This window comes from Spirillospora sp. CA-128828 (assembly GCF_050945415.1).
Taxonomy (GTDB): domain Bacteria; phylum Actinomycetota; class Actinomycetes; order Streptosporangiales; family Streptosporangiaceae; genus Spirillospora.
Genome location: NZ_CP191986.1, coordinates 3,402,517 through 3,458,361, shown reverse-complemented (window position 1 = coordinate 3,458,361; position 55,845 = coordinate 3,402,517). Strand labels below are relative to the sequence as shown.

The 55,845-nt window shown below is 72.5% G+C and carries 54 protein-coding genes and 1 tRNA gene (2 of these 55 cut by a window edge); 15 read left to right on the top strand and 40 right to left on the bottom strand.

Annotated elements, in window-relative coordinates; genetic code table 11:
- The 3 genes from ACQPXG_RS17080 to ACQPXG_RS17070 all read right to left on the bottom strand — a co-directional run.
- Positions 1-657: the 5' portion of a branched-chain amino acid ABC transporter permease gene (locus tag ACQPXG_RS17080; protein WP_433468677.1), read on the bottom strand. Its footprint begins 312 nt before the window's first position; 657 of the gene's 969 nt are visible here — the first part of the coding sequence; the start codon lies at positions 655-657; its stop codon lies beyond the left edge, outside the window.
- Positions 658-752: 95 nt separating this feature from the next.
- Positions 753-1,904, bottom strand: coding sequence for a branched-chain amino acid ABC transporter substrate-binding protein (locus ACQPXG_RS17075; RefSeq protein ID WP_433468676.1), 1,152 nt, complete (start codon positions 1,902-1,904; stop codon positions 753-755).
- A gap of 303 nt (positions 1,905-2,207) precedes the next feature.
- Positions 2,208-2,810: an ANTAR domain-containing response regulator gene (locus tag ACQPXG_RS17070; RefSeq protein ID WP_433468675.1), complete on the bottom strand. Its 603-nt coding sequence runs from the start codon at positions 2,808-2,810 to the stop codon at positions 2,208-2,210.
- Between the two features lie 102 nt (positions 2,811-2,912).
- Here ACQPXG_RS17070 and ACQPXG_RS17065 point away from each other — a divergent pair.
- Positions 2,913-2,985 (top strand) — tRNA-Leu (locus ACQPXG_RS17065).
- A 248-nt stretch (positions 2,986-3,233) separates the two neighbouring features.
- Here the strand turns inward: ACQPXG_RS17065 and pyk are convergent.
- Positions 3,234-4,664, bottom strand: a complete 1,431-nt coding sequence (gene pyk / locus ACQPXG_RS17060) for a pyruvate kinase (RefSeq protein ID WP_433468674.1) — start codon at positions 4,662-4,664, stop codon at positions 3,234-3,236.
- 107 nt (positions 4,665-4,771) lie between these two features.
- Positions 4,772-5,329 (bottom strand): type 1 glutamine amidotransferase domain-containing protein, encoded by a 558-nt coding sequence (locus ACQPXG_RS17055; protein WP_433468673.1) that lies wholly within the window; start codon positions 5,327-5,329, stop codon positions 4,772-4,774.
- Between the two features lie 65 nt (positions 5,330-5,394).
- On the opposite strand from ACQPXG_RS17055, the gene ACQPXG_RS17050 reads away from it, so the two are divergent.
- Complete coding sequence (locus tag ACQPXG_RS17050; protein ID WP_433468672.1) at positions 5,395-6,078, top strand: helix-turn-helix domain-containing protein; 684 nt, start codon at positions 5,395-5,397, stop codon at positions 6,076-6,078.
- Here the strand turns inward: ACQPXG_RS17050 and ACQPXG_RS17045 are convergent.
- A complete protein-coding gene (locus tag ACQPXG_RS17045; protein WP_433468671.1) occupies positions 6,075-6,935 on the bottom strand; it encodes a hypothetical protein in 861 nt (286 codons plus the stop codon). The genes ACQPXG_RS17050 and ACQPXG_RS17045 overlap by 4 nt on opposite strands.
- A gap of 279 nt (positions 6,936-7,214) precedes the next feature.
- Here ACQPXG_RS17045 and ACQPXG_RS17040 point away from each other — a divergent pair, with 279 nt between their 5' ends.
- The gene (locus ACQPXG_RS17040) at positions 7,215-8,642 is read left to right on the top strand and encodes a pyridoxal phosphate-dependent decarboxylase family protein (protein ID WP_433468670.1); all 1,428 of its coding nucleotides are present in this window, start codon (positions 7,215-7,217) and stop codon (positions 8,640-8,642) included.
- 6 nt (positions 8,643-8,648) lie between these two features.
- On the opposite strand, the gene ACQPXG_RS17035 is transcribed toward ACQPXG_RS17040, so the two are convergent.
- The 20 genes from ACQPXG_RS17035 to ACQPXG_RS16940 form a co-directional block, all read right to left on the bottom strand.
- A complete protein-coding gene (locus ACQPXG_RS17035) occupies positions 8,649-9,101 on the bottom strand; it encodes a VOC family protein (protein WP_433468669.1) in 453 nt (150 codons plus the stop codon).
- A 39-nt stretch (positions 9,102-9,140) separates the two neighbouring features.
- Positions 9,141-9,605, bottom strand: coding sequence for a helix-turn-helix transcriptional regulator (locus ACQPXG_RS17030; protein ID WP_433468668.1), 465 nt, complete (start codon positions 9,603-9,605; stop codon positions 9,141-9,143).
- Positions 9,606-9,680: 75 nt separating this feature from the next.
- Positions 9,681-11,144: a glutamate synthase subunit beta gene (locus ACQPXG_RS17025; RefSeq protein ID WP_433468667.1), complete on the bottom strand. Its 1,464-nt coding sequence runs from the start codon at positions 11,142-11,144 to the stop codon at positions 9,681-9,683.
- Positions 11,145-11,160: 16 nt separating this feature from the next.
- Complete coding sequence (gene gltB / locus ACQPXG_RS17020) at positions 11,161-15,732, bottom strand: glutamate synthase large subunit (protein ID WP_433468666.1); 4,572 nt, start codon at positions 15,730-15,732, stop codon at positions 11,161-11,163.
- An 83-nt stretch (positions 15,733-15,815) separates the two neighbouring features.
- On the bottom strand, positions 15,816-15,962 hold the full coding sequence (locus ACQPXG_RS17015) for a hypothetical protein (RefSeq protein WP_433468665.1): 147 nt from the start codon (positions 15,960-15,962) through the stop codon (positions 15,816-15,818).
- A 51-nt stretch (positions 15,963-16,013) separates the two neighbouring features.
- A complete protein-coding gene (locus tag ACQPXG_RS17010) occupies positions 16,014-17,114 on the bottom strand; it encodes a hypothetical protein (RefSeq protein ID WP_433468664.1) in 1,101 nt (366 codons plus the stop codon).
- A 78-nt stretch (positions 17,115-17,192) separates the two neighbouring features.
- Positions 17,193-17,984 carry a hypothetical protein gene (locus ACQPXG_RS17005; protein WP_433468663.1) on the bottom strand — a complete coding sequence of 264 codons (792 nt, stop codon included), beginning with the start codon at positions 17,982-17,984 and terminating at the stop codon, positions 17,193-17,195.
- Positions 17,985-18,053: 69 nt separating this feature from the next.
- Entirely contained in the window at positions 18,054-18,791 is a 738-nt protein-coding gene (locus ACQPXG_RS17000; RefSeq protein WP_433468662.1) for a VIT1/CCC1 transporter family protein, read from the bottom strand.
- Between the two features lie 12 nt (positions 18,792-18,803).
- Positions 18,804-20,279 carry a prolipoprotein diacylglyceryl transferase gene (lgt, locus tag ACQPXG_RS16995; protein ID WP_433468661.1) on the bottom strand — a complete coding sequence of 492 codons (1,476 nt, stop codon included), beginning with the start codon at positions 20,277-20,279 and terminating at the stop codon, positions 18,804-18,806.
- 46 nt (positions 20,280-20,325) lie between these two features.
- Positions 20,326-21,183, bottom strand: a complete 858-nt coding sequence (locus ACQPXG_RS16990; RefSeq protein ID WP_433468660.1) for a DsbA family protein — start codon at positions 21,181-21,183, stop codon at positions 20,326-20,328.
- Between the two features lie 134 nt (positions 21,184-21,317).
- Positions 21,318-22,094, bottom strand: a complete 777-nt coding sequence (locus tag ACQPXG_RS16985; protein WP_433468659.1) for a DsbA family protein — start codon at positions 22,092-22,094, stop codon at positions 21,318-21,320.
- Positions 22,095-22,152: 58 nt separating this feature from the next.
- Positions 22,153-22,644, bottom strand: a complete 492-nt coding sequence (locus tag ACQPXG_RS16980; RefSeq protein ID WP_433468658.1) for a vitamin K epoxide reductase family protein — start codon at positions 22,642-22,644, stop codon at positions 22,153-22,155.
- A gap of 139 nt (positions 22,645-22,783) precedes the next feature.
- Entirely contained in the window at positions 22,784-23,596 is an 813-nt protein-coding gene (gene trpA, locus ACQPXG_RS16975; RefSeq protein WP_433468657.1) for a tryptophan synthase subunit alpha, read from the bottom strand.
- Positions 23,593-24,825: a tryptophan synthase subunit beta gene (trpB, locus tag ACQPXG_RS16970; RefSeq protein ID WP_433468656.1), complete on the bottom strand. Its 1,233-nt coding sequence runs from the start codon at positions 24,823-24,825 to the stop codon at positions 23,593-23,595. Before trpB ends, trpA begins: the two co-directional genes overlap by 4 nt.
- A 127-nt stretch (positions 24,826-24,952) precedes the next feature.
- On the bottom strand, positions 24,953-25,759 hold the full coding sequence (gene trpC, locus ACQPXG_RS16965) for an indole-3-glycerol phosphate synthase TrpC (RefSeq protein ID WP_433468655.1): 807 nt from the start codon (positions 25,757-25,759) through the stop codon (positions 24,953-24,955).
- 113 nt (positions 25,760-25,872) lie between these two features.
- Positions 25,873-26,328: a DUF2752 domain-containing protein gene (locus ACQPXG_RS16960; RefSeq protein WP_433468654.1), complete on the bottom strand. Its 456-nt coding sequence runs from the start codon at positions 26,326-26,328 to the stop codon at positions 25,873-25,875.
- 29 nt (positions 26,329-26,357) lie between these two features.
- Positions 26,358-27,026, bottom strand: a complete 669-nt coding sequence (locus ACQPXG_RS16955; RefSeq protein ID WP_433468653.1) for a response regulator transcription factor — start codon at positions 27,024-27,026, stop codon at positions 26,358-26,360.
- Entirely contained in the window at positions 27,023-27,622 is a 600-nt protein-coding gene (locus ACQPXG_RS16950) for a Trp biosynthesis-associated membrane protein (protein WP_433468652.1), read from the bottom strand. The genes ACQPXG_RS16955 and ACQPXG_RS16950 overlap by 4 nt, the downstream gene beginning before the upstream one ends.
- A gap of 111 nt (positions 27,623-27,733) precedes the next feature.
- Positions 27,734-27,940 carry a cold-shock protein gene (locus ACQPXG_RS16945; RefSeq protein WP_030144886.1) on the bottom strand — a complete coding sequence of 69 codons (207 nt, stop codon included), beginning with the start codon at positions 27,938-27,940 and terminating at the stop codon, positions 27,734-27,736.
- Positions 27,941-28,188: 248 nt separating this feature from the next.
- Complete coding sequence (locus ACQPXG_RS16940; protein ID WP_433468651.1) at positions 28,189-28,896, bottom strand: TIGR03085 family metal-binding protein; 708 nt, start codon at positions 28,894-28,896, stop codon at positions 28,189-28,191.
- Between the two features lie 137 nt (positions 28,897-29,033).
- On the opposite strand from ACQPXG_RS16940, the gene ACQPXG_RS16935 reads away from it, so the two are divergent.
- From ACQPXG_RS16935 to ACQPXG_RS16920, 4 genes are all read left to right on the top strand, one after another.
- Complete coding sequence (locus ACQPXG_RS16935; RefSeq protein ID WP_433468650.1) at positions 29,034-30,884, top strand: ABC transporter ATP-binding protein; 1,851 nt, start codon at positions 29,034-29,036, stop codon at positions 30,882-30,884.
- Entirely contained in the window at positions 30,881-32,689 is a 1,809-nt protein-coding gene (locus tag ACQPXG_RS16930) for an ABC transporter ATP-binding protein (RefSeq protein WP_433468649.1), read from the top strand. Before ACQPXG_RS16935 ends, ACQPXG_RS16930 begins: the two co-directional genes overlap by 4 nt.
- A 103-nt stretch (positions 32,690-32,792) precedes the next feature.
- On the top strand, positions 32,793-34,049 hold the full coding sequence (locus ACQPXG_RS16925; protein ID WP_433468648.1) for a hypothetical protein: 1,257 nt from the start codon (positions 32,793-32,795) through the stop codon (positions 34,047-34,049).
- 78 nt (positions 34,050-34,127) lie between these two features.
- Positions 34,128-34,577, top strand: a complete 450-nt coding sequence (locus ACQPXG_RS16920; RefSeq protein WP_433468647.1) for a hypothetical protein — start codon at positions 34,128-34,130, stop codon at positions 34,575-34,577.
- A 6-nt stretch (positions 34,578-34,583) separates the two neighbouring features.
- Here ACQPXG_RS16920 and ACQPXG_RS16915 read toward each other — a convergent pair whose 3' ends face one another.
- Positions 34,584-35,201 carry a hypothetical protein gene (locus ACQPXG_RS16915; protein ID WP_433468646.1) on the bottom strand — a complete coding sequence of 206 codons (618 nt, stop codon included), beginning with the start codon at positions 35,199-35,201 and terminating at the stop codon, positions 34,584-34,586.
- A 131-nt stretch (positions 35,202-35,332) separates the two neighbouring features.
- On the opposite strand from ACQPXG_RS16915, the gene ACQPXG_RS16910 reads away from it, so the two are divergent.
- Both ACQPXG_RS16910 and ACQPXG_RS16905 read left to right on the top strand, forming a co-directional pair.
- On the top strand, positions 35,333-35,668 hold the full coding sequence (locus ACQPXG_RS16910; RefSeq protein WP_433468645.1) for a hypothetical protein: 336 nt from the start codon (positions 35,333-35,335) through the stop codon (positions 35,666-35,668).
- A 19-nt stretch (positions 35,669-35,687) separates the two neighbouring features.
- A complete protein-coding gene (locus ACQPXG_RS16905) occupies positions 35,688-36,863 on the top strand; it encodes a winged helix DNA-binding domain-containing protein (RefSeq protein WP_433468644.1) in 1,176 nt (391 codons plus the stop codon).
- A gap of 7 nt (positions 36,864-36,870) precedes the next feature.
- On the opposite strand, the gene ACQPXG_RS16900 is transcribed toward ACQPXG_RS16905, so the two are convergent.
- Positions 36,871-37,488, bottom strand: coding sequence for a hypothetical protein (locus ACQPXG_RS16900; protein ID WP_433468643.1), 618 nt, complete (start codon positions 37,486-37,488; stop codon positions 36,871-36,873).
- 145 nt (positions 37,489-37,633) lie between these two features.
- Here ACQPXG_RS16900 and ACQPXG_RS16895 point away from each other — a divergent pair, with 145 nt between their 5' ends.
- The 3 genes from ACQPXG_RS16895 (at position 37,634) to ACQPXG_RS16885 (ending at position 41,516) form a co-directional block, all read left to right on the top strand.
- Positions 37,634-38,767, top strand: a complete 1,134-nt coding sequence (locus ACQPXG_RS16895; RefSeq protein WP_433468642.1) for an acyl-CoA dehydrogenase family protein — start codon at positions 37,634-37,636, stop codon at positions 38,765-38,767.
- The gene (locus ACQPXG_RS16890; RefSeq protein ID WP_433468641.1) at positions 38,767-39,738 is read left to right on the top strand and encodes an acyl-CoA dehydrogenase family protein; all 972 of its coding nucleotides are present in this window, start codon (positions 38,767-38,769) and stop codon (positions 39,736-39,738) included. The genes ACQPXG_RS16895 and ACQPXG_RS16890 overlap by 1 nt, the downstream gene beginning before the upstream one ends.
- Before the next feature lie 65 nt (positions 39,739-39,803).
- On the top strand, positions 39,804-41,516 hold the full coding sequence (locus tag ACQPXG_RS16885) for a CocE/NonD family hydrolase (protein WP_433468640.1): 1,713 nt from the start codon (positions 39,804-39,806) through the stop codon (positions 41,514-41,516).
- Here ACQPXG_RS16885 and ACQPXG_RS16880 read toward each other — a convergent pair.
- From ACQPXG_RS16880 to ACQPXG_RS16840, 9 genes are all read right to left on the bottom strand, one after another.
- Positions 41,513-42,373, bottom strand: a complete 861-nt coding sequence (locus tag ACQPXG_RS16880; RefSeq protein ID WP_433468639.1) for an ATP-grasp domain-containing protein — start codon at positions 42,371-42,373, stop codon at positions 41,513-41,515. The two genes, ACQPXG_RS16885 and ACQPXG_RS16880, sit on opposite strands and share 4 nt — an antisense overlap.
- Before the next feature lie 17 nt (positions 42,374-42,390).
- Entirely contained in the window at positions 42,391-43,152 is a 762-nt protein-coding gene (hisF, locus tag ACQPXG_RS16875; RefSeq protein ID WP_433468638.1) for an imidazole glycerol phosphate synthase subunit HisF, read from the bottom strand.
- Positions 43,149-43,904, bottom strand: a complete 756-nt coding sequence (gene priA, locus ACQPXG_RS16870) for a bifunctional 1-(5-phosphoribosyl)-5-((5-phosphoribosylamino)methylideneamino)imidazole-4-carboxamide isomerase/phosphoribosylanthranilate isomerase PriA (protein ID WP_433468637.1) — start codon at positions 43,902-43,904, stop codon at positions 43,149-43,151. Before priA ends, hisF begins: the two co-directional genes overlap by 4 nt.
- A gap of 34 nt (positions 43,905-43,938) precedes the next feature.
- On the bottom strand, positions 43,939-44,574 hold the full coding sequence (gene hisH, locus ACQPXG_RS16865) for an imidazole glycerol phosphate synthase subunit HisH (protein WP_433468636.1): 636 nt from the start codon (positions 44,572-44,574) through the stop codon (positions 43,939-43,941).
- Positions 44,571-44,741, bottom strand: a complete 171-nt coding sequence (locus tag ACQPXG_RS16860; protein ID WP_433468635.1) for a hypothetical protein — start codon at positions 44,739-44,741, stop codon at positions 44,571-44,573. Before ACQPXG_RS16860 ends, hisH begins: the two co-directional genes overlap by 4 nt.
- A 2-nt stretch (positions 44,742-44,743) precedes the next feature.
- Positions 44,744-45,337: an imidazoleglycerol-phosphate dehydratase HisB gene (gene hisB, locus ACQPXG_RS16855; RefSeq protein WP_433468634.1), complete on the bottom strand. Its 594-nt coding sequence runs from the start codon at positions 45,335-45,337 to the stop codon at positions 44,744-44,746.
- Positions 45,334-46,422 carry a histidinol-phosphate transaminase gene (locus ACQPXG_RS16850; RefSeq protein WP_433468633.1) on the bottom strand — a complete coding sequence of 363 codons (1,089 nt, stop codon included), beginning with the start codon at positions 46,420-46,422 and terminating at the stop codon, positions 45,334-45,336. The genes hisB and ACQPXG_RS16850 overlap by 4 nt, the downstream gene beginning before the upstream one ends.
- Positions 46,419-47,726 carry a histidinol dehydrogenase gene (hisD, locus tag ACQPXG_RS16845; RefSeq protein ID WP_433468632.1) on the bottom strand — a complete coding sequence of 436 codons (1,308 nt, stop codon included), beginning with the start codon at positions 47,724-47,726 and terminating at the stop codon, positions 46,419-46,421. Before hisD ends, ACQPXG_RS16850 begins: the two co-directional genes overlap by 4 nt.
- A 67-nt stretch (positions 47,727-47,793) precedes the next feature.
- Positions 47,794-48,606: a PhzF family phenazine biosynthesis protein gene (locus ACQPXG_RS16840; protein WP_433468631.1), complete on the bottom strand. Its 813-nt coding sequence runs from the start codon at positions 48,604-48,606 to the stop codon at positions 47,794-47,796.
- Between the two features lie 188 nt (positions 48,607-48,794).
- On the opposite strand from ACQPXG_RS16840, the gene ACQPXG_RS16835 reads away from it, so the two are divergent.
- Both ACQPXG_RS16835 and ybaK read left to right on the top strand, forming a co-directional pair.
- Positions 48,795-49,457, top strand: a complete 663-nt coding sequence (locus ACQPXG_RS16835) for an LON peptidase substrate-binding domain-containing protein (RefSeq protein WP_433468630.1) — start codon at positions 48,795-48,797, stop codon at positions 49,455-49,457.
- 23 nt (positions 49,458-49,480) lie between these two features.
- Positions 49,481-49,978 carry a Cys-tRNA(Pro) deacylase gene (gene ybaK / locus ACQPXG_RS16830; protein WP_433468629.1) on the top strand — a complete coding sequence of 166 codons (498 nt, stop codon included), beginning with the start codon at positions 49,481-49,483 and terminating at the stop codon, positions 49,976-49,978.
- On the opposite strand, the gene ACQPXG_RS16825 is transcribed toward ybaK, so the two are convergent.
- Positions 49,862-50,464, bottom strand: a complete 603-nt coding sequence (locus ACQPXG_RS16825; RefSeq protein WP_433468628.1) for a hypothetical protein — start codon at positions 50,462-50,464, stop codon at positions 49,862-49,864. The genes ybaK and ACQPXG_RS16825 overlap by 117 nt on opposite strands.
- Positions 50,465-50,592: 128 nt before the next feature.
- Here ACQPXG_RS16825 and ACQPXG_RS16820 point away from each other — a divergent pair, with 128 nt between their 5' ends.
- Entirely contained in the window at positions 50,593-51,297 is a 705-nt protein-coding gene (locus ACQPXG_RS16820; protein ID WP_433468627.1) for a DUF6882 domain-containing protein, read from the top strand.
- Positions 51,298-51,353: 56 nt separating this feature from the next.
- Here ACQPXG_RS16820 and dnaE read toward each other — a convergent pair whose 3' ends face one another.
- A complete protein-coding gene (gene dnaE, locus ACQPXG_RS16815) occupies positions 51,354-54,884 on the bottom strand; it encodes a DNA polymerase III subunit alpha (protein WP_433468626.1) in 3,531 nt (1,176 codons plus the stop codon).
- A 192-nt stretch (positions 54,885-55,076) separates the two neighbouring features.
- Positions 55,077-55,845, bottom strand: the 3' portion of a protein-coding gene (locus ACQPXG_RS16810) for an RluA family pseudouridine synthase (protein WP_433468625.1). It continues 164 nt past the right edge of the window; only the last 769 of its 933 coding nucleotides appear in the window; its start codon lies beyond the right edge, outside the window; it ends in the stop codon at positions 55,077-55,079.

The following is a 55,845-nucleotide window of genomic DNA, read 5'->3' as shown; positions in this document are numbered from 1 at the left end:
CACGACGACCCGGTCGATGTTCACCCCGAGCAGCATCGCCGTCTCGGGGTCCTGCGCGGTGGCCCGGATGCCGCGGCCGAGCTTGGACGAGTTCACGAACCGATCCAGGATGATCATCATGATGATCGCCGCAACGAAGATCAGCAGCTTGTCGTTGCGGACGTCCCCGGAGCCGATCGAGAACAGCGTCTCCTTTTTCAGCAGGTCCGGCACGTGGATCGGGTCGCGGCCCCCGCCGTTCCCGAAGAAGTGCGGGATCACCGTCGTCGCGAACAGCTCCTGCAGGAACAGCGACGCGCCGATGGCCGAGATCAACGCCGCCAGCCGCGACGCGCCCTTGCGGCGCAGCGGCCGGTAGGCGATCCGCTCCAGCACCAGCGCCGCCCCGCCGGAGGCCGCCATCGCCGCCGCCAGGCACGCCAGCAGGACACCCACCAGCGCGATGCCCGTGTACGGGCCGTTGTCGAAACCGACCACCTGGATCAGCGTCAGCCCGCCGAACGTGCCGATCATGAAGATTTCCGAGTGGGCGAAGTTGATGAGCCGGAGCACGCCGTAGACCATCGTGTAGCCGAGCGCGACCAGCGCGTAGATCGAACCGACGGTCAGCCCGTCGACCGTGTTCGCCCAGAACTGGGATGTGAAGTCGTGGAGCACAGAGGGTTCCTCAAGAAAGAGGGGGCGGGAGCGCTGCGGCGCTCCCGCCCCGCGCCGGCGGACCGGCGTCCGTCCTGCGTCGTGGCGGGGCTAGCTCACTCGGGCTTGACCTTGGAGGCGTCGCCAAGGAACTTCAGCTTCCCGTCCACCACCTGGAACATGTAGATGGTCTTGACCGCGATCTCGCCGTTCGGCTCGAACTTGATCGGCTTGGAGACGCCCTGGAAGTTCACCGTCTTCAGGTACTCGTTGACCTCCTTGCCGGAGGTCTTGCCGGCCTTGAAGGCGTTCAGGATCGCCGTGGCCGCGTCGTACCCCTCACCGGAGTACGTGCCCTGGTCCTTGTTGAACGCGGCCTTGTAGTCGGTGATGAACTTCGCCACCTTCGGATTGTCCGCGGACGGGTTGATCGACTGGCAGGCGCACGAGATCAGCGCGCCCTCCGCCTGCTTGGCGCCCGCGCCGTCGACCAGCTTCTGGTCCAGCGCACCGTCGTCGGAGACGAACTTGGCGGTCACGCCGCTGTCGCGCAGCTGCTTGAGCAGCTTGTCGCCGCCGTTGTAGTAGCCGCCGAAGAAGATCGCGTCCGGCTTGGCCGCCTTGACCTTGTTGACCGTGCTTGAATAGTCGGTCGCCTTCGGGTCGATCTTGTCGCGCTGCGGCGTCACGCCCGCCGCCTGCACCGCGGAGAACACCTTGTCGGCCAAGCCGACGCTGTACTCCTGGTTGTCGTCGATGACGAAGACCTTCTTCGCGCCGAGCGTCTTGACGATGAAGTCGCCGTCCACCTGGCCCTGCGCGTCGTCGTTGGAGATGACGCGGTGCCAGTACTTCCAGCCGTTCTTGCCGAGCGCGCTCGCCGTCGCCGAGGGCGAGATGTTCGGGATCTCCGCCTCCTCCAGGCTCGGGTCGGTCGCCTTGGACTCACCGGAGAAGACCGGGCCGATCACGGCGGTGACGTTGTCGTCGATCGCCTTCTGCACCTGGCCCGGCGCGACGGCCGGGTCGCCCTTGGTGTCGTAGATCTTGAACTTGACCTTCTGCTTCGGGTTGCCCGCGTTGTACTGGTCGATCGCCAGCTTCACAGCGTTCGAGATGTTGATGCCGAGCTCGGGAGAGTTGTCACCGGTCTGGACACCCACGAAGGCGATCGTCAGATCCCCGCCCCCGCCGCTGTCACCCTCACCGCAGGCGGCGGCGCCCAGCGCCATCACCGCACCGAGCGCGATCGCCCCGGTCAGCCTCATCCTATTGCGCCGCAAGGTGCCCAACCTTTCACATCCGGATCCGCGCCGGATCGGGTACGAGTCATGCCCCGGCGCCGACACCTCCGCCAGGAGATATCAGTCACTCGGGGACCAGCTATGTCGTACACCGTCGACCCACCCCAGAACAGGACCCCCGGATCGAAGGGTTACTCGTTCGTTACGCCCCTGTGCTCATCCGATACCCGTCATTGCCTGGGACGATTACAGAACGTGACACGATCGGGCCGGTCCGGGACCTGCGCTTTGGACCTTGACAACCCGCGATTTGACGCGCTGAGGAAGTCAGCCCGCGGCCGGCTCGCCCTGGCCGCCGGACGCCCCCGCCACGACCGCCTCGGCGACGGCCCGCATCGTGAGGCGCCGGTCCATGGACGTCTTCTGGATCCAGCGGAACGCCTCGGGCTCGGACCACCCGTGGGCCTCCTGCAGCAGCCCCTTCGCCCGGTCGACCACCTTGCGGGTCTCCAGCCGCTCCTGCAGCCCGGCGACCTCCGCCTCCAGCGCCCGCAGCTCGGTGTACCGGCTCACCGCCATCTCGATCGCGGGCGCGAGGTCGGTCTTGGAGAACGGCTTGACGAGGTAGGCCATCGCGCCCGCCTCCGTCGCCCGCTGGACGAGCTCGCGCTGGGAGAACGCGGTGAGGATCACCACCGGCGCGATCCGGTCCGCCGAGATCCGCTCGGCCGCCGAGATCCCGTCCAGCACCGGCATCTTCACGTCGAGGATCACGAGGTCCGGCTTCAGCTCACCGGCGAGCCGCACCGCGGTCTCGCCGTCCCCGGCCTCCCCGACGACCTCGTAACCGTCCTCCTGAAGCATCTCCTTCAGGTCCAGCCGGATCAGGGCCTCGTCTTCCGCGATCACAACTCGCCGAGCGCTCTCCACGCCCACGAGCCTATCGAAACCCGCTACCCTGGGCCGAGGCAGGACCTCCCAAGCGTCCCAGCAGGGCACTGCGATCCGACTGTCCAATTTGCTTGGGTAAATGCCCCGGTACCCCAATGGCAGAGGGCGCGGTCTCAAACACCGTAAAGTGTGGGTTCGAGTCCCACCCGGGGCACTCTCGTTCAACCGTCACTCATCCGGCCCTCGCGCCGGGCGGCCCGACATGGGCGCCAGGGCCTCACCATCAGCGAGCCGAGGAATTCTTACGCCCACCTCCCAGACCTCTCGGGGTGGACGGTGTCCTGAGCGAACCGTAAATGAGACCGGGTGGTTATCGCCGGTCGGTACGCGGGTTCCGCAGGGGTGAAGAGGAGCCGGGCACCGCGCGGGGTGCGGTCGCGCGGTGCCCGGCTGGGGTGATGGTCAGTGGTGGATGGCGATGGCGTCGCCGAGGCTGTGCACGCGGAGGGCGTTCGTCGAGCCGGCGGTGCCGGGGGGCGAGCCGGCGACGACGACGACCTTGTCGCCCTTCTGGAACCGGCCGAGTTCGAGGAGGGCCTGCTCGACCTGGCGGACCATGGCGTCGGTGTGGTCGACCTGGGGGACGATGAAGGTCTCGACGCCCCAGACGTGCGCGAGGCGGCCGCGGACGGCGGGGACCGAGGTGAAGGCGAGCAGCGGGATCGGCGAGCGGTAGCGGGACAGGCGCCGGGCGGTCTCGCCGGACATGGTGAAGGCGGCGAGGGCCTCCGCGCCGACGATCGCGCCGACCTCGGCGGCGGCGCGGGCGATGGCGCCGCCGACGGTCTCGGGCATCCGCTCCAGGGTGTGGGTGGCCTGGAGGGCGGCCTGCTCGGCGGTCTGCACGATGCGGCTCATCGTGAGGACGGACTCGATGGGGTACTGCCCGACGCTGGTCTCGCCGGAGAGCATGACGGCGTCGGCGCCTTCGAAGACGGCGTTGGCGACGTCGGAGGTCTCGGCGCGGGTGGGGCGAGGCGCGGAGATCATGGATTCGAGCATCTGGGTGGCGACGATGACCGGGCGGGCCTTCTCGCGGCAGAGTTCGATGGCGCGCTTCTGGACGATCGGCACCTGTTCGAGGGGGAGTTCGACGCCGAGGTCGCCGCGGGCGACCATGATGCCGTCGAAGGCCGCGACGATCTCGGGCAGGTGCTCGACGGCCTGTGGCTTCTCGATCTTGGCGATGAGGGGGACGCGGACACCCTCCTCTTCCATGATCTGGTAGCAGATGTCGGCGTCGGCGGGGGTGCGGACGAAGGAGAGGGCGACGAGGTCGACGCCGAGGCGCAGGGCCCAGCGGAGGTCCGTCTCGTCCTTCTCGGTGAGCGCGGGGACGCTGACGGGGACGCCGGGGAGGTTGAGGCCCTTGTTGTCGGAGACCATGCCGCCGACGGTGACGGTGGTGTGGACGCGGGGGCCGTCGACGGAGGTGACCTTGAGGGCGACGCGGCCGTCGTCGATGAGGACGGTGTCGCCGGGGCCGACGTCGCCGGGGAGGCCCTGGTAGGTGGTGGAGACCTCGCGGCGGGTGCCGGGGACGGCGTCGGTGGTGATGGTGAACTCGTCGCCGAGGGTGAGCCGTACGGGGCCGTCGGGGAAGCGTCCGATGCGGATCTTGGGGCCCTGGAGGTCCGCGAGGATGCCGACGCCGCGTCCGGTCGCCTCGGCGGCGGCTCGGAGGCGGTGGTAGACCTCCTCGTGGACGGCATGCTCGCCGTGGCTCATGTTGAGGCGGGCGACGTCGATGCCGGCTTCGACGAGGGCGTTGATCTGCTCGGTGCTGGAGCAGGCTGGGCCGATGGTGCTGACGATCTTCGCTCGACGGGTCACGTGCACAACCGTACTTAGTTACTTGCCGGTACGGATATTCGTGCAGGATATGGTCGCCGCGGGTTCACCCAGTGGTCTAGGTCAGAGGTCTAGACCACAGGGGCCGGTCACCGCTTGAACGCCTCCACGGCGGCCTGGCAGAACGCCTTGAGATCGTCGGGCTTCCTGCTGCTGACGAGGACGCCGGGGCCGCTCTCGCAGACCTGCACCTCCTCGTCCACCCAGGTCGCGCCCGCATTGCGCAGATCGGTCCGGAGGCTCGGCCAGGACGTCAGGGTCCGGCCCCGGACGACGTCCGCCTCGATGAGCGTCCACGGGCCGTGGCAGATCACGGCGACGGGCTTGCCGGCGTCGGAGAACGAGCGGACGAACGCGACGGCCTTGGGGTCGGTGCGCAGGAAGTCGGGGTTTGCGACGCCGCCGGGCAGGACCAGGCCGTCGAACTCGGTGTGGTCGGAGACGTCGACGGTGGTGTCGACGGGGAACGTGTCCGCCCTGTCGAGGTGGTCGAACGCCTGCAGGCGGCCGGACTGGGTGGAGACGAGGCGAGGGTTCCCGCCCGCCTGCTCGACGGCCTTCCAGGGTTCGGTCAGTTCGACCTGCTCGGTGCCCTCGGGGGCGCACAGGAAGGCGATGGTCTTGCCCTGAAGATCATTGTTCGGCATGGAATCCTCCGTTTCGGGTGGTTCTCAGGGCCCCTGCCCGCGACCGCTGGTGGTATGCAGGAAGGGTGAATCCGACCGGCTATCGCGAGTACCGGACGCCGGGGCTGGCGTGCTCCTGGACGGCGGCGCTGCCGCCGGGCGCCGAGCCGTTCGTCCAGCGCGTGGTGCCGGACGGCTGCGTGGACGTGATGTGGTCGGCCGGTGGGATCCTGGTGGCGGGTCCGGACACCGGTCCCATGCCATCCCTCGTGCGCCCGGGTGACGAGGTCGTCGCGGTGCGGTTCGGGCCGGGGGCGGCGCCGCCGGTGCTGGGCGTCCCGGCGGACGCGATCCGGGACGCGCGTCTGCCGCTGCGGGAGCTGTGGGGCGCGGACGCCGACCGGCTGGCCGAAGGCGTGGCGGCGGCGGGCGACCGGCGGGGGGCGCTGGTCGCGGCCGTCCGGGAGCGCGTGCGGCCCGTGGATCCGCTCGTCGCGGCGGTGGTGGCGGGTCTGGGGCGGAGCACGGTGCGGGATGTGGCGGACGGCCTCGGTCTGGGCGAGCGTCAGCTGCGGCGGCGGTCGCTGGCGGCGTTCGGGTACGGGCCGAAGACGCTGCAGCGGGTGCTGCGCTTCCAGCGGGCGCTGGGGCTGGCGCGGGCGGGCGAGCCCCTCGCCGCGGTGGCGTACGCGGCGGGCTACGCCGACCAGGCCCATTTCGCGCACGAGGTGCGCGACCTGGCGGGCGAGCCCGTCCGCAACCTGATCTAGGGCTTGAGCCGCCCGTAGGCGCGGAGCGTCCTGAGGCGTTCGACGGTGACGAAGCCCCGCCATTCGGGGCGGGTGATGGGCGTCCAGATGGGAAAGGCGACGTCCCAGCCGCCGTCGTCGTCCTGCGCGTCGACGAGGGCGTCGAGGGCGGCGTCGATGACGTCGTCGTCGAACAGCCGGCGCCCGTGGCCGTCCGGTTCGGGTGCGAAGTCGAGGGCCCCTTGGTGGTTGCTGTGGGCGTGGGCCGCGAGGAGGTCGCGGACGCGGGCGAAGGCGGCTTCGGCGCGGTCACGGTCGGGGACGTGGGCGAGGAACGTCAGGACCGCGAGGACGTCGTACGCGCCGGGTTCCGCGTCGGGCGCTTCGAGGTATCGCCAGCAGAAGTCGGTGGCGGGGCCGAGCCAGGGGTGGGCGGCGCCGGCCCGGTGGAGCATTCCGGCGAGGGTCGCGGTGGGGTTGATGGTTCCGGCCGGGTCGTCGGGTGCCTGCCACCACGGCCCGTGCGGGGCGTCGCGGACGGCCGGCAGGACGAACGGCACTCCCCCGTCGCCGGTGGTGATCGATTCCAGGTATCCGGCGATGCGCGTGACGGCGGGGTCGTCGTCGGCGCCCGCCTCGTGGAGGAACTGCAGGGCGTGCTGGGCGGGGATGGGCTGGCTCGCTTCGCCGCGCAGGTCGGGTTCGAGGGCGTGGCCGTATCCGCCGTCGGGGTTCTCGTAGGCCCTGAGGGCCGCGAGGACGGGCGCGGCGGGCCCGCCGCGGAAGTGGAGGGCGAACCGGTGCCGGTCGATGAGGCGGCCGTTGTGGCGCATGAACTCGGCGGCGCGGGCGAGCCCGGTCTCGTGCAGGACGTTCATGGCTCCGACGTTACGGCGGCGGTCCTGGACGGGTCTTGTAGGAATCGGACGCGGTGGGCCCGGCCACCCCAGCGGTGGGTGGCCGGGCCCCTGATGTCCCGCGTTCGCGGGGTGCGGGAGCGGGCGGTTCACGGCGGGCGTGCCAGGACCGCGAGCGTGCGGCGCCCGCGCGGTGAACCCTGGCGGGACCGTAGCCGACCAGTGCGAAGACCACAAGAGGGGCGTTTCACACCGGACCGGGGCGTTCCCCGTGGGTCGGGTCTGTGGTCTTCTTGCGCCATGAGTGATCCGCTTGACGAACGTGACATTGCAGGTGCCCCGCTCGCGGTGGTGGCGGGGGCGGCCGGGCCCTATCTGGCGAGCCTGCGGGACCGTCCCGTGCACGACCGAACGAAGGACGCGCTTCTGGACGAACTGGACGGCCCGTTGCCGGTCCGGGGCGACGGGGCCGTGGCGGCGGTCGAGCGGCTGGTGCGGATCGGCACGGAGGCGGCGACGCATTCGTCCGGGCCTCGGTTCTTCCACTTCGTGGTGGGCGGGTCGACGCCGGCGGCGATGGCGGGCGACTGGGCGGCGTCGCTGCTGGACCAGGCGGCGGGCCTGTGGCTGACGTCGCCGCTGGCGGCGCGGGCCGAGACGGCGGTGCTGCGGTGGCTGAAGGAGCTGTTCGGGCTGCCGGCCTCGTCCGGCGGCGTGCTGACGCCGAGCGCGACGCTCGCGCATGTGACGGGTCTGGCGTGCGCGCGGCAGTGGTGGGCGGGCGAGCACGGGGTGGACGCGGCGTCGCAGGGGCTCGCGGGCCTGCCGGCGATGCCGGTGTTCAGCAGCGGGCTGGTGCACGTCAGCACCAGGAAGGCGCTGCAGATCCTGGGCTGCGGCCGGGACACGCTGAGGACGTTCGCGCGGGACGACGCGGGCCGCGTCGATCTCGCGGCGATGGACGCGGCGCTCGCCGAGGCGGGCGGCAGGGCGGTGGTCGTGGCGAACCTCGGCGAGGTGAACACGGGCGACTCCGACCCGGTCGCCGATCTGGCGGACCTGGCGGAGCGGCACGGCGCGTGGCTCCACGTCGACGGCGCCTTCGGCCTGTTCGCCGCGCTCAGCCCCCGGACCGCGCATCTCGCGCGGGGCGTGGAGCGGGCCGACTCGGTGACGGCGGACGGGCACAAGTGGCTGAACGTGCCCTACGAGAGCGGGTTCTCGTTCGTCCGCGACCCGGGAGCGCTGGGCCGCGCGTTCGGGGCGTGGGGGGCGGCCTATCTGCCGGACGCCGACGATGAGCGCGTCAACTACAACATGCTGGGGCCGGAGTCGTCGCGGCGGGCCCGGGCGCTGCCGATCTGGGCGACACTGCGGGCGTACGGGCGGGACGGCTACCGGGAGATGGTGGAGCGCCACCTCGACGTCGCCGCGCACCTGGGCGGGCTCGTCGAGGCGGCGCCGGATCTGGAGCTGCTGGCACCGGTGCAGCTGTGCATCGTGTGCTTCCGCTACCGGCCGGACGGCGTCCCAGAGGAGCGGTTGGACGACCTCAACGCGCGCCTGGGCGAGGCGCTCCTCGCGGACGGCCGCGTCTACGCGGGCACCAGCACCTACCGCGGGATGACGGTGTTCCGCCCCGCGCCGCTCAACTGGCGGACGACCAATGCCGACGTGGAACGACTCGTGGACGTTCTCCGCGAACTCGGCGCCCGCCTCACGGCCTGAGCGTCCTCAGCTCGTGCAGTCGCCCCAGGAGGCGGTCTCGTCGAGCTGCTCGAAGGGCTGGGTGAGGCTGTACCAGCAGCCGGAGTCGTCGCGGAAGACGGCCTCGATGCCGTAGGGGCGCTTCTCCGGCTTGTGGACGAACTCGACGCCCTTCGCGGACAGCCGCTCGTAGTCGGCCTGGCAGTCGTCGGTGTTGAAGGCGCCGGCGCCGAGGACGCCCTTGGCGATGAGCGCCTTCATCTGCACGGCGGAGTCGGGGTCCATGGTGGGCGGGCCGGGCACCATCAGGGCGAGGCTGAGCTCGGGCTGGCCTTTGGCGCCGACGGTGACCCAGCGCATTCCGCCCTCGCCGAGCGTCATGTCGTCCCGGACCTCCAGGCCGAGCTTCTCGGTGAAGAACGCCTTGGCCGCGTCCTGGTCCAGGACCCAGACGGTGGCCAGCCCCAGGTTGGTGATCATGCCGGTGTCTCCTTCGTGAACAGGGATGATGGGTTCACGCTAGGGCGCGGGCGGCGGCGCGGCCTTCTCGATAATTGCTGAGTCCCCGACTGGTCGGTCCCCGCGGAAGCCGCCCGCCCAGAACAGCACGAAGCAGCCGGGGATCGAGGACGGCTCGCCGGCGCGGGCGTGCCTGCGGAACTCGGTGGGCGTCATCCCGGTCTGCCGCTTGAAGCGTGTGCAGAAGGTGCCGAGGCTGGTGAAGCCGACCAGCACGCAGATCTCGGTGACGGTCAGGTTGGCGGTCCGCAGCAGGTCCTGGGCGCGCTCGATGCGGCGGCGGGCGAGGTAGGCGCCGGGCGTCTCGCCGTAGACCTCGCTGAACAGGCGGACGAAGTGGTAGCGCGAGTAGCCGGCGCGGGCGGCGACGGCGGCCACGTCGAGGGGGTCGGCCCAGTCCCGGTCCATGGCGTCCCGGGCGAGCCGCATCCGGCGCAGCACATCGACGTCCAAGGGCGGGGTCATGCCCCGATGCTGGCATACCGCACCGACAAGGCCCCGGAGACGGTCTCTCCAGGGCCTTGCTCTCGTCGTCCCGGGTCAGGCCATCGGGCGGGCCGTGGGCGGGATCGGGTACGGCAGGTCCGTCCGGCCGCTGAGGTAGGCGTCGACGCCGTGCGCGGCGGCGCGGCCCTCGGCGATCGCCCAGACGATCAGGGACTGGCCCCGGCCCATGTCGCCCGCGGCGTACACGCCGTCCACCGACGTCTTGTAGTCGCCGTCGCGGACCACGTTGCCGCGCTGGTCGAGGTCGACGCCGAGCTCGTCGAGAAGGCCCTCGCGCTGCGGGCCGAGGAAGCCCATGGCGAGGGTGACCAGCTCGGCCGGGATCTCCCGCTCGGTGCCCTCGATCGGCGCGAACCGGGTCTCCGGGCTGCCGACCTCCACCAGCCGGAGGGCGCGGACGTTGCCGTCCGCGTCGCCGGCGAACTCGGTGGTGGACACGGCGTAGACGCGGTCGCCGCCCATGTCGGCGAGCTCCTCGTGGGCGCTCTCCATCTTGAACAGCATCGGGTACGTCGGCCACGGCTGGGCGTCGGGGCGCGCCTCCGGCGGCCGCGGCATGATCTCCAGCTGCGTGACGGACGCGGCGCCCTGCCTGATCGCGGTGCCGACGCAGTCGGCGCCGGTGTCGCCGCCGCCGATGACGACGACGTGCTTGCCCTCCGCGGAGATCGGCGACTCCTCGTAGTCGCCCTCCTGCGCCTTGTTGGACGGCGGCAGGTACTCCATCGCCTGGTAGACGCCCTTCAGCTCCCTTCCCGGGACGGGCAGGTCGCGCCAGGCGGTGGCGCCGCCCGCGAGGACGACGGCGTCGTGGGACGCGCGCAGGTCCTCGGCGGTGATGTCGACGCCCACGTTCACCGAGGTCTTGAACGCGGTGCCCTCGGCGCGCATCTGGGCGAGGCGCCGGTCGAGGTGCCGCTTCTCCATCTTGAACTCGGGGATGCCGTAGCGCAGCAGGCCGCCGATCCGGTCGGCGCGCTCGTACACCGTGACGTCGTGCCCGGCGCGGGTGAGCTGCTGGGCGGCGGCGAGGCCGGCCGGCCCGGAGCCGACCACCGCGACCTTCTTGCCGGTCTTCACGGCGGGCGGCCGCGGGCGCACCCAGCCCTCCGCGAACGCGCGGTCGATGATCTCGACCTCGACCCGCTTGATCGTCACCGGGTCCTGGTTGATGCCGAGGACGCAGGCGCTCTCGCACGGGGCGGGGCACAGCCTCCCGGTGAACTCCGGGAAGTTGTTGGTGGCGTGCAGGCGCTCGACGGCCTCCCGCCAGTCCTGCCGGTGGACGAGGTCGTTCCACTCGGGGATGAGGTTGCCGAGCGGGCAGCCCTGGTGGCAGAACGGGATGCCGCAGTCCATGCAGCGGCTCGCCTGCTTCTCCAGCCGGTCCTTGCCGAAGTCCTCGTAGACCTCGGACCAGCTCCTGATCCGCACGTCGACCGGGCGGCGCTTCGGGAGCTCCCGCCGGACGGTCAGAAAACCCTTCGGGTCGGCCATGTGGGCAGTCCCCCTCTCAGCTCTGCGCCGCGGCCATGACGGCCTCGTCGACGTCGCGTCCCTCGGCCTCGGCCTTGGCCATGGCGTCCAGGACGCGCCGGTAGTCACGCGGCATGATCTTGGTGAAGCGGGCGGCCGCGGCGGCCCAGTCGTCCAGCAGCCGCCGGGCGACCTGCGAGCCGGTCTCGGCCAGGTGCCGCTCGGTCAGCGCCCGGACGAAGTCGACGTCGTCGGCGTCGAGCGGTTCCAGGTCGACCATCTCGCCGTTGACCCGCTCGGGCGCCAGGTCCAGCACGTAGGCGATGCCGCCGGACATGCCCGCCGCGAGGTTGCGCCCGGTCGGGCCGAGGATCAGCGCACGGCCGCCGGTCATGTACTCGCAGGCGTGGTCGCCTGCGCCCTCGACGACGGCGGTGGCGCCGGAGTTGCGGACGCAGAACCGCTCGCCGACGATCCCGCGGGCGAACAGCTCGCCCGAGGTGGCGCCGTACAGGATGACGTTGCCGCCGATGATCTGCTCCTCGGCCGCGAACCCGGCGTCGGCCGCGGGGCGCAGCGTGAGCCGCCCGCCGGACAGGCCCTTGCCGACGTAGTCGTTGGCGTCGCCGACGAGCCGCAGCGTGACGCCGCGCGGCACGAACGCGCCGAACGAGTTGCCCGCCGAGCCGGTGAAGACGACGTCGATCGTGTCGTCGGGCAGGCCCGCGCCGCCCCACTTCTTGGTCACCTCGTGGCCGAGCATCGTGCCGACCGTGCGGTTGACGTTGCGGATCGGCAGCTCCAGCTTCACCGGGTCGCCGAACGAGATCGCGCCCTCGGCGAGCTGGATCAGCGTGTTGTCCAGGGCCTTCTCCAGCCCGTGGTCCTGCCCGGTGACCCGGTGCAGGGCGGCGCCCGCCGCCCGGTCCGGGGTGTGCAGGATCGGGGCGAGGTCCAGGCCGGCCGCCTTCCAGTGCTCGACGGCCTCGCGGGTGTCGATCATCTCGACGTGCCCGATCGCCTCGTCCAGGGAGCGGAACCCGAGGTCCGCCAGGTACTCGCGGACCTCCTCGGCGACGAACTCGAAGAAGTTCACGACGAACTCCGGCTTGCCGGAGAAGCGCTGCCGCAGGACGGGGTTCTGGGTGGCGACGCCGACCGGGCATGTGTCCAGGTGGCAGACCCTCATCATGATGCAGCCCGACACCACCAGCGGCGCGGTCGCGAAGCCGTACTCCTCGGCGCCGAGGAGCGCGGCGACGACGACGTCGCGGCCGGTCTTCATCTGCCCGTCGGTCTGCACGACGATGCGGTCGCGCAGCCCGTTCAGCAGCAGCGTCTGCTGGGTCTCGGCGAGGCCGAGCTCCCAGGGCGCGCCGGCGTGCTTCAGCGACGTCAGCGGGGAAGCGCCGGTGCCGCCGTCGTGCCCGGAGATCAGCACCACGTCGGCGTGCGCCTTGGACACCCCGGCCGCGACCGTCCCGACCCCGACCTCGGCGACGAGCTTGACGTGCACGCGCGCCGCCGGGTTGGCGTTCTTCAGGTCGTGGATGAGCTGCGCCAGGTCCTCGATCGAGTAGATGTCGTGGTGCGGCGGCGGCGAGATGAGGCCGACGCCCGGGGTGGAGTGCCGGGTCTTGGCGATCCACGGGTAGACCTTGTGGCCGGGCAGCTGGCCGCCCTCGCCGGGCTTGGCGCCCTGCGCCATCTTGATCTGGATGTCGTCGGAGTTGGTGAGGTACTCCGACGTCACGCCGAACCGGCCGGACGCGACCTGCTTGATCGCGCTGCGCCGCAGGTCGCCGTTCTCGTCCGGGGTGAACCGCGCCGGGTCCTCGCCGCCCTCGCCGGTGTTGGACTTGCCGCCGAGCCGGTTCATCGCGATCGCGAGGGTCTCGTGCGCCTCGGCCGAGATGGAGCCGTAGGACATCGCGCCGGTGGAGAACCGCTTGACGATCTCCGACACGGGCTCGACCTCGTCGATCGGCACCGGGTCCCGGTCGCCCTCCTTGAGCTTGAAGAGCCCGCGGAGGGTCATCAGCCGCTCGGCCTGCGAGTCGACCTTGGCGGTGTACTCCTTGAAGATCTCGTAGCGGCGGGTGCGGGTGGCGTGCTGCAGCTTGAACACCGTGTCCGGGTTGAACAGGTGCGGCTCGCCCTCGCGGCGCCACTGGTACTCGCCGCCGACCTCCAGGGTCCGGTGCGCGAGGTCGTTGCCGCCCGGCGGGTAGGCGCGGGCGTGCCGCTGCGCGACCTCGCGGGCCAGCACGTCGAAGCCGACGCCGCCGAGCCGGGACGTGGTGCCGGTGAAGCAGCGGCCGACGACGTCCGCGCCGAGCCCGATCGCCTCGAAGATCTGCGCGCCGGTGTAGGACGCGACCGTGGACACGCCCATCTTCGACATGACCTTCAGGACGCCCTTGCCGTACGCCTTCACGAGGTTCCGGACGGCCTTGGCCGGGTCGAGGCCCTCGATGACGCCGCCGCGGACGAGGTCCTCGACGGTCTCGATGGCCAGGTACGGGTTGATCGCGGACGCGCCGTACCCGATGAGCAGCGCCATGTGGTGGCACTCGCGGGCCTCGCCCGTCTCGATCACCAGGCCGACCTGGGTGCGGGTCTTCTCCCGGATCAGGTGGTGGTGGACGGCGCCGGTCAGCAGCAGCGCCGGGATCGCGGCGCGGGCCGAGTCGGCGCCGCGGTCGGACAGCACGATGATCCGCGCGCCAGCCTCGATCGCCCGGCCGACCTCGGAGTTGATCTCCTCCAGGCGGTCCTGCAGGGCCTGCCCGCCGCCGGCGACCTCGTAGAGGCCGTGCACGACATGGGCCTGCAGATGCGGCAGCGATCCCTCGTCGTCGATGTGGATGATCTTGGAGAGTTCGTCGTTGTCCAGGATCGGGGTGGACAGGACGAGCCGTCGGCACGAGTCCGGTCCCGGCTCCAGCAGGTTGCCCTCCGGCCCGAGCGTGGACTGCAGCGAGGTGACGAGCTCCTCGCGGATCGCGTCCAGCGGCGGGTTCGTGACCTGCGCGAACAGCTGCTTGAAGTAGTCGAACAGCAGCCGCGGGCGCTCCGACAGCACCGCGATCGGGGTGTCGGTGCCCATCGACCCGATCGGCTCCGCGCCCGTCCGCGCCATCGGCGTCAGGATGATCCGCTGCTCTTCGAGGGTGTAGCCGAACGTCTGCTGCCGCCTGACGAGCGTCTCGTGGGTCGGGATCTCCCGCTCGCGCTGCGGCAGCTCCTCGAACCGGACCAGGCCCTCGTGCAGCCACTGCCCGTACGGGTGCTCGGCGGCGAGCTCGGCCTTGACCTCGTCGTCCTCGACGATCCGCCCGGCGGCGGTGTCGACGAGGAAGATCTTGCCGGGCTGCAGCCGGCCCTTGCGCACCACCTTGGCGGCGGGGATGTTCAGCACGCCCGCCTCGCTGGCCAGCACGACCAGGCCGTCGTCGGTCACCCAGTACCGGCCGGGACGCAGCCCGTTGCGGTCCAGGACGGCGCCGACGACGGTGCCGTCGGTGAAGCTGACGCTGGCGGGGCCGTCCCAGGCCTCCATCAGCGTTGAGTGGAACTCGTAGAAGGCCCGGCGGCCCGGGTCCATCTCGGTGTGGTTCTCCCACGCCTCCGGGATCATCATCAGCACCGCGTGCGGCAGCGACCGGCCGCCGAGGTGCAGCAGCTCCAGGCACTCGTCGAACGAGGCCGTGTCGCTGGCCTCGATGTCGATCACCGGGTAGGTCCGGGACAGGTCGCCCGGGATCAGGTCGGACTTCAGCAGCGCCTCGCGGGCCCGCATCCAGTTCCGGTTGCCCTTGACGGTGTTGATCTCGCCGTTGTGCGCGATGAACCGGTACGGGTGGGCGAGCTCCCACGCGGGGAACGTGTTGGTCGAGAACCGCGAGTGGACCAGCGCGATCGCGCTGGAGAAGCGGCGGTCCGACAGGTCGGGGAAGAACGGCTCCAGCTGCGGGGTCGTCAGCATCCCCTTGTAGACGATCGTCCGGCTGGACAGGCTCGGGAAGTAGACCTGGACGTCCTGCTCGGCGCGCTCGCGCATGCAGAACACGGCGCGGTCCAGCTCCAGGCCCGTCTTGCCCGCGTGCGGGCCGCCGGCGGCGGGGGCGACGAACAGCTGCGCGAAGTGCGGCATGACCCGGCGGGCGGCCGGGCCGGTGAAGTCGGCGTCGTGCGGAAGCTCGCGCCAGCCGAGGACGGACAGGCCCTCCTCGACGCAGAGGGTCTCGACGTGGGCGGCCACGGCGGCGCGCTCCTCGCCGTCCGCGGGCAGGAACGCGATGCCGGCCGCGTACGCGCCGGCCTCGGGGAGCGGGAAGTCGCAGACCTCGCGGAAGAAGGCGTCCGGGATCTGGACGAGGATGCCGACGCCGTCGCCGTCGTCGGGCTCCGCGCCCACCGCCCCGCGGTGGTCCAGGTTCTTCAGGACGGTCAGGGCGTTCTGGACGATGTCGTGGCTCTTGCGTCCGTGCAGGTCGGCGACCATGCCGACGCCGCAGGCGTCGTGCTCGTTGGCCGGGTCGTACAGGCCCTCCGGCCGGGGACGGCCCGGTACGCGGCCAGCAGGTGTGAGGGCAGCAGAAGCCATCAACCCTCCCGTCGTCGTCGTGTCACTGCTTCGATGTCAGTGCAAGCACGGGACGGCGTTGGCCCTGCTGCGGTGAGATGACATTACATCACTGCCGGGATCATGCCCGACTGCACCGGATCGCGAAACTTCATCGTCGCAATCGCCCGTGCGTCATCTCGGATTGGTTTAGACCAGAGTACCGGCTTCGGTTCGGCGCAAAACGTCTCGAACCCGGTGAGGATCATCACCGGGCCAGGATGTTTACGACGCGAATCCGGCGATCCGCCGGAAGATCTCCCTCAGTGGGACGCGCGGGCGGCACGGCCGAGCACCGCCGGGGCCTTCCCGCCCTCGATCAGCAGCGACAGCAGCGTCTCGTCCTTCTCGTCGCCCTTGCCGTCCAGGCGCTGCGCCCACGACACCACCGCGAAATGCCCCATCGCGAGGCCGCGCGCCATCCCGAAGCCGCGGCCGAACCCGTCCAGCGGGGCGGGCGCCTCCAGCGGCCGGACGAAACCCGCGCCGATCGTGGTCTCCAGCTTCGCGACGAACCGGTCCGCGTCCGCCGATCCGGCCAGGTTGAACACCGCGACGGCCAGCGCGTAGCCGTTCTCGGTGTCGGAGTAGATCGCCCGCGCCGCCTGCGTGCAGCCGCCCCTGCCCAGCTCTTCGCCCACCGTCGTGCCCCACACGGCGGCGGCGCAGTCGCCGTCCAGCCGCTTCGCGCGCAGCTTCACCGTCACCTTCCCGTCCAGGACCGACAGCTTCGCCGCCGACGAGGGGAACTCCTCCCCGACCGTCAGCGGGTCGGCGTCCGCACTGCGGGAGGCGATCCCGGCGTACGCGGCACTGGACGGCGAACTGGAGTAGGAGGTCGGCGACACACCCGTCCCGGCGGGCTTGCCGATATTCGCGTTGGTCGCGCCGGCGGTCTTCGGAGGATCTCCGCCGTCCAGGAGGACCACGGCGCCGAGCCCGAGGAGCACCAGCACGCCCAGGACCGCCGCCGCGGCGAAGTACGGCTTCGGCCCGGGACCCCCGCGCCGCACCGCACGGGCCCGGCGTTCCGGTTCGGTGGGACGTCCCGCCGGCCTGCCCGGCCGGCGGCCCTTGCCGCCCTTCTTCGGCCGCTTGCCGCGCGGACCCGGGCGCTGGGGCGGGATGTCGGCGTAGGCGTCCTCGGCGGGCGGCGCGCCGTCCAGGGGCGCCTCCCCATAGGGGGCGTCCTCATAGGGGGCGTCGTCGTAGGGGGCGTCGTCGTAGGGCGTCACGGGCGGCGGCGGGGCGGGGCGTTCCCTCCGGGGCGCGGCACGGCGCGACTGGCCCGCCCTGCGGGGACCGCCCGCGCGGGCCGGTGCCGACCGGCGCGGGGCGGGCTGCCGGCGGCCCTGGCGGCTCACCGGGGGCCGCCCCCGCCCGCCGCGGCGCTGCTCATCGGAGTCCACGACCACGCGGACGGCCGGGCGGCACCGGCCGGCTCACTGGCCGGACCGCCCGCCGGAGACCAGCTCGAGGCGCCCGTACAGGAAGTCGGCGGCGTTCTCGATCACCAGGCTCACATCGATCATCTCGTTGAGCGAGGCGGGCTGTGCGCCGCCGGCCCGCTCCACCCACGTGACCACCGCGTAGTGGCCGTAGGTCTTGGAGTAGGCGGCGCTGAACCCGGGCCCGAACGCGGGCACGCCCGGCGCCTTCAGCGGGGTCACCCAGCCGGCGGCGGCCGCCGGGTCCAGGTCGCGGAGGATCTGCTTGACCCCCTCCTCGCTCACCAGGTTGATCACGACGAACTGGCCGACGTACTTCTTGTCGTCGCTCACGTAGGCGGCCCGGACGACCTGGTTGCACTGGTACTTGGCGAGGTCGGCCTGCAGCCGGGCGCCCCACGTCGCGGCCTTGCAGTCCGAGCTCAGCTTGGACGCGGCCAGCGCGAAGGAGTACTTCCCCGACTTGAGGTTCTTGGCGGAGAACGCCTCGCCCTCGGTGATCGCGCGGCCGTCGGCGGACCGGCTCGCGATCTTGGCGAAGCCCTCGCCGAGGTAGTCCGGCGCGTACGCGGTCGGCGCCGCCTGCTTCGCCGCCGGTTCGTCCTTCCCGCCGGTCAGCATGACCACCGCGACGGCCGCGACGATCACCACGACCAGCGCGGCGGCCGCGGCGAGCAGCAGCTTCGGACTGGGGAGCTTTCGGCCGGGCTTGTCGTCCGGCCAGAAGTCCCGCCCGCGGCCCTTCTGCGCGGCCTCGGCGGAACCTGAGTCACGAGCCTCGATCACAGCCCCGGAGCTTAGCGGTCCGGGTCGCCCCCGCGTGGCTAAAAGGGCGTTTCATCCAGATTCCTTCGGCTACAGCCCGTTGGTGCCGATCAGCGCGCCGACGCCGTAGGTGATCGCCGCGGCGGCGGCGCCGAACAGCAGCTGCCGCGTCCCGCCGAACCACCAGGCGCGGGTCGTGACCCGCGACACCAGGGCCCCGGCGATGAACAGCCCGAGGGCCGCGACGCCCGCCGCCGGCCACAGCGAGGTGGCGCCCAGCAGGTACGGCAGCACCGGCAGCAGCGCGCCGACCGCGAACGACAGGAACGACGAGCCCGCCGCCAGCACCGGTGAGGGCAGGTCGCCGGGCGTCACCCCGAGCTCCTCCCTGCTGTGCACCTCCAGGGCCTCGTCGGGGTCGCGGGACAGCTGCCGGGCGACCTCGGCGGCCGTCTCGGGGTCCACACCGCGGGCCTCGAAGACCTCGGCCAGCTCCCGTTCCTCGGCCGCCGGGTGGCGGGCGAGCTCCAGCCGCTCGACCTCGATCTCGGCCTCCGCCAGCTCCGACTGGGAGGCGACCGAGATGTACTCCCCCGCCGCCATCGAGAACGCGCCCGCCGCCAGGCCGGCGAGGCCCGCGAGCAGGACGACCTTCTGGCTCGCCTGGCCGCCCGCGACGCCCGCGATCAGCGCGAAGTTCGAGACCAGCCCGTCCATCGCGCCGAACACCGCGGGCCGCAGCCAGCCCCCGGTGACGTCCCGGTGCCGGTGGTGGTGCTCCGCCGTGGTACCGGGCTTCTCGCCGGTCATCTCGCCTGAGTCGAACACCGTCGCCGTTTCCTACTTCCCGTCCTTGACGGGCTCCCCCTTCTCGGTCCGATCGGGGTCGGCGGCACCGTCGTCCCCATTGTCCCCGGCCACGGACGCCCCTCCGGCCTCGGGGGTCCCACCTTCGTCCGCGGCCTCGGCCTCGCTCTCCTCGGCCTCCGGCTCCTCGGCGTCGGCCCGCGGCTCGGACTCTTCCGGCTCGGACTCTTCCGGCTCCGGCTCAGCCTCTTCGGCCTTCGCCTCAGCCTCCTCGGGCTCAGGCTCGGGCTCAGGCTCGGGCTCAGCCTCCTCGGGCTCCGCCTCGGCCTCTCCCGGCTCCGCCTCGGCCTTCTCGGGCTCGGCGGGCTCCGCCTCGGCCTCTCCCGGCTCCGCCTCGGCCTTCTCGGGCTCGGCGGGCTCCTCCTCGGCCTCTCCCGGCTCCGCCTCGGCCTTCTCGGGCTCGGCGGGCTCCTCCTCGGCCTCGGCGTCGGGCTCTTCGGGCTCCTCGTCGCGCTGCCCGGGCTCGGCCCCCGGTTCCTCGTCGGCCTGCTCCGCGATCTCGCCGACGGAGCCCGTGGCGCTCTTGGCGTTGTCCGTGGCGCCCGCGTCCTGCGCCTCGGTCTCCTTCGCGACGGAGACGCCGCCGGACGGGGTCTCGGCGGCCGGGCCGCCGACGTTCTCGGGGCCGGTGCGGCCGCGGGCCAGGTACAGGTAGGCGACCGCGCCGACGAAGATGACGATCGACGTCCAGTCGTTCAGCCGCAGGCCGAGGATGTGGTGGGCGTCGTCGATCCGCAGCGCCTCGATCCAGCCCCGCCCGGCCGTGTAGGCGGCGACGTAGAGCGCGAACGCGCGCCCGTGCGTGAGCTTGTAGCGGCGGTCCGCCCAGATCACGAGGATCGCGACGCCGACGCACCACAGCGACTCGTACAGGAACGTCGGATGGTAAGTCGCGACGTCGGCGTACTTGGGGTCGAGGGCGGGGCCGCCGTCCAGCATCGGCCGGTGGTTCTCGTCGATCTTCAGCGCCCAGAAGGTGTCCAGCGGACGGCCGTACAGCTCCTGGTTCCAGTAGTTGCCCCAGCGGCCGATCGCCTGCGCGAGCGCGATACCGGGCGCCACCGCGTCGCCGAGCGCCAGCACAGAGATCCCGCGCCGCCGGCAGCCGATGACCGCGCCGACCGCGCCGAGGACGACGGCGCCCCAGATGCCGAGCCCGCCCTTCCAGATCTCCAGCGCCCGGACGGGGTCGCCGCCCTCGCCGAAGTAGCGCTGGTAGTCGGTGATCACGTGGTAGAGCCGCCCGCCGACGAGGCCGAACGGAACCGCCCACACGGCCACGTCGATGATCACCCCGGGCGTGCCGCCCTTGGCGGCCCAGCGGCGCTCGCCCAGCCAGACCGCGGCGACGATGCCGAGGATGATCATGATGGCGTAGGCACGCAACGGGATGGGGCCGAGGTGCCAGACGTCCTGCGAGGGACTCGGTATGTAGGCGACCGGGTGCATGACCGTTGACGTTACCGCCTTCCGGGCACCGTGCGCGCCCTCTCCATCACCGCGATGAGGCCGTGACACCCGCCGCCCGGCCGAGGGCTGCCTTCGAGGCGCCCTCCGGGGTGCCGCCGGAACGCGTGCCGCCCGGGGCGGGCGTGCCGCCGGTGGCCTTCGCGACGGCCTTCTTCAGGCCGTCCGGGGACCCGAGGACCTCGTCGTGGACCTTCTCGCCGCCCAGCGCCAGGTACGGGGTGGAGTCGACGCCCGCCTTCCCCGCCTGGGCGCTCGCCTGGTCCACCGCCTTGATCTTCTGGTTCCCGTCGACGCAGGCGGCGAAGGACGGGTCGGTGACGCCCACGTCCCTGGCCCACCTGATCAGGTCCGGCGAGGAGAAGCCCTTCTCGCCCTCGGGAGGCTGCTCGGCGTAGAGCCTGTCGTGGTACTCGACCCAGTGGCCGACGGGCATGCAGGCGGCGGCGTTCGCGGCCCGCCGCGAGTTGGACATCAGCGGGTCCTGCTGGAACAGCTGGAACGGCCGGTAGACGACCTTCACCCTGCCCTCGGCGGCGAGCTGCTTCATCGTCCCGCCGAGCCGCTTCTCCATCGCCCTGCACGCCGGGCACTGGAAATCCTCCCAAACGTCGAGGACCGGTGCGGTGACGCCCGGCCGCGCCATCGCGACCGATCCGTCCTGCTGCCGCGTCGCGGGCGCCAGCGCGCCCTTGTAGGAGTCGTCCAGCGGCTTGTTCCCGTCCCCGGAGGCCACGACGACCACCACCACGACCGCGACGGCCACCACGGCGACGGCGCCGAGGACGACCAGCAGCGCCCGCTGCCGCCGCCGCCGGGCCGCGGCGCGCGCCCGTTCGCCCGCGAGCCGCCTGCGCGCGGACGGCTCCCTGCCCTGCTCGCTCATCGATCCCCCGATCGGCTACTGCGCGTGCACGTGAGCATCCACGAGCGTAGCGGGGAAGGGTACGCCGGGCGGGCAGAAAGCGCCGCGCCGCGCCGTCCCGGGGGGGGGACGGCGCGGCGCTCAGGAGCCTGTGGTCACTTGCCCGCGGCGGCCGCCGCGTCGATCGTCGCCCGGAAGGCGGCGGGGTTCATGAACTGCGTCTGGTCGAGCTTCTGGCCGTTCAGGAAGACCGTCGGCGTGCCGTCGACGCCGCGGTCCTGCAAGGCGTACTTGGTCATCGCGTCGACCGTGGACTTCTTCTGCCCGTCCCGCACGCACTTCTCGAAGTTCGGGTCGGTGACGCCCACGTTCTTGCCCCACTTGACGAGGTCGTCCGGCGAGAAGCCCTTCGAGCCCTCGGCGGGCTGGAACTTGAAGAGCGCGTCGTGGTAGGACATCCACTGGGCGGCCGGGACGCACAGCGCCGCCTCGGCCGAGCGCAGCGAGTTGATCTTGACTGGGTCCTTCTGCTGGCCGAACAGGTGGAACGGCCGGTAGACGACCTTGATCTTGCCCTGCTGCGCGAGATCCTCGATGGTCTTGCCGGTGGTGGACTCGAACTGCTTGCAGATCGGGCACTGGAAGTCCTCGAAGATCTCCACCTCCGGCTTGGTCACCCCCGCCTTGGCCATCAGGATGGAGCCGTCGGCCTGCCGGCTGAGCGGGGCGAGGGCGCCCTTGTGCGGCTCGGCGCGGCCGTTCTTGTTCTTCTGGTCGATGACGATGACGGTCGCGACCACGATCACCGCCACCGCGACCACCGACCCGAGGACGATGGCGAGCAGCCGCCGCTGCTTCTCCCGCGCCGCCTGCCGCTTGCGCTCGGCGGCCAGGCGATCCCTCGCGGACCGCTCTCGTGCGGCCTTGCTCATTGAGTCTCCTATGAATGCGGACCCGCGCCGTCACCGGTGCGGCGCGGTACCGGCGAGATTAGTCGACCTGACCGATCCGCCGGAATTCGTCGATCAGAACGAGGATGAACAGCAGAACGGTGATCACGTGGACCCCGGTGCACCACAGGCAGATCTTGTGCAGGATCGCCAGCTCGACGGTGACGAGGTACACGACGAACAGCACGCCCACCGCGGTGCTCGCCACCCGTCCCCACCGCAGCGGCGGCAACGTCGACCGCAGCGCCCACGGCGTGATCAGCGCGCCGAACGCCACGAAGAACGCGAGGCCGAGCAGCGGCATCGGGATCCCCGCGAGGGAGGAGTACTCGCTGGTCGTGACGGCGTGGCAGTCGACGGTCCGGGACGCCGAGCACACCAGCGCGCCCTCGTCGTAGTGCGTGATCGTCAGATAGACGGAGATCCCGAGCCCGGCGAGCGTCAACAGCCAGGCCGCGCCCTGGAACCACACGGGCGGCAGCGGCGTCCCGGCCGCCCCGGCCCGGTCCTTCGCCGTCATCTCTTGCGTCATCGTGATCCTTCCGGGACCGCCTCCGCCGGCGAACACACCCTATTGGAGAGCGGAGGCGGCACATGACATGAACTCGGCGGCCGCCGCGAGGAGTTCCCGCGGCGGCGTAAAACGTCCGCGCGAGCCCGTCCGGTCGCGGTCAGCGACCGTGGCGAACGCCCGCCGCCAGCTCCTCGGTGAGCGACCGGACGCCGGCCAGCCCGGAGGCGGGGTCGGGGGCGTCCAGCAGGCGGCGGATGAACGCCGAGCCGACGATCACGCCGTCGGCGAACCCGGCGACCTCGGCGGCCTGGGCGCCGGTGCCGACACCGAGGCCGAGGCCGACCGGCAGGTCCGTCCCGGTCTTGTCGAGGACGGCGCGGGTCCGCTCGACGAGCCGCGGGGCGCCGGTGCCGACGGCGGAGCGGGCGCCGGTGACGCCCATCAGGGACGCCGCGTAGACGAAGCCGCGGCACACCCCGGTGACCGTCTCGATGCGCTCGTCGGTGGAGCTGAGCGCGACGAGGAACACCCGGTCGAGGCCGTGCGCGTCGGACGCCTCCAGCCACGCGCCGCCCTCCTCGGGGGTGAGGTCGGGCGTGATCAGCCCGGACCCCCCGGCCGAGGCGAGGTCGCGGGCGAAGGCGTCGGTGCCGTAGTGGTCGACGGGGTTCCAGTACGTCATGACGAGGGTCGGGACGCCGGTGGCGGCGACCGCCTCGACCGTGCGGAAGACGTCCGCGACCCGGACGCCGCCGACGAGCGCCTGGTGGACGGCGTCCTGGATGGTGGGACCGTCCATCATCGGGTCGGTGTAGGGCAGGCCGATCTCGATGACGTCGCAGCCCGCGTCGACCATGGTCCGCGCCGCGTCGATGGCGCCCTGGTAGGTGGGGAACCCGGCGGGCAGGTAGCCGACGAGCGCCGCGCGCCCGTCGGCCTTGGCCTTGTCGTAGGCGGTCTTGACGCTCACGCGTTCTCTCCCTCGGGCATCAGGCCGAAGAAGGTGGCGGCCGTGTGCATGTCCTTGTCGCCGCGCCCGGACAGGCACACGACGATCGTGGCGTCCGGGCCGAGCTCCTCGCCGACCTTGAGCGCGCCCGCGAGCGCGTGCGCGGACTCGATCGCCGGGATGATCCCCTCGGTGCGGCACAGCAGCGCGAACGCGTCCATGGCCTCGGCGTCGGTGATCTCGCGGTACTCGGCGCGGCCGGTGTCGTGCAGCCACGAGTGCTCGGGGCCGACGCCGGGATAGTCGAGGCCGGCGGAGATCGAGTGGGTTTCGAGGGTCTGGCCGTCGGCGTCCTGCAGCAGGTAGGTGCGCATGCCGTGGATGACGCCGAGCGAGCCGCCGACGAGGGTCGCGGCGTGCTTGCCGGTGGCGACGCCGTCGCCGCCCGCCTCGAACCCGTACAGCCGGACGGACTCGTCCGGGACGAAGGCGTGGAAAGTGCCGATCGCGTTTGAGCCGCCGCCGACGCAGGCGACCACGGCGTCCGGGAGCGCGCCGGTCATGTCGAGGCACTGCCGCCGCGCCTCGACGCCGATGATCCGCTGGAAGTCGCGGACCATCATCGGGAACGGGTGCGGGCCCATGGTGGAGCCGATGCAGTAGTGGGTGTCGTCGACGGTGGCGACCCAGTCGCGGAACGCCTCGTTGCAGGCGTCCTTGAGGGTGCGGCTCCCGGTCTTCACCGGGATCACCTCGGCGCCGAGCATCCGCATCCGGGCGACGTTGAGGGCCTGCCGCTCGGTGTCGACCTCGCCCATGTAGACGGTGCAGGTCAGGCCGAGCAGCGCCGCCGCGGTGGCGGTGGCGACGCCGTGCTGCCCGGCGCCGGTCTCGGCGATCACACGGCTCTTGCCCATCCGCCTGGTGAGCAGCGCCTGGCCGAGCACATTGTTGATCTTGTGGGAGCCGGTGTGGTTGAGGTCCTCGCGCTTGAGCAGCACGCGGGCGCCCGCGTGCTCGGAGAAGCGCCTGGCCTCGGTCAGCAGGCTCGGGCGGCCCGCGTAGTTCGCGAGCAGGTCGTCCAGCTCGGCGGTGAAGGCAGGGTCGTTCTTGGCGGTCTCGAACTCGCGGGTGAGCTCGTCCAGCGCCGCCATCAGCGCCTCGGGGGCGAACCGCCCGCCGAAACGGCCGAAGTGGCCCGTGGCGTCGGGCACGGCTCCAGCACCGCGCGCGGCGGTGTCGATGGTCATGGGAAAACGCGTCCTGTCATGGGAGAAGTGGCGATCCGGTCAGTGGGGTTCCGTTTCAGCCCCGCCATCGCTCCCGGAGCGGTTCGACCTGCATGCACTCACCCTACCGAGCCGCGGGCCCCGGCCGTCAGCCGCTCTGCCGCAGCGCCGGGTGGGCGCCGGCCGCGACCAGGTCGGCGACCGCGGAGCGCGGGTCCTTGCCGACCACGAGGCTCTCCCCGACCAGCACCGCGTCGGCGCCGCTGGAGGCGTAGGCGAGCAGGTCGTGCGGCCCCCGCACCCCCGACTCGGCGACCTTCACGACGTCCTTGGGCAGCGTGGGCGCGACCCGGGCGAACACGCCGCGGTCGACCTGCAGGGTGCGCAGGTCGCGGGCGTTCACGCCGATGACCTTGGCGCCCGCGTCGACGGCGCGGGCCGCCTCCTCCTCGGTGTGCACCTCGACGAGCGGGACCAGCCCGATCGACTCGGCCCGCTCGACCAGCGAGACCAGGGCGTCCTGTTCCAGCGCGGCGACGATCAGCAGCGCCATGTCGGCGCCGGCCGCGCGCGCCTCCCACAGCTGGTAGGAGGTGACGATGAAGTCCTTGCGCAGGACGGCGACGTCGACGTCGGCGCGGACTTCGGCGAGGTCGGCCAGGCTGCCGCCGAAGCGGCGCCGCTCGGTCAGCACGCTGATCACCTTGGCGCCGCCGGCCGCGTAGTCGCGGGCGAGCGCGGCGGGGTCGGCGATCGCGGCGAGCGCGCCCTTGGACGGGCTGCTGCGCTTGACCTCGGCGATGACCGAGACGCCCTGCCCGCGCAGTGCGCCGAGCGCGTCCCGCGGAGCCGGGGCCTTCGCCGCCTTCTCCTTGAGGGCGTCGAGCGGGACCTCGCGCTGCCTTCCGGCGAGATCGGCCCGGACGCCGTCGATGATCTCGTCCAAAACGCTCAAGGTCGCAGGCCCCCTATTTCAGGTCGTTCCGTCCACCGATCGTAGCCGCCCCCTCGGACGCTCCCCGCACCCGGGCGGGCCGTCCGGCGCCGCCGCGGCGCGGGCGGCGCTCGTCAGGGCGCCAGCGCGTGCGCGAACGGCAGGTTGCGGACGATCCAGTAGACGACGAGGAGGCCGACGAACGAGTACGCGACGACCGGCTTGAACAGGGCCGAGCGCATCGGCAGCCCCTGCGCGGTCCTGACCGTCCACCGGACGTACAGGTAGCCGAAGACCGGCAGCATGACGAACAGCAGCGGGTTGAGCCCGAACGCGGTGCCCACGTGCCCGTGCGTGAGCGCGTACACGAGCCGCGTCATGCCGCAGCCGGGGCAGTAGTACCCGGTGAGGGCCAGGAACGGACAGCCGGGGTAGTGCCCGGGCTCGTTGGGGTCCGCGCGGAACGCGATGACCAGTGCTCCGGCGACGACCCCGCCCAACACCGCCGCCTGCGGCGCCAGCGCCCGTCCCAGGCTCCGCCCGGCGGGCGCATGCGAGTGCTCCTGTGCGTGGGCGGATAGGCGGGTCACACGTCCACCCTAAGCGTCCCCTGGAGGGATCAGGCGTCCAGGACGTAGCCGACGCCCCGGACGGTTCTGATGGGGCTGCCTTCGCCGAGCTTGGCGCGGAGCTGGGCGACGTGGACGTCGACCGTGCGGCTCCCGGCGCCGGCGCCGGGTCCCCAGGCGGCGTCGAGGAGCTGTTCGCGGGTGAAGACGCGCCCCGGGTTGCCCATGAGGAATTCGAGGAGGTCGAACTCGGTGACGGTGAGGGTGACGCGGCGGTCGCCGACGACGGCGGCGCGGTCGCGCGGTTCGAGGGCGATGCGGCCGGCGCGCAGCGGGCCCGGCGGCGTCTCGGCGGGGCCGCCGTGGCGGAGGGCCTCGGCGACGGCGCCGACGAGCACGCGGGGGCCGAAGGGCCGGTCGACGCGGTGGTCGCCGAGCGTCCGCGCGATCACCGGATCGAGCGGGCCGGTGACGGCGACGACGGGTGCGGGGCGGGCGGCGTCGGCGACGCGCCGGTAGAGGTCGGCGGGCAGCGCGCAGGTGGACAGGTCGAGGACGACGACGTCCGGGCGGCTGCGCTGGGCGGCGGCGGGCGCCCGCGCCGGGTCGGCCTCGATCTCGACGTCGAAGCCCTCGCGGGCGAGGTAGCGGCGCTGGAGCTCGGCGACGGCGGGGTCGTGCTCGATCACGAGGACGAGGCCTCCCCCGTCGGCGCTCACGATCGTCCGTTCCGCCGCGCGGTCGGGTCCTCGCCGCGGTCGAGGGACTTCCACAGCGCGGACGGGTCGTCCTCCGCGGCCGCGGCATCGGGTGGGGCGGCGCGCTCGTAGCGGGCCGACATGCCCGGCCAGCGCGCCCCGCGCACGGCGGTGAGGAGCCCGGCGACGACGAGCAGGATCCCGCCGGTGACCGAGACCATCCACCACAGGTCGACGTCCAGGGCGGGGTCGGCGCCGAGCTTGAGCAGGGCGCTCTTGTCCCCGGCGGCGGACAGCACGTTCGAGCGCTGGACGGCGGCCGTGGAGGCGTAGGCGATGCCGGCGCCGAACAGGGCGATGAGGACCCCCACGCACGCGCGGACACGTCCCCGGGTGGCGAACAGGGCGGCGAGACCTGCGAGGCCGGCCCATCCGAGGGCGCCGGACGCGCCGCCGAGGTCGCCGCCGGTGAGGTGCTGGGTGAACGGGGTGATGGCGTTCTGGGCGCTGACGGTCGCCCAGGTGCGCCCGGCGGCGAGGAGGGCGAGGCCGGCACCGGCGGCGCACAGCAGCGCCGTCAGGCCGCGTTCACGCGCGGGTGTTCCACCTACCGACATGCGCCCATTCTGCCGTCCGTCCCGCGATGCGAGGCACGGACCCCGCCCGGACGCGACAGGGCCCACCCTCCCTGGCGGTGGGGGGTGGGCCCTGATGTACGACTGCGGGTGTTACAGGGGGACGACCTGGTCGGCCTGCGGACCCCGGTTACCCTGCGTCACCTCGAACTGGACGCGCTGGTTCTCGTCCAGCGAGCGGTACCCGGAGGACTGGATGGCCGAGTAATGCACGAAGACGTCCGGCCCGCCGCCGTCCACGGCGATGAAGCCGAAACCCTTCTCGGCGTTGAACCACTTCACGGTGCCCTGCTGGGGCATGTCTTTCTCCTTGCGGCAAAACCTGAGCCCACACCTCGCGGGCCCGTGCGGTCGCTGCGGAACGCTCTCGCCCCCGGTACGGTCCCGGAAAAGCCAAAACGCCCGCTGCCATCAGTTCGCGGGCGTCTTGAACGATCGAGAACCACGACTGCAACCGACCGCCCCACCGTATCACCGCTTCCGCGTAAAGCGGAGGAGCCGCATCACTTGCGTTTCTCCTCTCGGCGAACCGTGCCGTTACCTGCCCGTTAAAGACTCCAACCGGTCTCGGTCAGGGACTTGACAGCATCCGTGGCCCCGGTGAGGCGGACCTTCGCGACATCCCCGCGGCCCAGTGCCCACAGGACGAGTTCGCCGACGGGGCCGTGCACGCGCACGGCTCCGCGAGTCCCGCCGGAGACGCGGACGCTCCTGCCGTCCGGCTGGACGAGCGTTACCTCGACATGAACTTTTCTTAGGACAAAGCGGGCAATTTTTATCCGTCGCCAGAGAAGTTCCTCGAGTTCCGGCGAGATCTCCCGAGGCTCCCAGTCGGGACGCGCACGGCGGACGTCCTCATGGTGAACAAAGAACTCGACGCCGTTCGCGATTTTGTCGACTCCAGGAACCGCGTAGGGCGAGAACTTCGGCGGTCCCTGCCGAAACCGTTCCACCAGCCGGCCGAACGGAACGGCGCGCGCCGTCCGCCGCCGCACACGCTCGGTGTAGAAGGCGAGCGGGGACAGCAGAATTCCCGGGGCCGCGTCGGGGCGTCCCTCGCGGACGACCAGATGGGCGGCCAGGTCGCGCGCGTTCCAGCCGGCGCATCCGGTGGCCGCTTCCGGCCCGGCATCCGCCAGCGCGGCCGCCAGCAGCAGCCGCTCGCGGCGGACGGGGCCCGCGCCGGCGCCGGAGTCCGCACCGGTGGCCGCCGGTGCGGACGCGGCGGGGACCGGGTCGTCCTCGGGCGTGCTCATCGCCTGATCGTAGGCCGTCGCGAGGCGGCCGGGAATAAGCGTCCGGGCGGGGTGGTAGGTGATATCCGGACCCGCAAATCCCCCCATCGCGGACGTGAGGGGGATTTCGGCCCCCCACCCGTGATCAAGGAGTCGCCGTGCCACCTGCGTCCAGACGCGTCAGCCCGCATGTCCTCAGGGAGGGCTTGGGCGTCCTGTGGGTGGCGGTGAAGGCGGAACCGCGGGTCTTCACCCTGTCGGTGCTCGCCAGCGCCCTGTACGCGGCGATGACCGTGGCGACCGCGCGGGTGCTCGGCTGGGCGACGGAGAAGGTCGTGCTGCCGGCGTTCGAGTCGGGGCACACGACGGCCGGGGCGCTGGCCGGGGCCGCCGCCGTCATCATGGCGGTGGCGCTGCTGAAGGCGCTCGGCGTCGCCGGCCGCCGGTTCTACGCGGGCCTCATGCAGTACCGGCTGCAGGCGTCCTACCGCCGGTCGGTGACCCGGCAGTACCTGCGGCTGCCGCTGGCCTGGCACCACCGGCATCCGACCGGGCAGCTGCTGTCGAACGCCAACGCCGACGTGGAGGCGGTGTGGGCGCCGATCGCGCCGCTGCCGATGGCGGTCGGCGTGGTCTTCATGCTGCTGATCGCGGCCGTGTCGATCCTGGTCACCGACGTGGTCGTCGCCGGGGTCGGCTTCCTGGTCTTCCCGGCCGTCGCGCTCATCAACGTCGTCTACCAGCGCCGGCTGTCGCCGGTGGCGACCCGCGCGCAGCAGCTGCGCGCGGAGGTCAGCGAGGTCGCGCACGAGAGCTTCGAGGGCGGGCTGGTCGTCAAGACCCTCGGCCGGGAGGCGGCGGAGACGCGCCGCTTCGAGGAGCGGGCCCGGGAACTGCGGGACGCGAACATCGCCGTCGGCCGGATCCGCGGGCTGTTCGACCCGGTGCTGGAGGCGCTGCCGAACCTGGGCGTGCTCGCCGTCCTGCTGATCGGGTCGGTGCGGCTGGACTCCGGCGCGATGTCGGCCGGCGACCTGGTGAACGTCGCCTACCTGTTCACGCTGCTGTCGTGGCCGATCCGCGCGCTGGGCTGGGTGCTCGGCGAGGTGCCGCGCAGCGTCGTCGGGTGGAACCGGGTCCGCGGCGTGCTGGACGCGACGGGGTCCCTCCCCTACGGGGACGGTTCGCTGGACGACTCCGGCGGGAGGGCGACCGAGCTGGAGGTCCGGGAGGTCAGGTTCGCCTACGAGGCGGCCGACGGCGATGGTTCCGGGCACCGCGTCCTGCACGACGTGTCGTTCGCCGCCTCCCCCGGGCGGACGATCGCGATCGTCGGCCCGACGGGGTCGGGCAAGTCGACGCTGACCTCGCTGCTCGTCCGGCTGGTCGACCCGGCGGACGGGTCGGTCCTGCTGGACGGCGCCGATCTGCGGGACGTACGGCGCGGCGGGGTCGCGGCGACGGCGGCGCTCGTCCCGCAGCAGACGTTCCTGTTCGACGACACGGTGCGCGGCAACGTGACGCTCGGGCTGGACGTCCCGGACGAGCGGGTCTGGGAGGCGCTGCGCCTCGCCCAGGCCGAGGGGTTCGTGGCGGCCCTCTCCGGCGGGCTCGACACGCGGGTGGGCGAGCGCGGGGCGACGCTGTCCGGGGGCCAGCGCCAGCGGCTCGCGCTCGCGCGCGCCCTGGTGCGGCGGCCCCGGCTGCTCGTCCTGGACGACGCGACGTCCAGCGTCGACCCGCAGGTCGAGGCGCGCATCCTGGAAAGCATCCGGGAGGCGCAAGAGGACGAGACCGGCGGCGCGACCGTCGTGGTCGTCGCCTACCGCAAGGCCACGATCTCGCTCGCCGACGAGGTCGTGTACATGGAGCACGGCCGGGTCATCGCGCGTGGCACCCACCTCGCGCTGCTGGAGAGTTCAAAGGGCTACCGCAACCTCGTCAACGCCTATGAGCGGGCCGAGGCGGAGCAGGAAGCGGTCGAGGGCGGCGAGGAGGCCCTGACATGACGACGGCCATGACGACGGTGACGAACACCGCGGGGCTGAGCGACACCGCCGACGAGGGCGCGATCAGCACGCTCCGGCGCGGGCTGCGGCTCAGCCCGGAGTTCCGGGCCGGGCTGGCGGGGACGCTCGCGCTCGCCCTGGTGTCGACGGCGGGGCGCGTGGTGGTGCCGATCGCCGTCCAGCAGACGATCGACAAGGGGCTCGGCGGAACGGACGGCCCCGACATCGGCTTCATCCGGACGGCGGTGCTGCTGTGCGCGGCGGCCGTGCTGGTGACGGCCGTGTGCGCGTACCTGATGAACGTGCGGCTGTACCGGACGTCCGAGGGCGGGCTGGCCGGTCTCCGGGTCAGGGCGTTCCGGCACGTCCACGACCTGTCGATGCTCACCCAGAGCGGCGAGCGGCGGGGCGCGCTGGTGTCGCGGGTGACGAGCGACGTCGACCAGATCAGCCAGTTCATGCAGTCGGGCGGGCTGATGTTCATCGTGTCGATGGGGCAGCTGCTCGTGGCGAGCCTGCTCATGGTCGTCTACTCGTGGGAGCTGGCCCTGCTGGTCTGGGCGGCGTTCCTGCCGCTGGCGTTCGCGCTGCGCCGCTTCCAGCGGATCCTGTCGCGGGCCTACATGCGGGTGCGCGAGCGGATGGGCGACCTGCTGGCGGCGGTCAGCGAGTCGGTCGTGGGCGCCCCGGTCATCCGCGCGTACGCGTCGGAGGAGCGCACCGGGCGGCGGGTGGACGAGACCGTGGAGTCCTACCGTTCCGCGCAGACCCGGGCGCAGGCCATGGTCGCGCTCACGTTCCCCATCAGCGAGCTGGTGGCCGCGCTGGCCACCGCCGCCGTCGTCATCGCCGGGACGCTGCTCGGCGTCGCCGGGGAGGTGTCGGCCGGAAAGCTGATCGCGTTCCTGTTCCTGGTGACCCTGTTCGTCAGCCCCATGCAGACGGCCACGGAGGTGCTCAACGAGGCGCAGAACGCGATCGCGGGCTGGCGTCGGGTGCTCGGCGTGCTGGACACCGTCCCGGACGTCGCCGACCCGGGCGACGCGGGTGAGACGCTGCCGCGCGGCCCGATCGAGGTGCGGTTCGAGTCCGTGGGGTTCGCCTACCCCGGCGGCCCGCCCGTCCTGCACGACGTGGACGTCGCCATCGCGCCGCGCAGCCGCGTCGCGATCGTCGGGCAGACGGGCTCGGGCAAGACGACGTTCGCCAAGCTCCTGACCCGGCTCATGGACCCCGTCTCCGGCCATGTCCTCGTGGACGGCGTGCCCCTGGAGCGCGTCCGGTTCTCGTCGCTGCGCGAGCGGATCGTCATGGTGCCGCAGGACGGGTTCCTGTTCGACGCCTCACTCGCCGACAACATCCGCTACGGGCGCCCGGAAGCGTCCGACGAGGACCTCGTCCTGGCCTTGACGGAGCTCGGCCTCGCCGACTGGCTCGACGGGCTCCCGCAGGGCCTGCGCACGCCCGTCGGGCAGCGCGGCGAATCGCTGTCGGCCGGCGAGCGCCAGCTCGTCGCGCTGGCCCGCGCCTACATCGCCGACCCGGACCTCCTCGTCCTGGACGAGGCGACGTCCGCCGTCGACCCGGCCACCGAGGTGCGGATCCAGCGGGCGCTCGACGGCGTCACCCGGGGCCGCACGGCGATCTCCATCGCGCACCGGCTGTCCACGGCCGAGGCGGCGGACGAGGTGATCGTCTTCGACGCGGGACGGATCGTCCAGCGCGGCCCGCATGCCGATCTCGTGACCGAACCGGGCGTCTACGCCGACCTCCACACCTCCTGGATCGCCCAGCGCGGGCTGTGATCGGAAAGGGCGGCCCCCGGGACGCGCGTATCGGGGCCCCTCGACTGGGAAAACGCAGCTAAAGCACTTGCCCGATATCTGGTCCAGTGCGCATTCTGCTGGGGTGAGCAACGAGGTCGTGTTGGAATCGGCGGGCACGCTGCACGGTCAACTGCAGCGGGGGCTCGGGAGGGCCGCGCGGCGCGCGGCGGACAAGCCCGGCGCGGGCGAGTACGTCTACGCCTGTGTCCGGCGGGATCCACGCTGGGATCGCCAGTGCGAGTCACGGCGGCTGTACTACGCCCGGTTGATGGTGGATCTGGAGTTGCCGGCGGGGCCGGTGGCGGAGCATCTGTTCGACCCGTCGGACCACACCGACCCGGACGAGTGGCGGGTGGATCTGGCGCTGGGCGTGCTCGCCGATCTGGTGCGGCTGAGCAGGCGGGAGGCCGCGGCGCCGCTGCGCCGGTACGCCGAGGAGGGCGCGCAGTGGTTCGACGCCGTCGCCGAGCTCATCGATCTTGAGGATCCGTCGCTGACGACCGGTTTGGACGCTCTCGTCGCCGCGCGCTGCGACGACGCGGACCTGGCACTGCTGATCCCGGGCCGGTTCAACCCGGTGATCGAGGCGTGGGCGGCGCGGCAGCCGCGGGTGGCCGAGGCGCTGGAGCGGCAGCGGGAGGCGGGCCGGGCGGCGCGCCGGGCGATGGCCACGGCCCCCGGGCGGGACGGGCAGAGCGAGGCCGAGCTGCTGGACGTGGCCCGGCGGCGGGGCGAGGGGGCCATCGCGGCGATCTTCGAGCTGGGCCGCCGGCGCACGCTCGCGCTGCTCGACCTGGCCGAGGAGCTGCTGCCGCAGCGGCCCAGCCGGTTCGGCGGCGCGGTGTGCCGGGCGCTGCGCGAGTACGGGCCGGAGACGCTGCCGCGGGCGCGGGCGTGGGCGGCGGAGCGGGGCGGCTGCGCCGACATGGGGCTGCGCATCCTCGCCCGCTACGGCACCCGGCAGGACATACCGCTGCTGATGGACGAGATGCGCGCCGCCGTCACCGGGCGGGAGTGGGCCGACGCCGCGAGCCCGATCGAGGGGCTGGGGCGGCTGCGCGCCGGTGAGGCCGTCCCGCTGTTGAAGACCGCTTGGGCCGAGTCCACCTATGCCTATCTGAGACCCCGCATTCTGACCGCGTTGACGAGAACGGCGCCGCACACCGCCGAGTCCTATACCGTCGAAGGGCTGTGGGACTGCGAGGACGGCGTCCGGGCCGAGGCCGCCCGGTTCGCGCCGCTGACCCACGAGACCGGGCTGCGGCTGCGGCGGCTGCACAACGACGGCGCCGAGGACCCTGACGTCCGCGCCGCGGCCGGCGCCCGCCTGATGACCTGAGAGCCCGGATGAACCCCGCCGGGGCGGGGCGCGTATTCCCCCGTCGAATCGCGCGTCTCACCCCGGAGAGGAAGAGCGATGGGTTCCCGACACCATCTCGGCCTGATGAAGACGGTGCCGCTGTGCGCCGCCGCGCTGGCCCTGCCGCTCGCGGCCGGCTGCTCCGCCAAGTCGGACGCGTCGGCGACCGGCGGCAAGGCCGCCAAGCCGGCGAGCCTGGCGGAGCTCGCCCAGCAGACGGACTGCTCCCTGACCGGGAAGCGGAAGGTCAAGGATCTGGAGCAGGGGAACTGCAAGACCTCGCAGGGACGCTTCGTCCTCCTCAGCTTCACCACCGACAACGGCATGAACGCCTGGCTGACGGAGGCCAAGCCCTGGGGCGGGACGTACCTCGTCGGGGCGCGCTGGGTGGCGGTCAGCCAGGAGCAGACCCTGCAGTCGCTCCGCAAGGAGCTGGGCGGCAAGATCGTCCAGGGTGACAACCACGGCCCGAGCCACGGATCCGGTCACGGCGCCGGTCACGGCTGAGCCGTCTCACCGGGTCCCGGCGGCCTCGTCGCCGCGGACGAGGAGGGCGCTCCAGCGCTCCAGGGCGGGGCCGACGCGGGCCAGGACGCGCCGCGCCGCGACGCCGCGGCCGATCACGCCCGGGTGCCACAGCGGGTGCCCGGGGCCGTCGACGACGACGCGGACGGCGGCGACCGGCAGGGTCCCGGCACGCGCGGCGACGAGGGCGGACTCCATGTCCGCCACCCGGGCGCCCTGCGCCGCCAGCAGCGCGCGTTCCGCGCCGCGGACGACGTGGCCGGCGGTCAGCAGCGGACCGGTCTGCACGCTCAGGCCGTCGCGGATCAGCTCCTCGGCGAGCAGGCGCGGCGCCGCGCACGGCACCGCCTTCCCGCCCGCGGCGATCCCGCGGATCTCGTCGGCGACGAGGACGTCGCCGGGGCGCAGCCGCTCGTCGAGCGCGCCGCCGAAGCCGACCGTGACCAGCGCGGCGCAGGCGTCCGGCAGCCGGTCGGCGCGGCGGGCCCGGTAGCCGACGACCACGACGGGCGTACGGGTGAGGCCGCGCCGAACCGCGCGCGCCTCGATGCCCAAGGCGGCGCACACCACGGGGCCCAGCACCGGCGACTCCACGGCTTCGTCCATGTTCACCCGTCCAGCGAAACACGAGGTCATCCGGAGATCCAGTTCCGTCACCGCGGGGTACCACATTCGTCCTGGGCGGATCCGCCTCGCGGAGGGCGCGGGCGGGCCCCCGTCCCCATAGACTCCCGGGTATGACCTCCTTTCCCCTTCGGCGGAAGCTGGCCGTACTCCCGTTCGTCCTGCTGCTGCTCGGCGGTGCGGCCGCGTGCGGCGGCGAGAACAGCAAGACCTCCTGCGGCGTCAACTCGTGCACGGTGACCTTCGACCGCGGCGTCGACGCGAGCGCGTCCGTGCTGGGCGTCAAGGCCGAGCTCGTGAAGGTGCAGGGCGAGATGGTCACCCTCAAGATCGGCGGGCAGACCGTGACGGTGCCGGTCGGCGACGGGCAGCAGTCCGACGGGTTCGACGTCTCGGTGCAGTCGGTCACCAAGGACCACGTGGTCGTGAAGATCTCCCACAGCGGCTGATCCGGTCTAGTATTCGCTCATGCGTTCGATGAACGTGGCGGAGCGGCGGGCCCGGCTCGCGCTCCGCCACCGGCTCTCCCCGCAGGCCAGGACCGACGACGTCGCCGGCATCGCGCGGTCGATGGTGGTGCTGCACGCCACCGACCCGGCCACGGTGTTCCTGTCGGTCGCGGCCCGCAGCGTCGGCGCGGTCCCGGGCGCGGTGGAGAAGGCCTTGTACGACGACCGCACGCTGCTGCGGATGCTCGCGATGCGCCGGACGATGTTCGTCGCGCCCGTGGAGCTGGTCCCGGTCCTGCAGTCGTCCACCGCCAACGGGCTGGCCGCCAAGCAGCGCGCCACGTACTCCCGGCTGATCGAGCGCGGCGGCGACGTCCCCGACGTCCCGGCCTTCTTCGCCGAGGCCGAGGAGGCCGCGCACCGGGCGCTGCTGGCGCGCGGGGAGGCGACGGGCGCCCAGCTCGGCGCGGACGTGCCGCTGCTGCGGACGCGGGTCGACCCGGCGCCCGGCAAGTCCTACTCGCGGCCGACGAGCGTCACGACGTGGATCCTGGTCACGCTCGGCTGCGAGGGCCGCATCGTGCGCGGCCGGCCGAACGGCTCCTGGACGAGCAGCCAGTACCGGTGGTCGCCCGCCGAGGCGTGGCTGCCGGGCGGGATCGAGGACGTCCCGGCGGACGGGGCCCGGGCCGAGCTCGTCCGCCGCTGGCTGCGCGCGTTCGGGCCCGCGCCGGCCGCGGACCTGAAGTGGTGGACGGGCTGGAACGCCGGCGACGTCAGGAAGGCGCTCGCCCTCCTGGACGTCACCGAGGTCGATCTCGGCGGCGCGACCGGCCTCGTCCTGTCCGACGACCTGGAGCCCGAGCCCGCGCCGGAGCCGTGGGCGGCGCTGCTGCCCGCGCTCGACCCGACCCCGATGGGCTGGCAGGAGCGCGGCTGGTTCCTCGGCGAGCACGGCCCGGCGCTGTTCGACCGGAACGGCAACATCGGCCCGTCCGTGTGGTGGGACGGCCGCATCATCGGCGGCTGGGCGCAGCGCAAGGACGGCGAGATCGTGTTCCGCCTGCTGGAGGACGCCGGCGCGGAGGCCGAGGCCGCCGTCGAGCGGGAGGCCGCGCGCATGGCGGCGTGGTACGGCGACGTCCGCGCGATCCCGCGGTTCCGCACCCCGCTGGAACGGGAGCTCACGTCCTGAGGCGGCGTCAGTAGTAGGGGCCGGCCGCGGTGACCGTCCGCCGCTTGGCGCCGCCGCGGCGCAGGAGGGTGACGACGAACGCGACGGCGGCGAGCCCGCCGAGGCCCAGCGCGGTCAGCAGGGCGAGACCGAGGTAGCCGTGGACGGTGTCGTCCGGTGTCACCAGAAGGGGCCCATCGGCGCCCTGGCACGTCAGCAGGGCGTCACCGGACACCGGTGCCGTGAACGTGGCCGTGTAGCGGTAGGACGCGTGGTCGGACGCGCTCCACGAGTTCTTCCTTGTCAGCCGGACGGGCCCGGACTGTTCTCCCACCTGCACCCGGCAGGCGTAGGGCGACGACCCGCCCGTGCGGACGTACACGAAGTACCCGTATCCCTCCGTGAGCTCGATCCTCACTCCGGAGACGGAATCGCCCACGGCCGACGGGCCGTCCGCGACCTCCGAGCCGTCCCACAGCAACGCCACCATGGTGAAGAACCCCACGACGGCGACCAGCACGAGGACGATCGGCAGCGCGTACCAGCCCGCGCCCGGCCGGATGCGCTGCGGCGGCGCCCAGTTCGGCCCCGCGGGCCCCGGCCCCATGGGCGGCGGTCCCGTCGGCGGGTTCGACCCGGGCCACATGTCTTCTCCCCCCGCGGAGCGCTTCTGCCGGATGACAACGATTCCAGAGAACCGCACGCCCCGCCAGGGAAGCCTTCTGTAAGGGGCTGCTGATCGCGGCGTTCGAGCGTGTCTGTAACGTCGCCCTGGGACAGAGGGGGTGCACGTGGCGACATCGTCCGGCCTGGAGCCCGTGACGCTGCCGCCCGAGACCGCGGGACTGCGGTCGCGGGTCCGGGAGTTCCTCGCGGAGACCCCGTTCACGGCCCGCTGCGACAGCTGGCTCACCGGCGCCGACCCGGCGTTCAGCCGGCTCCTCGGCGAGCGCGGCTGGCTGGGCATGACGCTGCCGGAGCGCTACGGCGGGCACGGCCGCTCGCCGCTGGAACGCTTCGTGGTGATCGAGGAGCTGCTGGCCGCCGGGGCGCCGGTGGGCGCGCACTGGATCGCCGACCGGCAGACCGGGCCGTCCATCCTCGCCAACGGCACCGAGGAGCAGAAGAGGCGGTTCCTGCCGGCGATCGCGCGCGGCGAGTGCTTCTTCGCGATCGGGATGAGCGAACCCGACTCGGGGTCCGACCTGGCGTCCGTCCGCACGCGCGCCGAGCGGGTCGCGGGCGGGTGGCGGCTGCACGGCACCAAGGTATGGACGAGCGGCGCCCACCTCGCGCACGCGATCCTCGTCCTCGCCCGCAGCGCGCCCCGGGACCGGGACCGGCACGCGGGCCTCAGCCAGTTCATCGTGGCGCTGCCGGACGGTCGGGTGACGATCAGGCCGATCCGCGGGCTGTCCGGCGAGCATCATTTCAACGAGGTCGTGTTCGACGGCGTGTTCGTGCCGGACGCGATGGTGCTCGGCCGCGCCGGGGACGGGTGGCGGCAGGTCACCGCGGAGCTGGCCTACGAGCGCAGCGGCCCCGAGCGGCTGCTCAGCACGTTCATGCTCGTCCGGCTGCTGCACGGCCGTGCCGCCGGCCCGGCGGCGGTGCGGGCGCTCGGCGGGCTGACCGCGCGGCTGTGGGCGCTGCGCCAGGCGTCCCTGGCCGTCGCCGGCGCGCTCGCCAGGGGTGAGACGCCCGAACTGCAGGCGGCCCTCGTCAAGGACCTCGGAACGCGGTTCGAGCGCGAGGTCGTCGAGGTGGCGCGGCAGCACGTGGGCGTGGAACCCGACCCCGGCTCCCCCGACCCGCTGGCCCGCGCGCTGGCCGAGTCGGTCGTCCAGGCGCCCGGGTTCACGCTGCGGGGCGGCACCAACGAGATCCTGCGCGGCATCGTCGCCCGCGGCCTGGGAGTCCGCTGATGGGGCTGCTGGAAGAGACCGCGGACGAGATCCTCTCCCGGCCGGATCCGTGGCCGGCGCTGGAGGAGGCCGGCCTCGCGCTGGCCGGGGTGCCGGAGGAGGCGGGCGGCAGCGGCGGGGACCTCGCCGACGCCGCCGCCGTCCTGCGCGCGGCCGGATACCACGCGGCCTCCGTGCCGCTCGCCGAGACGGGGCCGCTCGCCGGGCGGCTGCTCGCGGGCGCCGGGCTGCCGGTGCCGCCTGGCGTCCTCACGGCCATGTCCGGGGAGGCCGAGGCGTTCGAGGACGCCGGCGGCTGGACGTTGAACGGAACGTTCCGCCGGGTGCCCTGGGCCCGCTCGGCGCGGTTCCTGGTCGTCCTCGGGAACGGCCTGGTCTTCCTCGTCGACCCGTCCCGCGCGCAGATCACCGAAGGGGCGAACGTGGCGGGGGAGCCGCGCGACGACGTCGTCCTGTCCGGTGTCCGGGTGGAGACGGCGGCGCCGTGCGCGGCGGACGCGGCGGAGCTGCGGCGGCGCGGGGCGCTGGCGCGGGCCGTCCAGCTGACGGGGGCGATGCGGCGCGCGCTGGACCTCAGCGTCCGGTACGCGGGCGAGCGCGAGCAGTTCGGGCGGCCGATCGGGCGGTTCCAGGCCGTCCAGCAGATGCTCGCCGAACTGGCCGGGGAGGCGACGGTCGCGGACGTCGCGGTGCGCGCGGCCGTCGGCACCCCGGGCGACCCGGTCGCGGTGGCCGCCGCCAAGGCGAACGCCTCGCGGGCGGCGGGCACGGTCGCGGCGATCGCCCACCAGGTGCACGGGGCGCTCGGCGTCACCGAGGAGCACGTCCTGCGCCGGGTCACGCTGCGGCTGTGGTCGTGGCGGGACGAGTACGGGAACGAGACCGCCTGGGCGGACGAGCTCGGCGCCGCGGCCGCCGCGGCGTCCGACCCGTGGGCCCTCATCGCGACCGGGCCCGAACAGGGGGCCTGAACGGTTGGACGCGTCCGCGGGCGGTTACCTTACTAGGTAGTAGCGATTCCGCGCAGGGAGGCGGCATGGCGCTCTGGGACCGACTGCCCGCCCCGCCGATCCGGCTGCCCCGGCCCCGCGGGCTCGGCCGCTACACCGTCGAGCGCGACCTGCCGGTGACCATGCCGGACGGCGTGACGCTGCTCGCCGACCGGTACGTCCCGGCCGGCGTGGAGCGTCCGCCCACGATCCTCGTGCGGACCCCCTACGGTCGGCGCGGGCCCGCCGCCCTCGCCAACGGGCTGCTGTTCGTCCCGTTCGGATTCCAGCTGGTCGTGCAGAGCGCGCGCGGGACGTCCGGGTCCGGTGGCGAGTTCGATCCCCTCGGCAGCGAGCGCGCCGACGGGCTCGTCACCGTCGAATGGCTGAAGCGGCAGTCCTGGTTCCACGGCAGCTTCGCCGCCTTCGGCCCCAGCTACCTCGGCTACTCCGCGTGGGCGATCGCGGCCGAGGCGGGCCCCGAGCTGAAGGCGATGTCCCTGCAGATCACGGCGTCCTCGTTCCGGGACGCCGCCTACGTGGGCGGGTCGTTCGCGCTGGAGTCCGCGCTCACCTGGACCGACCTCACGCACCGGCAGCAGCGGCCGCTCGGCATGATCACCGCGCCGCTGACCTCGCGCCGCCGCGCCGTGCGCGCCGCCCGCTCCGGGCGCCCCCTCACCGAACTGGACGTGCTGGCGGGCGGCGAGCCCATGCGCTTCTACCAGGACCTCCTCGCCAACCACACCGGCGCCGGCGGCTACTGGGAGAGCCGCGACTTCAGCGGCACCGTCGGCGAGGTCGCCGCCCCCGTCACCCTGCTCGGCGGCTGGTACGACGTGTTCCTGCCCTGGATGGTCAAGGACTATCTCGCGCTGCGCGCCGCCGGCCACACCCCGTACCTGACCATCGGGCCGTGGTGGCACACCGACGCCCGCCACGGCCTGCCGGCGATCCGCGAGTCGCTCGCCTGGTTCCGCGCCCACCTGCAGGGCGACCCGTCCGGGCTGCGGGTGGATCCCGTCCGCGTCTACGTCACCGGCGCCCGCGAGTGGCGGCACTACCGCGAGTGGCCCCCGCCCGGCACGCGGCAGGCGCGCTGGCACCTGCACGCCGGCGGCGGCCTCGGCGAAGACGGCCCGCAGGACCACCCGGCGAGCGCTTACACCTTCGACCCGGTGCGCCCCACGCCCGCGCTCGGCGGTCCCACCCTGCTCGGCAGTTCCCGCCCGGTCGACAACCGCCCGCTGGAGCGGCGCCCGGACGTCCTGGTGTTCACCTCCCCCGCCCTCGCCGCCGATCTGGACGTCATCGGCCCCGTCGGCGCCGACCTGTTCGTCCGCTCCGACCGCGAGCACACCGACTTCGTCGTCCGGCTCTGCGACGTCGACCCGGACGGGACGTCCCGCAACGTCTGCGAGGGCGGCCTGCGGCTGCCCGCCGCCGCGGCGCGACCCACCGGGACGGACGGTGTCCTCCGCATCGCGGTCGACCTGTGGCCCACCGGGCACCGCTTCGCCCGCGGCCACCGCGTCCGCGTCCATGTCACGAGCGGCGCGCACCCCAAGGTCGCCGCCAACCCCGGTACCGGCGAACCCCTCGCCACCACCGCGACGAGAACGGTCAGGGCACACCAGGAGATCTTCCACGACCCGGGCCACCCGTCCGCGATCATCCTCCCGATCGCCGAACGCTCCCCCGAGGCCACCGTCCCGGCCCCCGAGGAAGACCCGGGTCTAGAGCCGGGCGACCCGGTCTAGAGCCGGGCGGCGATGGCCTTGGCGAAGCGTTCGGCGCTGCCGGGGCCGTGCTGGAGGTAGAGGTTGGGCTCGGTCAGCTCCAGTTCGATGATCAGCGGCGCGCCGCCAGGGCCGAGGATCATGTCGACGCGCGCGTAGAGGAGGTCCTCGCCGCCCGGAACGGCGGCGAGGGCGCGGGCGGCCAGCTCCAGTTCCGCCTCGGTCGCCGTGGACGCGGTGACCTGGCCCCGTGTGACGTCGTCGCGGACCGGCCCCTCGACGCCCGCTCCGGCGGTGAGGATCCGGGCCTTGCGGCCGGCGTGGCTGTACTCGCCGTCGCAGAAGATCAGCGCCGTCTCGCCGGCCGTGTCGACGGCGGACAGGTACGGCTGGACCATCACCGTCCGGCCCGCGTCGCGGAGCGAGCGCAGGTGGGCGCGGGCGGCGTCCTCCTCGCCGGGCCCCCAGCGGGCCGTGTCGCCCGCGCCGATCGACACGGCCGGCTTGATGACGTACTCGGGCCACCCGGACGGGATGTCGTCCGGGTCCCACAGGGTCGGGACGACCGGGAGGCTCGCTTCGGCAAGGTCGCGGAGGTAGCGCTTGTCGGTGTTCCACCGCACGATCGCGGCCGGGTTGAGAACGCGCGGCAGGCTCTCGGCCCACGCCGTGAACTCGTCCCGCCGGTCGGTGTAGTCCCAGGTGGAGCGGATGACGACCAGGTCGTAGCGGTCCCAGTCGACATCGGCGTCCCAGATCACGGGCTCGGCGGCGACGCCCAGTTCCGCGAGGGCGGCGGTCAGGAACTGGACGTCGTCGCTTCCGTCGGGCAGCAGTGAGCACGTCGCGAACGCGACGATCTTGTCCGGGGGGGTCATGTCGGGGGGTTTCCTTTTCAGCGGACGGGGTGGCCGGCCTCCAGCAGCGCGGCCTTGACCTCGGGGATCTTCAGCTCTCCGAAGTGGAAGACGCTGGCGGCGAGGACGGCGTCCGCGCCCGCGTCCACGGCGGGCGCGAAGTGCCCGACGGCCCCGGCGCCGCCGCTGGCGATCACCGGCACGGTGACCGTCTCCCGGACGAGCCGGAGCATCTCCAGGTCGAACCCGGCCTTGGTTCCGTCGGCGTCCATGGAGTTCAGCAGGATCTCGCCGACGCCGAGGTCCTCGGCCCGGCGGGCCCACTCGATCGCGTCGATGCCGGTGCCCTTGCGGCCGCCGTGCGTGGTGACCTCGAACCCGGACCCGGTCCCCTCGGCGCGCCGCGCGTCCACCGACAGCACGACGCACTGGGACCCGAACCGGTGCGCGGCCTCCCGCAGGAACTCCGGCCGCGCGATCGCGGCGGTGTTGATCGAGACCTTGTCGGCGCCGGCGCGCAGCAGCCGGTCGACGTCCTCGACGGTGCGGACGCCGCCGCCGACCGTCAGCGGGATGAACACCTGCTCGGCGGTGCGCCGCACCACGTCGTAGGTCGTGGAGCGGTCGGCGCTGGAGGCGGTGATGTCCAGGAAGGTCAGCTCGTCGGCGCCCTCGGCGTCGTAGCGGGCGGCCAGCTCCACCGGGTCCCCGGCGTCCCGCAGGTTCTGGAAGTTGACGCCCTTGACCACGCGCCCGGCGTCGACGTCCAGGCACGGGATCACCCGCACGGCCACGCTCACTTCACGGCCTCCAGGGCCTCTTCCAGCGTGAACGCCTGCGCGTAGAGCGCCTTGCCGACGATCGCGCCCTCTAGTCCGCCCCGACCAACCGACCCCGACCTACCGCCTCGGCCGTCGGAAACGAGCCCGGCGAGCGCGCGCAGGTCGTCCAGCGAGGACACGCCGCCGGACGCGATGACGGGCTTGTCCGTCTTGGAGCAGACCTCGCGCAGCAGCTCGGTGTTGGGGCCGCGCAGCGTCCCGTCCTTGGTGACGTCCGTGACGACGTAACGGGGGCAGCCGTCGTCCTCCAGCCGCGCGAGGACGTCCCACAGGTCGCCGCCGTCCCGCGTCCAGCCGCGCGCGGCCAGCGTCGTGCCCCGCACGTCCAGCCCCACCGCGATCCGGTCGCCGTGCGAGGCGATGATCTTCCGGCACCAGTCCGGGTTCTCCAGCGCGGCGGTGCCGATGTTGACCCGGGCGCATCCGGTGGACAGGGCTGCCTCCAGCGACGCGTCGTCGCGGATGCCGCCGGACAGCTCCACCTTCACGTCCAGCTTCCCGGTCACCTCGGCGAGCAGCTCCCGGTTCGACCCGCGCCCGAACGCCGCGTCCAGGTCGACCAGATGGATCCACTCCGCCCCCGCCCGCTGCCAGGCGAGCGCCGCCTCCAGCGGGGCGCCGTAGGAGGTCTCGGTGCCCGCCTCGCCCTGGACCAGGCGAACCGCCTGGCCGTCGGCGACGTCAACGGCGGGAAGGAGCGTCAGAGTCATGCGGAAACCCTATCGAGGCTGGTGGGACGGGTGCTCAGGCCAGGGTGGCGAGCCAGTTGCGGAGGATCCCGGCGCCGGCGTCGCCGGACTTCTCCGGGTGGAACTGGGTCGCGCACAGGGGGCCGTTCTCGACGGCGGCGACGAAGCGGTCGCCGTGCTCGGACCAGGTGACCAGTGGCGGCGCGATGGTGCCGGTCGGGTCGGGCTCCAGGTCCCAGCTGCGGGCGGCATAGGAGTGGACGAAGTAGAAGCGCTCGTCCTCCAGGCCACGGAAGAGCGCGGAGCCCTCGGGGACGTCCACGGTGTTCCACCCCATGTGCGGGACGACCGGGGCGTCGAGGCGGTCGACCGTGCCGGGCCACTCCTCGCAGCCCTCGGTGGTGACGCCGTGCTCGATGCCCTTGGAGAACAGGATCTGCATGCCGACGCAGATGCCGAGGACCGGGCGGCCCCCGGCGAGGCGGCGGCCGATGATCTGGTCGCCGCGGACCGAGCGCAGCCCGGCCATGCAGGCGGCGAACGCGCCGACGCCCGGGACGACCAGGCCGTCGGCGGCCAGGGCCGCGTCCCAGTCGGCGGTGACGGTCACGTCCGCGCCGGCGCGCGCGACGGCGCGCTCGGCGGAGCGCAGGTTCCCGGAGCCGTAGTCGAGGATCACGATGCTCTTCACAGCCACATCACTCCCCCGGCGAAGGCGAGCGCGGCCAGGACGAGCACGAGAAGCGCGGCGATCTTCAGCCCCTGCTTGACGAAGCTGTAGACGCCCGCCAGCAGGAACACCGCGACGGCGAAGACCACCACGTTCCCGTAGGTGAAGTGCAGGTCGCCGATGCTCACGGCTACAGGGCCCCCTTGGTGGACGGGATGCCGTGCACCTTCGGGTCGAACGCCACCGCGTCGCGCAGCGCGCGGGCCAGGGCCTTGAACTGCGCCTCGACGATGTGGTGGGCGTTGCGCCCGTACGGGACGTGGACGTGCAGCGCCACCTGGGCGTTCGACACGAACGACTCGAGGATGTGCCGGGTCATCGTGGTGTCGTACTCGGGGCCGATCATCGGGGCCATGCCGTCCGGTTCCACGTGCACCAGGTAGGGCCGGCCGGACACGTCCACGGTGACCTGCGCGAGCGCCTCGTCGAGGGGGATGGAGGCGTCGGCGAACCGGCGGATCCCGGCTTTGTCCCCGAGCGCCTCGCGGAACGCCTGGCCGAGCGCGATGGCGGTGTCCTCGATCGTGTGGTGGCTGTCGATGTGCAGGTCGCCGGCGGTCTTGACGGTCAGGTCGAACGACCCGTGCTTGCCGAGCTGGGCCAGCATGTGGTCGAAGAACCCCACGCCGGTCGCCACGTCGACCTGCCCGGTGCCGTCCAGGTCGATCTCGACGAGGACCTGGGTCTCCTTGGTCCCGCGTTCGACTCGTCCCTTGCGCGTCACACGCTCTCCTTCAGTGCAGTGCGGAAGGCGGCCATCTCCTCGGGGGTGCCGACGCTGACCCGCAGCCACTCGGGCGGTCCCACCTCCCGGATCAGCACGCCGCGGTCGAGCAGCCTCTCCCAGACCTTCCGGCGGTCCGGGAACGTCCCGAACAGGACGAAGTTGGCGTCGGAGTCGGCCACCCGGAACCCCTCGGCGCGCAGCCAGGCGACGACGGCGTCGCGGTCGCGGCGCAGGGCCTCGACACCGCCTAGCAGCTCCTCGCCGTGGGCGAGGGCGGTGCGCGCGACGGCCTGGGTGACGGCCGACAGGTGGTAGGGCAGCCGGACGAGCAGCAGCGCGTCGATCACGGCGGGGTCCGCGGCCAGGTAGCCGAGCCGGGTCCCGGCCATCGCGAACGCCTTGGACATCGTCCTCGTGACGATCAGGCGCGGGTGGCCGTCCAGCAGCGTCAGCGCCGACGGGGTCCCCGCGCGGCGGAACTCGGCGTACGCCTCGTCGACGACGACCATGCCGGGCGCCGCCTCCAGCACCGCCTTGATCGCGTCCAGCGGCAGGGCGGTGCCGGTCGGGTTGTTCGGCGAGGTCAGGAACACGATGTCGGGCCGGTGCTCCTCGACGGCCGCGACGGCGCGCTCCGGCTCGAGGCCGAAGTCCTCGTCCCGGAAGGCGTTGCCCCAGCGGGTCCCGGACACCCCGGTGATGATCGGGTGCATCGAGTAGGACGGCTCGAAGCCGAGCGCGGTCCGGCCCGCGCCGCCGAACGCCTGCAGGATCTGCTGAATGATCTCGTTGGAGCCGTTGGCGGCCCACACCCGCCCGGCGGTGAGGCCTACGCCGGGCGTGTCGGCGTCGAGGAACGCGGCGAGGTCCTCGCGGAGCGCGACCGCGTCCCGGTCGGGGTAGCGGTTCAGCGAACCGGCGGCGTCCATGACGGCCTCGCCGATGGCCTTCACGAGGCGGCCGGACGGCGGGTACGGGTTCTCGTTGGTGTTCAGCGCGTACGGGACGTCGAGCTGCGGCGCCCCATAGGGCTCCCGGCCGCGCAGGTCGTCCCGGAGCGGCAGGTCGTTGAGCGAGGTCACGAAGGGATCTCCCAGTCGAAGCGGGCCTTCAGGGCGGCGCCGTGCGCGGGCAGGTCCTCGGCTTCGGCGAGCGCGACCACGCGGGCGGTCGCGCCGGCGAGGGCGTCGCGGTCGTACTCGACGACGTGCACACCGCGAAGGAACGACTGCACCGACAGGCCGGACGAGTGGCAGGCGCACCCGCCGGTCGGCAGGACGTGGTTGGACCCGGCGAGGTAGTCGCCGAGCGACACCGGCGCGTGCCGGCCCACGAAGATCGCCCCCGCGTTGCGGACGCGGGCGGCGACCGCGGACGCGTCCGCGGTCTGGATCTCCAGGTGCTCGGCGGCGTAGGCGTCCACGACCTTCAGGCCGTCCTCGATCCCGTCCACCAGGACGATGCCGGACTGCCGCCCGGCGAGCGCCTCGGTGATCCGCTCGGTGTGCTTGGTGCGCGCGACCTGGGCCTTCAGCTCGGCCTCGACCTCGTCGGCGAGCCGTACCGAGTCGGTCACCAGGACGGCGGCGGCGAGCGTGTCGTGCTCGGCCTGGCTGATCAGGTCGGCGGCGACGTCCACCGGGTCCGCGGTGCCGTCGGCGAGGATCGCGATCTCCGTCGGGCCCGCCTCGGCGTCGATGCCGATCACGCCCTTGAGCAGCCGTTTGGCGGCGGCGACGTAGACGTTGCCGGGCCCGGTGACCAGGTCGGCGCGCGGGCACTCCTCGGTGCCGTAGGCGAACATGGCGATCGCCTGCGCGCCGCCGGCGGCGTACACCTCGTCCACGCCGAGGAGCGCGCACGCCGCCAGGATCGTGGGGTGCGGCAGCCCGCCGGACTCCTTCTGCGCGGGCGAGGTGACGGCGAGGGAGCCGACGCCCGCCTCCTGCGCGGGGACGACGTTCATCACCACGCTGGACGGGTACACGGCGCGCCCGCCCGGCACGTACAGGCCGACCCGCCCGACCGGGATCCACTTCTCGGTGACGGTGCCGCCGGGCACGACCCGTGTGGTCACGTCGGTGCGGCGCTGCGCGCGGTGCACGACGCGGGCGCGGCGGATGCTCTCCTCCAGCGCGTCCCGGACGGCCGGATCGAGGTCGGCGAGGGCCCGGTGGACGGTCTCGACCGGAACCCGCGTGCTCTCCTGCTCGACCCCGTCGAACGCCTTCGTGTGCTCCCGGACCGCCTCCGAGCCGCGATGGCGGACGTCCTCGCAGATGGGCCGCACCTTCTCCAGGGCGGCCTCGACGTCGAGTTCGGCGCGGGGCAGCACGGTGCGCGGATCGCCGGGAAGCGAGCCGCGCAGGTCGATACGGGAAATCACCCGTCCAGTCTACGGAGTGGCCTTGGCCCGCCGCGCACCGTCTCACGTGCCGAGACGCGTGTGTCGGTCACACGTTCAGGGTGCCGTCCAGGACGATGACGGCCCGGCCGGACAGCGTCACCCGGTCGCCGCGCAGGGCGACGCGGACGTGGCCGCCGCGTTCGGACGCCTGGTAACCGGTCAGGGTGTCCCGGCCGAGACGCTCAGCCCAGTAGGGCGCGAGGGCGCAGTGCGCGGAGCCGGTCACCGGGTCCTCGCCGTGGCCCCCCAGGACGCGCGCGGCGAAGAAGCGGGACACGAAGTCGTACTCCCTGCCCGGGTCGGCCGCCGCCGTGACGATCACACCGCGGGCGTCGATCGCGCCGAGCGCCCTGATGTCCGGGGTCAGCTCGCGGACGGACGTCTCGTCGGCGACCTCGGCGAGCCGGTCGTTCTGGGCGTTGCGCCCGGCGCTCAGAACCGGGACGCCGAGAGCCTCGGCGAGCCCCTCCGGGATGCCGGTCGGCTCGGCGGGGACGGACGGGAAGTCCATCGATAGGGCGCCGTCCTCCTCGCGGGCGACGGTGAGGACGCCGCTTTTCAGCGTGTTGAACGAGATCGGGTGGTCCGGGGAGACCATCCCGATCCCGTAGAGGGCCTGAGCGGATGCAAGGGTGGCGTGCCCGCAGAGGGCGACCTCCGTCACCGGCGTGAACCACCGCAGTTCGAAATCGCCGCCGGAATCCCCCAGCGGACGGACGAACGCCGTCTCGGAGTGCTTCATCTCGGCGGCGACGCGCTGCATCCATCCGGGATCGGCGGCGTCGCGGAGAAGGCACACCCCGGCCGGGTTGCCGGCGAACGGTCGGTCGGCGAAGGCGTCAACGACGAGCATCCTCATGCCGCCGACGCTATCGGCCGTCCCGGCGGCCGCGGCATGGCCAATCCGCGAGAAGTGGCCCGCCGGGACCGCTTCGATGACACCCGCTTCACACTCTGAAAAATCCGCCCTTACCAAGATCATCAATATGGACGTACTCTTGCGGCGGAGGGCGTTTCCCGGTGGCGCCCAGGAGCGTGGGAGAAGTTGTGACCGAGCGGCTCGCCCTGTTCCCCCTGGGCACCGTGCTGTTCCCCGGCCTGGTGCTCCCCCTGCATCTGTTCGAGGACCGGTACCGGCGGCTGATCGGCGACCTCCTCGACCAGCCCGAACCCCGGGGGTTCGGCGTCGTCGGCATCGAACTCGGCCACGAGGTCGGCGAGGGGGCCGCGCACCGCCTCGCCGAGATCGGCTGCGTCGCCGAGCTGCGCGAGGTGACGCCGCATCCGGACGGGCGGTACGACGTCGTGACGGTCGGCACCCGGCGGTTCCGGCTGAAGGAGCTGGACCGGTCCCGCCCCTATCTGCGCGGCGAGGTCGAGTTCCTGCCCGAGGAGCCCGGGAGCGACCCGGAGCCCGTCGCGGCCCGGGTCCGGCGGCTGTTCCGGCTCTACCGGCACCGGCTCGGGGCCGCCGGCGCCGGGCATGTCGACAGGGTGGAGCCGCCGGAGGCCCCGGTCGCGCTGTCGTACGTGATCGCGGCGTCGCTCGTCCTGGACGGGCACGACAAGCAGCGGCTGCTGGAGTGCGAGGACGCGACGCTGCGGCTGGAGGCGGAGCGGGAGCTGCTGGCCCGGGAGAACCGCATCCTGGACGTGCTCCCGATGATCCCCGCCGGGCAGTTCCTGGACGGGTCGTTCACGCCGAACTGAAGGATCACGGCAGACTGCCCTCCATGAGCACAGCCAAAGCCAAGGGCGGCAAGGGGACGCCGGCGACGGTCGCCGCGGCGAAGGCCGAGGTCGGCTTCACGCTGCACACCTACGAGGTGGACCCGGACGCCGAGTCCTACGGCGAGGCCGCCGCCGACGCACTGGGCATCCCGCACGACCGGATCTTCAAGACGCTGCTGGCGGAGGTCGACGGGAACCTCACGGTCGGGGTCGTCCCCGTGTCGTCCAGCCTGGACCTGAAGGCGCTCGCTGCGGCGGCCGGCGGGAAGAAGGCGCGGATGGCCGACCCGAAGGACGCCGAGCGCGCCACCGGGTACGTCGTCGGCGGGATCAGCCCGCTCGGGCAGCGCCGGCGGCTGCCGACCGTGATCGACGCGTCGGTGTCAGCGCTCGCGACCGTCTACGTCTCGGCCGGCCGGCGCGGACTCCAGATCGAGCTCGTCCCCGCCGACCTCGTCCGCCTCACCGGCGCCCGCGTCGCCGGGATCGCCCGCGGGTAGCCGCCGGACGACCATCTCCAGCAGCCCGTACGTGGCGACCGCCGGCAGCGCCCAGAACACGAGCACGCCCCTGGCACGCAGGTCGGCGACGCCGGTGACGGTGGTGCCGTCGCGCCCGTGCCGGACCACGTCCTCGAAGTGCCCCAGCCCGATCTGGTGGCCGGTCTGCCAGGCGAGGACGGCCGCGGCGACGCCGCCGGCGGCCAGCCCGAGCAGCAGCGCGATGTCGTTGCCGCGCCCGCCGGCCAGGTAGGCGCCGACACCGCACAGGACCCCGGCGCCGAGCGCGATCAGGGCGAAGCGGGCGTCGATGCCGATCGGCCCCTGGCCTTCCGGGTCGGCCAGAAGTGCCTCACCCTGCACGACCACATACGTCACCTTGGGAACGGTCGCCGCCCACAACAGTCCGGCGAGCGGTCCCAGCAGCGTGACGACGGCGCTGGTGACCGCCCAGATCGCCAAGAGCCTCCCGGTCGGTCGCCGCACCTCGTACGCTCCTAGGTGGAAGTCCTCTGACAGCGAAAGCCTAGCCTGCCCAGGTCAGCCGATCGACTCTCGAAGGGTGTCCGATTCCCGCCCACGACCGCCCCGATTACTGGGATAATGTGCCCGACATGTCCGGATTCAGTCCTGCGTTCCATCGCCTCGGCGCCGCGCTGGCGGCCGTCGTCCTGCAGCAGCAGGAGACGCTCGCCGAGTTCCTGCCCCGCGAGGACTGGAGCGCCGACCTGACCGCCCGCACCTACTCCAGCGGCGGCGTCACCGTGCGGGTCTCGCTGCTCGGCAGCTACGCGGCGCGGGAACGCACCTGGCTGTGGGGCTGGGCCAATCCGCAGTTCGGCGACGCGCACCCCGCGGTCGCCCCGACGCTGGTCATCCGGACGCTCGGCGAGCGGCTCGGCATCACCGAGTTCGTCACCCCCGAGGTCGACCTGTCCTGGTACGAGGGGCCCGCCGGGCACGGCGGCGAACTCATCGCGATGGCCGCGGGCGGCGTCCTCGGCGGCGCCGGCTACATCGGCGCCGGCTACGACGGCGGCTCCGCCTACCTGCACGTGGACGACCCCCAGGCGCCGCCCGCCCGGTGGGACCCGGTGCCGCTCCCCCGGCTGCTGGCGAACGCGGCGAGCCTGTTCCCGCGCGAGCCGCGCCTGACGCTCGCCGGCCTCCTGTCGCGCCACCGCGTCCCCTACCGCCAGACCGACGTGCTGACCGAGGTGCTCCTCCCCGGCGGCGGCACCGCCCGCGCCCGCTTCGACGGCCTGGGCCGCTTCGTCGACTGGAAGGCCGAACTGACCCCCGCCGTCCTCGGCACCTGAGACACGGCCGCGACCCGTCCGCGCGACGCGTCGGGCGCCGCGATCGCGGGCATGCGTCAGCCGAGGCAGGACGGGCCGAGTAGTTGCTTCAGGTCGCCCATCAGGGCCGGGGACGGCGCCACCCGGAGTTTGTCGTCCAGGCGGACGACCGTGGTGCGCGGGCCGTTCTGGAGGTGCAGGTGCACCTCGGAGGTGCCGGGATGGGTGATCAGGACCTCCTTCAGGCGCGACACCGTGGGGGGCGTGCAGCGGCCGAGCGGCATCATGACCGAGAACGGGCCGGTCGAGTCGGTGATGGTCAGGTCCGGCTGGGCGACCTCCATCGCGATGATCTTCGCGACGTCCTCGCGGCGGTCCAGCCTCCCCTTGACGATCAGGATCGCGTCCTCGGCGAGGAGCGTGGAGCACAGCTGGTAGGACGACGGGAAGCACAGCACCTCGATGGAGCCGCCGAGGTCCTCCAGCTGGAACATGGCCCACGAGTTGCCCTGCTTGGTGACCTTGCGCTGCAGCCCGGACAGCAGGCCCGCGATGACCACGATCTGGCCGTCGGGGCGCTCGCCCCCGTTCAGGACGGCGATGGTGCAGTCGGCCTCGCGTTCCAGGATGTGCTCGACGCCGAGGAGCGGGTGGTCCGACACGTACAGGCCGAGCATCTCCCGTTCGAAGGCGAGCAAGGTGGTCTTGTCCCACTCCTCGCCCTCGGGGATCGCGACGGCGAACGCGTCCTCGCCGCCGTCGTCCTCCAGGGCGCCGAACAGGGAGTCCTGTCCGACGGCCTCCTTGCGCTTGATGTCGATGACCGAGTCGATCGCCTGCTCGTGCACCATCAGCAACGCCTTGCGCTGGTGGCCCAGCTCGTCGAACGCGCCCGCCTTGATCAGCGACTCCACGACCCGCTTGTTGCACACCTGCGGCGGGACCTTGTTCAGGAAGTCGTTGAAGTCGGTGTAGGCGCCCTTCTCCCGGCGGGCCGCGACGATGCCGTCCACCACGTTGTGGCCGACGTTGCGGACCGCCGACAGCCCGAAGCGGATCTCGGTGTCGCCGAGCGGGGTGAAGTCGGCCTCGGACGTGTTGACGTCCGGCGGCAGCACCTTCAGGCCCATCCGGCGGCACTCCGACAGGTACAGGGCGCTCTTGTCCTTGTCGTCGCCGACAGACGTGAGCAGGCCCGCCATGTACTCGGCCGGGTAGTTCGCCTTCAGGTAGGCCGTCCAGTAGGAGACCAGCCCGTACGCGGCGGAGTGCGCCTTGTTGAACGCGTAGTCGGAGAACGGGACGAGGATGTCCCACAGCGTCTTCACGGCCTCTTTGGAGAAGCCGTTGTCGACCATGCCCTGCTCGAACCCGACGAACTGCGCGTCCAGTTCGGCCTTCTTCTTCTTGCCCATGACGCGGCGGAGCAGGTCCGCTTTGCCGAGCGTGTACCCGGCCACCTTCTGCGCGATCGCCATGACCTGCTCCTGGTAGACGATCAGGCCGTAGGTCGTGTCGAGGATCTCCTTGAGGGGCTCCGCCAGCTCCGGGTGGATCGGGGTGATCTCCTGCTGCCCGTTCTTGCGGAGCGCGTAGTTGGTGTGGGAGTTCGCGCCCATCGGGCCGGGCCGGTAGAGGGCGCCGACGGCGGAGATGTCCTCGAAGTTGTCCGGCTTCATCAGGCGGAGCAGGGAGCGCATCGGCCCGCCGTCGAACTGGAACACGCCGAGGGTGTCGCCGCGGGCGAGCAGCTCGTAGGTCGGCTGGTCGTCCAGCGAGAGGCCGAGCAGGTCGACGTCGACGCCCTTGTTCTTCTTGATGCCCTTGAGCGCGTCGTCGATGATCGTCAGGTTCCGCAGGCCCAGGAAGTCCATCTTCAGCAGGCCGAGCGTCTCGCAGGTCGGGTAGTCGAACTGCGTGATGATCGCGCCGTCGGCGTCCCGGCGCATGATCGGGACGTGGTCGGTGATCGTCTCACCGGACATGATGATCCCGGCGGCGTGCACACCGGTCTGGCGGATCAGGCCCTCCAGGCCCTGCGCCAGGTCCATGATCTGCTTGACGTCGGTCTCTTCCTCGTACAGCTTGCGCAGCTCGCCCGCCTCGCCGTGGCGGGGGTGCTTGTCGTCGAAGATCCCCGAGAGCGGGATGTCCTTGCCCATCACGGCGGGCGGGAACGCCTTGGAGATCCGGTCGCCGAGCGCGTACGGGAAGCCGAGGACGCGGCCGGCGTCCTTGATGGCGGCCTTCGCCTTGATGGTGCCGAAGGTGGCGATGAACGAGACCTTGTCGGCGCCCCACTTCTCGGTGGTGTAGCGGATGACCTCGGCGCGCCGGTCTTCAGGGAAGTCGATGTCGATGTCGGGCATGGACGCGCGCTCGGGGTTCAGGAACCGCTCGAAGATCAGCCCGTGCGGGATCGGGTCGAGGTCGGTGATGCCCATCGCGTACGCGATCAGGGACCCCGCCGCGCTGCCCCGTCCCGGCCCGACCAGGATGCCGTTCTCCTTGGCCCACATGATGAAGTCGGCGACGACCAGGAAGTACGAGGGGTACCCCTTGCCGAGGATGACGCCCATCTCGTACTCGGCCTGCTCCTTGTAGCCGTCCGGGAGGCCGTCGGGGAAGCGGCGCTCCAGGCCCTTCCAGACCTCCTTGCGGAACCAGCTCTCCTCCGTCTCGCCCTCGGGGACGGGGAAGCGGGGACTGAGGTCGCGGTACTCGAACATGCCGGCCGGGTCGACCTTCTCCGCGATCAGCAGCGTGTTCCTGCACCCCTCCAGCCAGATGGCGGACGAGTCGATCGCGCGCATCTCGTCGGCCGTCTTCAGGTAGTAGCCGGACCCGTCGAACCGGAAGCGGTCGGGGTCGGCGAGCTGCTTGCCCACCTGGACGCAGAGGAGCGCGTCATGCGCGGTCGCCTCGGACTCGTGGGTGTAGTGCGAGTCGTTGGTGACCACCGGCGGGATGTTCAGCCGCTTGCTGATCTCGATGAGCCCCTCGCGGACGCGGCGCTCGATCTCCAGCCCGTGGTCCATCAGCTCCAGGAAGTAGTTCTCCTTGCCGAAGATGTCCTGGAAGGTGGCGGCGGCCTTCAGCGCCTCGTCGAACTGGCCGAGCCGCAGCCGGGTCTGCACCTTGCCGGACGGGCAGCCGGTGGTGGCCATCACGCCCTCGGCGTGCTCGGCGAGGAGTTCCTCGTCCATGCGGGCGTACTTGAAGACGAAGCCCTCGGTGTAGGCACGGCTGGACAGCTTGAACAGGTTGTGCAGGCCGGTCCGGTTCATCGCCCAGAGCGTCTTGTGGTTGATCAGCCCGCCGCCGGAGACGTCGTCGCGCTTCTGGCTCGGCTCGCCCCACTGCACTTTCTTCTTGTGGTAGCGGGACTCGGGCGCCAGGTATGCCTCGATGCCGATGATGGGGGTGACCCCGGCCGCCGTCGCCTGCCTGTGGAAGTCGTAGGCGCCGTGCATGTTGCCGTGGTCGGTCATGGCGATCGCCGGCATCTCCTGCCGCCCGACCTCCTCGAACATCTGCTTCAACCGGGCGGCTCCGTCGAGCATGGAGTACTCGGTATGAACATGCAGGTGAACGAAAGAGTCGGCCATGCCTGCTGCGCCTCCTGCTCGTCGCATGCGAGCGCCCACGCGCGTGGCCGCACGTGGTCGCGTCGTCGGTACCGGGGGAAGATCGTCAACCCGGAGCGGAGCGCCGGGATGACGCGGTGGTGCGAGCCTAACCGCTTCACCCGTCACTCGCGCCCCGACGCGCCCCGAACCCGGCCGTCCGGCCTCCGCGGGTCAGGACTCCGCTTCGACGATCTCCAGGGCGCGGGCCAGGTCGTCCGGGTAGGGGCTCTCGAACTCCACCCACTCGCCCCTCGTCGGATGGTCGAAACCCAGCCGGACGGCGTGCAGCCACTGCCGCCCGAGACCGAGCCGCTCCGCCAGGGTCGGGTCGGCCCCGTAGGCCATGTCGCCGACGCACGGATGCCGGATCGCGGACATGTGCACGCGGATCTGGTGGGTGCGTCCCGTCTCCAGGTCGATGTCGAGCAGCGTCGCGGCCCGGAACGCCTCGACGGTGTCGTAGTGGGTGACGGACGGCTTGCCGCCCGCCACGACGGCGAACCGTCCGTCGCCGGAGGGGTGCCGGTCGATGGGCGCGTCGACCGTCCCGCGGAACGGGTCGGGATGCCCTTGGACGAGTGCCTGGTAGCGCTTGTCGATGCGGCGCTCCTTGAAGGCGCGCTTGAGCCGCGAGTACGCGACCTCGCTCTTCGCGACGACCATCGCCCCGGTGGTGTTGGCGTCCAGCCGGTGCACGATGCCCTGCCGCTCGGACGCGCCGCTGGTCGCGATCGTGTGCCCGGCACCGAGCAGCCCGCCGAGGACGGTCGGGCCCGTCCACCCGGTCGTGGGATGGGCGGCGACGCCGACCGGCTTGTTGACCACGACGATGTCGTCGTCCTCGAACAGCACGCCCATCCCGGGGACGGGCTCGGGGACCGGCGCGGGCGCGGCGGGCGGCGGCGGGAGGGTGACCTCCAGCCAGGCGCCGGCGCGCAGC

What these genes read in the sequence shown, in the direction of transcription:
- ACQPXG_RS17075 (WP_433468676.1), bottom strand. Translation starts at nt 1,904, where the DNA reads ATGAGGCTGACCGGGGCGATCGCGCTCGGTGCGGTGATGGCGCTGGGC.
- ACQPXG_RS17055 (WP_433468673.1), bottom strand. Translation starts at nt 5,329, where the DNA reads ATGCCGAACAATGATCTTCAGGGCAAGACCATCGCCTTCCTGTGCGCC.
- ACQPXG_RS17045 (WP_433468671.1), bottom strand. Translation starts at nt 6,935, where the DNA reads ATGAACGTCCTGCACGAGACCGGGCTCGCCCGCGCCGCCGAGTTCATG.
- ACQPXG_RS17040 (WP_433468670.1), top strand. Translation starts at nt 7,215, where the DNA reads ATGAGTGATCCGCTTGACGAACGTGACATTGCAGGTGCCCCGCTCGCG.
- ACQPXG_RS17035 (WP_433468669.1), bottom strand. Translation starts at nt 9,101, where the DNA reads ATGATCACCAACCTGGGGCTGGCCACCGTCTGGGTCCTGGACCAGGAC.
- ACQPXG_RS17030 (WP_433468668.1), bottom strand. Translation starts at nt 9,605, where the DNA reads ATGACCCCGCCCTTGGACGTCGATGTGCTGCGCCGGATGCGGCTCGCC.
- ACQPXG_RS17025 (WP_433468667.1), bottom strand. Translation starts at nt 11,144, where the DNA reads ATGGCCGACCCGAAGGGTTTTCTGACCGTCCGGCGGGAGCTCCCGAAG.
- gltB (WP_433468666.1), bottom strand. Translation starts at nt 15,732, where the DNA reads ATGGCTTCTGCTGCCCTCACACCTGCTGGCCGCGTACCGGGCCGTCCC.
- lgt (WP_433468661.1), bottom strand. Translation starts at nt 20,279, where the DNA reads ATGCACCCGGTCGCCTACATACCGAGTCCCTCGCAGGACGTCTGGCAC.
- ACQPXG_RS16990 (WP_433468660.1), bottom strand. Translation starts at nt 21,183, where the DNA reads ATGAGCGAGCAGGGCAGGGAGCCGTCCGCGCGCAGGCGGCTCGCGGGC.
- ACQPXG_RS16985 (WP_433468659.1), bottom strand. Translation starts at nt 22,094, where the DNA reads ATGAGCAAGGCCGCACGAGAGCGGTCCGCGAGGGATCGCCTGGCCGCC.
- ACQPXG_RS16980 (WP_433468658.1), bottom strand. Translation starts at nt 22,644, where the DNA reads ATGACGCAAGAGATGACGGCGAAGGACCGGGCCGGGGCGGCCGGGACG.
- trpB (WP_433468656.1), bottom strand. Translation starts at nt 24,825, where the DNA reads ATGACCATCGACACCGCCGCGCGCGGTGCTGGAGCCGTGCCCGACGCC.
- ACQPXG_RS16950 (WP_433468652.1), bottom strand. Translation starts at nt 27,622, where the DNA reads ATGTCGGTAGGTGGAACACCCGCGCGTGAACGCGGCCTGACGGCGCTG.
- ACQPXG_RS16945 (WP_030144886.1), bottom strand. Translation starts at nt 27,940, where the DNA reads ATGCCCCAGCAGGGCACCGTGAAGTGGTTCAACGCCGAGAAGGGTTTC.
- ACQPXG_RS16940 (WP_433468651.1), bottom strand. Translation starts at nt 28,896, where the DNA reads ATGAGCACGCCCGAGGACGACCCGGTCCCCGCCGCGTCCGCACCGGCG.
- ACQPXG_RS16930 (WP_433468649.1), top strand. Translation starts at nt 30,881, where the DNA reads ATGACGACGGCCATGACGACGGTGACGAACACCGCGGGGCTGAGCGAC.
- ACQPXG_RS16920 (WP_433468647.1), top strand. Translation starts at nt 34,128, where the DNA reads ATGGGTTCCCGACACCATCTCGGCCTGATGAAGACGGTGCCGCTGTGC.
- ACQPXG_RS16915 (WP_433468646.1), bottom strand. Translation starts at nt 35,201, where the DNA reads ATGGACGAAGCCGTGGAGTCGCCGGTGCTGGGCCCCGTGGTGTGCGCC.
- ACQPXG_RS16910 (WP_433468645.1), top strand. Translation starts at nt 35,333, where the DNA reads ATGACCTCCTTTCCCCTTCGGCGGAAGCTGGCCGTACTCCCGTTCGTC.
- ACQPXG_RS16905 (WP_433468644.1), top strand. Translation starts at nt 35,688, where the DNA reads ATGCGTTCGATGAACGTGGCGGAGCGGCGGGCCCGGCTCGCGCTCCGC.
- ACQPXG_RS16900 (WP_433468643.1), bottom strand. Translation starts at nt 37,488, where the DNA reads ATGTGGCCCGGGTCGAACCCGCCGACGGGACCGCCGCCCATGGGGCCG.
- ACQPXG_RS16890 (WP_433468641.1), top strand. Translation starts at nt 38,767, where the DNA reads ATGGGGCTGCTGGAAGAGACCGCGGACGAGATCCTCTCCCGGCCGGAT.
- ACQPXG_RS16885 (WP_433468640.1), top strand. Translation starts at nt 39,804, where the DNA reads ATGGCGCTCTGGGACCGACTGCCCGCCCCGCCGATCCGGCTGCCCCGG.
- ACQPXG_RS16880 (WP_433468639.1), bottom strand. Translation starts at nt 42,373, where the DNA reads ATGACCCCCCCGGACAAGATCGTCGCGTTCGCGACGTGCTCACTGCTG.
- priA (WP_433468637.1), bottom strand. Translation starts at nt 43,904, where the DNA reads ATGACTCTGACGCTCCTTCCCGCCGTTGACGTCGCCGACGGCCAGGCG.
- ACQPXG_RS16840 (WP_433468631.1), bottom strand. Translation starts at nt 48,606, where the DNA reads ATGAGGATGCTCGTCGTTGACGCCTTCGCCGACCGACCGTTCGCCGGC.
- ybaK (WP_433468629.1), top strand. Translation starts at nt 49,481, where the DNA reads ATGAGCACAGCCAAAGCCAAGGGCGGCAAGGGGACGCCGGCGACGGTC.
- ACQPXG_RS16820 (WP_433468627.1), top strand. Translation starts at nt 50,593, where the DNA reads ATGTCCGGATTCAGTCCTGCGTTCCATCGCCTCGGCGCCGCGCTGGCG.
- dnaE (WP_433468626.1), bottom strand. Translation starts at nt 54,884, where the DNA reads ATGGCCGACTCTTTCGTTCACCTGCATGTTCATACCGAGTACTCCATG.